The following is a 41625-nucleotide window of genomic DNA, read 5'->3' as shown; positions in this document are numbered from 1 at the left end:
CGGTAATTCCTCTTCGGGAATAAAATTCATTAGTATTTCTCCTCTATTCATTTAACTTAAATTCGTTATACTTTTCAAGCAACATATTATAATTTGCTTTGAGTGACTTGTAATATTTCCGGAGTAAAAATATCTTAATCCTTTGTCTTGTCAGTATTATCTTAATATCTTCAATCTTAAGTTCTAATCCTTTTATCTCCGTCTTTCTGTGTTCATTCTCCTTTTTGATGTCTTTAAGCATAAAAACCGATAGTGTACCGGCAATTGAAGCTACAAGAGCAAAAAGGGTTGTTACTAACCAATATAGCAAATTTTCATTCATCATACACCTCAAGCATCTCTATAACCGGAATAAAAAATAGCATTGTCCTGTGCTGAAAATGCTTTTCATCATCATAAAAGATTTCTCCTGTTTCGGATAAATAAAAACTCCCTGCGGATTGCTCAATATGCAATGACTTCATCTTTTCAGTAACTTCTTCTGTCAAATCAAAAATATCATCTTGACTTAAGATTTTTGAAGATATAAGCTCAATTCTGAACTGATATTCCATTATGACAAAATCCCCAAAAAAGAGAGGATTCATTCGCTTGCTACGGTCAATATATTTTGACGGCTTTTTCCCTAATGACTTAATAAGCAATTCTCCGCGTGGATGTGTCGGTTTGTAATCACTTATTACAATAGGAAAATCTCTTACTGCAAATTTATCCAATTCTTTCAGTTTCTCGATGATTTTTGTCTTTATGGTTTTTTCATTTAGCAATTTTTCTTTCTCTTCGGTTTATCTTAATATAAAAAGGATTATTGGATCTGTCATCACCGGAATTTAATATCCTGCCCCTGCCTTCTGAATATTCTTTTAGCAGTTTCATATTCATTTCGTAGCTTTTAAAAATATTATCATTGACTGCATTTCTTAATTCATATAACTTATATTTAGCAATCTGAAATGCTATTTCTTTAAGAGTTACCGGTACGGGGTTAAGTGGCAGAGAGTATTTTCCTCTCAAAGAATCATCAATCAGATTATTAACATAATCACATATCCGTTGAAGTCTTTCTTCGTCAGGAACATTACTCCCGCCCCCCTCATTAACAAGCTCAATAAGCCTTGTCATTTCAAAATTACTGACAATATTTTCCGGCTGGATATACATTACTGTAAAATTACCCTTACAGTTCCACCTTCAGATACTGTTTCAAGTGCAAGACCGTTAATCTTAACCGGCAATGTTCCACCCGCTACAACCAAAGTAGGTTGTGCCCCGGTTGACGTTACTGGTGTAGCTCCTTCCGGTATGGTAACTGCAACATCTGCAACTGCAACAGCTTTACCGTTAGCGTCAGATGTTACATAACCATTCTCAGTAACACCGCCAGAACCTACTTCAAGAATCGCTATACCGTGAGTTATTACCGGTGCCATCTCTCCTTGAGCTGCTTCTGTTCCTATTACACCAATTGCTTTCTGGTTTGCTCCACAATATGCAAGCTTGCCTGAAGACATCTTGACAAACCTGCGTAGTGATAACATTTCACTGCCTGCTTGTACAGAGGCAGTATTGATTATTTGAAATGTCTTTTCCATTATTTACCGTCTCCTTTATTTGTTTTTGAATTACTGCCTCTTCTCGTTTCTTCTTTTTCTCCTGTAATTGTTACTTTTACATTTTCCGGTATTGCGACTATATAATCGCTAAGATACCTCGCTTGCTTTGGTGTTAAGTCTATAATAGAATCTTTCTTATAAATCTTACCACCGTTTACTATTGGTTGCTTTGTTCTGAATTTCATTTATTAATCTCCCGATGGGTAACCATACAAAGCAGGGTCAATTGGATTCTTAATCAAAAAGCCGGATTCAGAACCAACAACTTTAATGTCATACATATCAGTTGCTCTTACGATTCTGATTTTTCCATTTGATTCTTCATACTTGTCTGCGTAAGGATATCCTTTTTTCTTCAATGTATATCCAAAGCAAGGCTCATAGATATTTCTTTCAAGACCGCTCGGTGGTGTGACATAAGCAAGAACCATAGCATTACCCCAGATGAAATCAAATGTATCACCATCTTCTGAATATCTTGCTCCACCGATAAGAATATTATCAACTTCAAGGACTTCCTTAAGTTTGGCAATTGAAGCAATTACATTTTGTTCGGTAATAGCTGTAAGGTAACCCTTTAATTTAGGGTGGAATTTTAACTGATTCCAAACCTGCTTACCGATTACAAGAGTATTGGCATCCTTGGCTATAATACTGGCAAGTTTTGCTTTATACTCATGAATAACTTCAATGAAATTAACTTCTGCTTCATTAAAATAATCATCTGATAGAATTACTTTATTATCATCTGGATATGTATCCGGATTAAGTGCTAAATCTGCCTGCTCTTTTTCGTAACCAAGAAGTATCTGGTCCATCACCATTTGAGAATTACGACTTTCTACCTGAAGCATAGCTTCTTCGATTTCACGATAGTCAAGTCTTGCCTGAATATCATGTTCGGTCATAGCATAAGGCGTCAAGTCAAGCCATGCACCATCCATTTCATTTGAATTGGCTCTGATTGCTCTGGCTGTATTCCACAATTTAAATGATTCTTTACCCCAAAGTGGAATCTTACCACCCTCTTTTTCTACATTTACTATAGGGAAAAGATTTGTCCCAATATAGTTCTCATTCGAGTAACCTCTTGCTACAGAAGTTAAAATAGGGTCTACTGTGCGTAGTATTTGTAATTTAGACATTGCTTTGATTCTCCCTTATAGTTTTGAAATTATATCAAGTGCTTTTACATAAGTAATGTTGTTCCCTGCTTTAGTCTGCTCTTCCATATAGGTAAGAACTTTGTTGTGTAACTCAAGATTACTCTCATCAACTACCGCTTTCTCCGGTGTTAAAAAGTTAACCTTAACTGGTGCATTTCCCTGATTAGATTGCTCTGAATATTCAATCTGAATTGGGAAACTTTCAATTAATTTGTCAAAAGCTTCAAGACCATTTACAGTCTGCTTTTTTGCTCCTTCCGAAAATTCAATCTTTTGATTTGCATTGAATAACAATTCATTTAATTGAATTACTAGTTCCTTCTGTGCTGGCACAAGTTTTCCGGATTGAATAAGTGAATCAGCTTTCTGATTGAACTTCATAATCCTGTTTTCTTTCTCAAGAGCATTTACTCTTTCGGCATACGCCTGCATTTTAGGGTCTGCAGGTTCTTCGGCAGGTGGTGTACTCTCTGCCGGTAGTGGATTGTTAGCCTTATAAGTATCAATCTCAGTCTGAAACTGTACTGCTAATTCTTCCGATGATGCTTCTGTAACCCAACCAATTAAATGAGCTACAAACTTTTCCAACCATTCAGTCATGGCGAATTCCTTTGTTTGTGGTAAAATATTTGATTTATGTGATAAATTCTGATTTATAAAATCTTCTAATTGCTTTTTGGTGAGATTTTCAACAGGTATGTTCACATCTGCGAAATTCCATTTCGATGGGTCAAGGTTAATACCGGTATTCATCGCCGCAGTTAATAGACGTGATGCTATGAACTGCTTTTCAGAATCACTGTATTGAGATTGTACATTATTCCGGCTGAATATTGCAAGTGATGCTTTCAATTCCGATAAAGTCTTAAAAGGAAATCTGAAATGTACAGGGTCTCCAAATTCCTTATCACTATGCTCTTTATAAAGTTCCGGTTTCTCCCTTTTAAGATTGTCTTTTAGTTCTATTGAGAACTTAAGCTCTGATTCGACTGGTTTTGTTACATCACCCTCTTCAAAAGCTATATCAATAGTCATATCGGCTTTTGCTGAAAACTTTACAGGTTCTAAATTCTTAACGGCAGGTTGTACAGCACCAAGAAAACCAATATGTCTAAGCATCAAATCATTATAAAGTGCTATGCTTACTTTCTTGTAAAGCTCATTCTTCACTTCTTCGGCAAATTCCGGTATAAGTTCAATTTCTGCTTTCAATACCTCATCTTCTACAAATAATGACTTTACCCATCCGAAAGCAGGGTCATCAGTTTCAGGGTGTCCCTTAACAACAGGAGCTTCACGCCCCGGGTCTTCATTAATCGCTTCGTTATACTTACTTGCTATAAGTAGAATTTCCTCAGAAGTCCACTCTTTAGTGTTTCCGTTTGCGTCGGTATGTGTTCCGGTCTTAAATGCTTCAATTGTAATTTTCATAAATTCTCCAAATAATTTTACTCAAAATTACAAGCTTAAATCTGAATAGGAAAAGGAATCTCATTACCTAATCTTATTCTGAGTAAAGTTCCGGAATCTCATTACCTAATCTTATTCTGAGCATCTTTCCATAACACAATTACTGAATATACTGTAATTTTGAATCATTATACTGTTTGATTACTGTATTTTGTGTTTTATATACTTTTTATCAACTTTAAGTGAATGAGGTAACTTTAATGGTAACAAACCCTTACGACAGCATTGCAGAGATATATGATTCTATGTACTATTATCCTGTACATAAGTTAGAAGATGAATATATAAAAGAAATGATACTTACACACAGTATAAATCTTGGTAAAACACTTGATTTAGGATGTGGTACTGCAAAAATTCTGGAAAAAATATGTTTTGATGATTATACAGGAATAGACATATCTGAAAATATGATTACAAAATCTAAGAATAATTCATCAAACAGTAAATTTCTAAAACAAGATATGGCTGATCTGTTTAGTTTTGAAGAGAATCAATTTGATAATGTTATTTCACTTTTTGGTAGCTTCAGTTATACGAATGAAGTTGAAAACACAATCAAAGGAATTAAACATGTACTTAAGCCAGGGGGGAAGTTTCTTATAATGGCTTATGGAAAGAATTATCCTAAAAGAAAGACTTACATACTTAACAAGCTTAATATGAATACAGATGCACACTTTTATAGTTCAGATGAATTACTACGGTTATTCATACCAAGTAATCTTGTTGATATAGAAGTTCGTGGAATGACCTACTTGTCAGAATATCTGCAAAACATAATACCCAATTCATTACTAAAGCAACTCTTCAACATTGAAAGCAGAATACTCAGTAAATTTCTAAAAAATCAATTATTCTTTTTAATTATCACAGGTAAAAAATATGCCTAAGCACTATCAAATAAGTAATGTCTTTGATGCTGGACTTGATAGACTAATAGAATTGTACAGTTCTGGTCATCGGGTAATAGTATCATTTTCTGCAGGTAAAGATTCAGGTATCTGTCTTGAGCTTGCAATACTCGCTGCACAAATGACAAATAATCTTCCGGTTGAAGTTGTTATGCGTGATGAAGAAATTATGTTTCCGGGTACATTCGAATATGCAGAACGTGTTGCACAAAGACCGGAAGTAAAATTTTATTGGTTCTATGCCAATCAACCTATTGTTAATATCTTTAACAGAAAGTCTCCTTACTTTTGGGTTTTTGACCCATTACTTCCACCGGATAAATGGGTTCGTACTCCACCCGAATTTGCAATAAAAATTCCTGAACAAAATATTCAGGGAATTGTAAGTGAAGAAAGATTTCCACCTGCAGAAGGTAAAAAGTTAATTACAATTCTTGGTCTTAGAACTGATGAATCTATGCTCAGGAAAATGGGATTAATGTCAAGTAAAAGTTTCGTCACAAAACGTAAGACTGATTGGGGAGCTTATTATGCAAGACCAATATATGATTGGACTGATAGAGATGTTTGGAAAGCTATCTATGATAACAAATGGGATTATAATTCTGCTTATGATACTATGCACCGATTAGGTGTGAGCAGATTACATCTTAGGATAGCTCCACCAACTTTAGCTGCTGCAGGTGTCAATAGTCTTGGTTTAGCTGCAAGAGCATGGCCTCAATGGTTTGATAAAGTATGCCAAAGATTACCAGGTGTAAGAACTGCTGCAAATTTCGGAAGACGCTCAATCGAACCTATCAGAAAATTAGGCGAATCTTGGAAAGAATGTTATCAACGTACATGTATTGATGAAGCTCCGGAATGGATTGCACAAAGGGCTAAAAAAATTGCAGATAAAATATTAACTCTGCATTCCAAACATTCTACAGAAGAATTCCCCGAAGTTGCTAAATGTCCTAAATGTAAAATGACTGGTTCATGGAAAGCTCTTGCTAAAATTATGTATATGGGTGAACCTTTCTGTATGAAAGTTGGTAGCGATATGATTCCTTATGTCGAACCTGAATTTTTCCGTGAAGGTGCTGGCACCTGGGGAGGAAAACCCACATGGTAAACAAAAAGTGGACTTATGGTGATTCATGGGAAAAATTTCCTATCAATGAAAATGAAGTTTGGAAAGCAGGAAATCACCTTCTTTCTGTAAGAGATTTAACCAATTTGTCAAATCTCGATTTCTTCGGTATAAAACAATTCGATATGTCTTATATTGACCCACCTTGGAATACAGGTAATATCAATTCCTTTTATACCAAAGCAGGTCTTGAAGAACGTAAGCAATTCAATGCATTTATTATAAAACTGATAAGCTTAATCAAAGTTTATTCTCCAAAGGTTAACTATATGGAAATGGGTAAACAGAATAAAGATTTCGTTATCAACGAAATTGAAAGGGCAGGTGGAAAAGTTACTAATGAATGGAAGATTACATACTATCAAAAGTATCCTTGTTACCTGCTTAGATATACATTTTCAAATAGTCCGGCAGTTAATAATGACTTCTCAGGACTTGATGATGATGATACACCTATTCTTGCAATTAAATCAGAATTAAATATTAAAAATGTGCTTGACTTGTGCACCGGGAGAGGATTGACTGGAAGAACTGCTCAATCACTCGGAATATCTTTTTATGGTACTGAATTAAACAAAAGAAGAATTGCTTGTTTAATTGACTATTTCAGTCAACTCAATTTATCTATTCATAAATTATAAGGATTTATTATGAAAAATACTTCTATTGCCCAGAAAGGGAAAAAGCTGATTGATAAAAAAATTAATCGGCTACAAAAATTAACCGTTGAGTATGTTCCGGTTAATTCTATAAAGCCTAATACTTATAACCCTAATCGCCAAGGTGATTTCGAGTTCGAACTTCTTGTACGTTCAATAATCGAGGACGGCTTTACACAACCAATTGTATGTCAGAAAAGTACACGTGAATTCGTTGATGGTGAACATAGGTGGACCGCTTTTATAGTTGTAAACCATCTCGAAGAAAATGGTTTAATCAAGAAAGACAGTGAAGGTAATACTTCATTTAATTCAGACGATGTTCGTAAAGCACGCGATAAAAGATTTGATATTATCAAAAAGGATTGGATGATCCCTGTTGTCTTTGTTGATATGTCAATTGAACAAATGAAAATTTCTACTCTAAGACATAATAAAGCAAAAGGTACTCACGATATAGAACTCGAAGCTCAGGTTCTTAAAGATTTGCAGGAACTTGGTGCTATTGATTGGGCTCAGGATTCTCTTATGCTTTCAGATGTTGAAATCAATCGTATGCTTGAAGACATTTCAGCTCCGGAAGCCCTTCAAGGAGAAGAATATTCTCAATCATGGATTCCTGAAGAATTAGATGATACTGATTCAAATTCTCCTTCAACTATAGTTCGCTCTTTTGACGGTACTACTCACGGTGGTGAAATGATTACTGCTTCATCTGCCAAAGCCGTTCAGTCAATTCATGAAAGACAAACTCTGATTGAAAAAGCTAAAACAGAGGAAGAAAGAGAATTTGCCCGTCAGCAAACCAAATTGTACAGAGTTAGCTTAATATTTGCAAATGAAGAAGCTACTGTAATTGAACAGGTTCTCGGACGAGAACCAGCTGTAAAACTACTCGAATTATGTAAAAAAGAATTAGGCGTCTAAAATGAAATTAGAACCTTGGGAACAGCAACAGGATGAATCCAATAAAGCATTTAAAGCTTTTAAGTTGTATCTTGATATGGGGTATAAACGAACTGTTAAAAAAGTTGCTTTGTCTCTCGGTGCTAAATCCTTTACTTATATCTACGAATGGAGTTCTAAATTTAAGTGGCGAGATAGAGTTAAAGCATGGGAGAAAGACCAGTCAAGACTTCAACTCGCCGCTTCTTATGAGAATTATAAATCTGTTTGCGAAGAACATCTTCAGCAAGCTAAACAGCTTAGACAACTTATGAGAGTGCCTACTCAAGCTCTTGCTCTCAAATTAAAAGACTCGGATTCTAAAAAAGATATTAAATCTGTTGCTATTGAAGAATTGGATAAAATGCACACAAAAGATTTATTAGAACTTGTTATGAAATCTGCTCGAACTCTTGAATTATTAGTCAAAGTAGAAAGACTTGCTATTGGTGCTCCAACCGAAATAACTCAAAGTGAAATGGATTTAGAATTTAATGACAATGATTTTGTAACCTACGGCGAAGCGATTGCAGCGAATGAGGAAACAGTTAAAAAAATTACAGAACTACTTGACGAATTGGGAAATGTTAAAGACAGCAAGTCCGGCAAGCATGGCTCACGTATTGACAAAAGGAAGCTACTTAACTCCTAAACATGTTAATAGAATTAATGCCAAGCTATTAGATATATTCGCAGGTCGAATTAACAGACTGATTATTACTATGCCACCAAGGCACGGTAAGAGCGAACTTGTATCTAAATATTTCCCAGTATTCTGGCTCGGTCACCGTCCGGATGATTGGTTTGTCTTAACTTCATACCAAGCTGACTATGCCGGTGAATGGGGTAATAAAGCAAAAGAACTTTATGCAGAAATTGGACCGGATTATTTTAACAAGAATATAAAAAAACGTTCCGGTTCTGCTTACCGCTGGTATGTTAATAAACATATTGGTGGTATGAAATCTACAGGCGTTGGTGGTCCCTTAACTGGTTCTGGGGCTGACCTGCTTCTGATTGATGACCCTGTTAAAAATGAATCCGAAGCCCTATCTCTTACTTATCGTAACAAAGTATGGGATTGGTTCAGAGCTACTGCATATACAAGATTATCTCCAAAAGGTGCTGTCGTTATTATGATGACAAGGTGGCATTATGACGACTTAGTTGGTAGAGTTCTTAATTCTGATGAGTTTGGCGATTGGGATGTTTTATCTCTCCCCGCTATTGCCGGAGAAAATGACCCTATTGGTAGATTACCCGGAGAAGCTCTGTGGCCTGAAAAATATAATATTGATAAACTAAACGATATTAAAAATGTTCTTGGTCCCTTTTGGTTCTCAGCACTATATCAGCAAGAACCTATTGCTTCTGAATACCAAATATTTAAAACCCAATGGTGGCAGTTCTATGAAGAATCTGATGTAAGTGGTTTTGAGTTCATTATTCAGACTTGGGATACTGCTCATAAAGAAAAACAAACCAATGACTTTTCTGTTTGTGCAACGTGGGGGGTTGCCAATAAACGTGCTTATCTGCTTAATATCTACCAAGCAAGGCTAAGTTTCCCTGACTTGGAAAAAATGGCTGTTGCTCAGTATAATATCTACAAACCAAGAATTATTCTAATTGAAGATGCTTCTTCAGGACAAGACCTTATTCCGACATTAAGAAAATATACAAGATTACCTATTAAGGAAATCAAACCTGTTAATAAAACCATACGTGCACATGCCGTAACCTCTTTATTGGAAAGTGGCAAAGTTTTTATACCTAAGTATGCAAGCTGGCTACCAGAATTCATTAACCAACATTCTCAATTCCCTAATGCTAAACATGATGATATTGTTGATACTACAACTATTTCTCTTGAATTTCTAACTAATTTACTCTTGGAACACAAAATTGATACAGTAAGACCAAGACATGAAAAACGTAATAAAAAATCTTCTAAATTCTTTAACTAAGGTGATATAATGATTAATACTTCTCTTAATAAAGTTCAGGCTTCTTTCAATAATTATTTAAAATTTGCTAATATGTTGAAAGAACCTATTCCAAATCCTGACAATGTTCTCCGCAAAATCGGTGGACGTATCGAGGCATATAGAAATCTTTTCTATGATGCTCATCTGAATTCATGCGTGCAGTCCAGAAAATCCGGTGTACTTAAACTTGAATGGGACATCAAACAAAATGATTCTCCGGATATCGAAGTAGAATTTATCAGTAAAGTTTTCAGTAAACTAAATCTGAAAAAAATAATCTCAGAAATGCTCGAAGCTCCTTTGTTTGGTTACAAAATTCTCGAAATTATCTGGAAATATGATCATGGAAAAATTATTCCGGCGAATATAATTGGAAGACCACAGGAATGGTTTGTTTTTGACCCTAATAATATACCATACTTTGTAAATTCATCCGGAGAAAAAGAAGCACTTATGCCTAAAAAATTCTTTGTTATTCAACATAATGCTGAATATAATAATCCTTACGGTACGGCTTTGCTTTCTAACTGCTATTGGTATGTTATTTACAAAAAAGATATTATCGGTTTCTGGGCTACTTTTACAGAAAAATACGGAATGCCTTTCCTGAAAGGTACGGTTGCTATCGGCTCACCTGAAGATAAAGCAAATGAAATGTCTGAGAAGCTCGATGAATTAAGACAGGATGGTGTCATCGTATATGAAAATGACGCATTGACTAATGTTGAGATTATTAACTCGGCTACTACTGCAAGTGTGGATATTTATAAATCGTTGATTGAATTTTTTAATTCAGAAATTTCTAAAGCTATTTTATCATCAACTCTTACTTCTGATGTTACAAACAAAGGTACTTATGCAGCTTCCAAAACTCACCAGGAAGTAAGACAAGATATTATTGATGCAGATAAGCAATTAGTTGAATTATGGTTCAATAAACTTATTCAATGGGTTATTGAAGTAAATTTCGGCGTAAGAGATGAATATCCGGAATTTGTTCTCTACGAAGAGCAAGACGTGGACGCAGAGCTTGCTGATGTAGTTGCTAAATTATCTCCTTATGTACAGTTTACTAAAGAATTTTATAAAAAGAATTTCTATTGGACAGATGAAGATTTTGAAATAAAGTTAAATCAGGAGCCACATTTTGCTACATCAGGAACTAACAAAGCAAGTGGCTTGGAAATGCTTAATGATTCGACAAGAAAAGTCATTGAGAATATTGTTAATATGATTCATTCACAAAATTCTTTCAATGAAATTGAAGAGTATATTATAAATTCTATACCTGAGATTGATACACATGAGATTGAAGATTTAATTGCTAAATCAATAATGATTGCTGAAACAGGGGGCATGCAAAAATGGAAATAAAAGTTGCTTATTTTAAAAAATATGGTAAACTTCCCGGTCTTATGTTCGATGATTTCGTACCTAAAAATCTTTATGACGGTTTTAAAATCCCAAGTTCAGAATTATTAGACTGGCTTAAAGAAAGAGGTAAAAATCTCAAACTAACTAATGAGTGGGAAGATATGGACTCCGAAGCTCATGACAAAGCATTTACAGTTGCTAAGGTAATGACAGCAGACATACTGCAAACTATTTTTGATAGTGTTTTGAAAGCAAAAGCTGAAGGATGGACTTTAAAACAGTTTCAGGATAATCTCCTTCCCGAACTTGAAGAAAAGGGTTGGGCAGGAGCCACTCCGCATAGATTGAAAGTAATCTATGATACTAATATGAGAATGGCACAGGCAAAAGGAAAATATAGGAAACAAAAGTCAGTTTCAGCAATTTATCCTTTCTGGGTTTACAAACAAATTGAAAGGAAGAATAAACGGCATGACCATTCAAAATGGAATAACAGAAAATTTCGACACGATGACCCGATATGGGATATAATCTATCCACCTTCTGATTTCGGTTGTGGCTGTACAGTTACTCCGGTTAAAGATGGTGCAGGGGTTGAAAACGGCGAAGATATTCTTGACGAGCTGGCAAATAGTGATGAATATAAACTCTCTCCTTTGAAAGCATGGAAGCCGGATACTTCTAAATATGTAAGTGAGTTGAAATCCAAATTGGAACAAATTCTAAATTCTGCCAATCAGGTGAGAAAAAAAGATGATGTTATTATTGGTTATAACAATTCACTTCCTGATTGCGACTGGATATCATTTTCAAAAAACAAATTCTCTCTAAGAGGTTCATGTGTACCCAAGAAAAATGATTTAAAAACTTGGGAAGATTATGGACTTATTTCTGCTGCAGATTTACCTGATAACGATAGATTAGATTTGCCGGAATTATTACCAAAGGGAAAAGATATTGCTGATGCAGTTAATATTTTAAAGAATGCTTTGGGCTTTGGTGATAATTCTAAAATTACCGTTAATACAAAGATTGGTGATATATTAATTAGCCAAAGAAATTTAAAACATATTGTCAATAAAAGAAATGAAGCACGGGAAATATTTGGGAACTTTATTCTGCCCACTTTAACAACTCCGTTTGAAATCTACGATGTCGAGTATCAAGACAATAGTTTTCGTAAACACTTCATCGCATTATTTAAAGGTAAATTTGATATTTTGTGTATTGTTAGAATAAATGAAGACCAGACATTGTATCTGCGGACATTCATTGTAAAAGACATAAATAATATTAACGAGAAAAGAATAGGTGAACTTCTTTATTCAAAAAATAAGGCTGCAGATTAATGCAGCCTGTCTATGCTAAGGGCACCCCGCTTTATAGAGTAAGCTATAATTTGGTTGATACTCGGATGTTAATGTCCTTACTGACAACATCCTTTTCCGTCCCTGAAGCATTTAATTAATTTCTCATTTTTATGTCGTTAAATTTAATATTATATTTTTTTCTTAATTAATTTTTATACTATTATGAAAGACGAGTTAGTAAATAAAATCAATAATGTTCTAAAAAAGATTGCAGAAAGAACCGACGATTTGACGCCGGTTCTTTATTTAATTTCTGCAAAAATCGAAATTGCTATTGATAGAAACTTTGATGAAGGTGGCAGGTGGGACGGCTCCGGTACAAGTATTTTATCCGGTGGCAGTCAGAAATGGAAACCATTATCTTTCGCTACTAAAATTGGATATAAAAAGTTTGGTTATGCTTTAAGTCCAACCCTTCACCGTTCTACAGCCGGATTAAGAACAACTATATCTGCACAACCGAGGGGGAGTTCAAGTATTGGTATCACTGCAAATTCACCCTATGCTGCTATACATCAATTCGGTGGTACTATCAATAAGCAGGTTAATGTCAAAGAACATGCAAGGAAAATTACTCAAGCATTTGGGAAATCAATTAATCCGAAAAATATTAGGGTTGCTTCTTTCAGCCGGAAGATGAACACAGTTATTCCGGCACGTCCATATATTACGTTGACTGAAGAAGACTTACAGGATATTTTGGATTTAATCTCGGGAAGCATTTTGCTTTAATTTTTTTATAGTTTCCTGAATTCTTTCTCTATCCTTCTTGGTCATGTGTTTGACATGTGGTTTCTTTTGTTCTACGATTTTCATTTTTCAACTCCTTTTCTAAATTAAATTTTTTATTAAATGCTTCAACCAACATTTCACCTTGTTTCCATTTGTGTCTATCAAACCATCGTGGCTTTTCTGCAACAATATTGTTATTTTCATCAACAATACAGTCTTTAAATTCATTCAAACTTACTTTTCTCATATTGCAATCTCGAATTCTTTACATTCGCTTACTAATTGATTCAGCCTTGTTTCAAGTACATCTGTTAATCTTGAATCTTTACGAATCCTGCCTGTTTTCGTTCTTGAAATGTTATTAAATAGAGAGTGCATAGTTTGAATAGTCAGCATATCTTGCAAACATTCTAAATCCAGAAATGCACCTTCATCAGTTGTTGTGTTATCTTTACAACTTCGATACAAAATTACCTCTTCTTTAAGTTTATTACTTATCATTTCAATCTCCAATTAGCTCCCACCGGAGCGGTTAATAAAAGCTGCGTATAACCACACTGAATTAAAAGTTATACGAATTGCGTTTAGCAGACGTTGGAGGTAATGTTAAGAAGAAACCAACCAACTATTTTCATTTGCATATTTACGAGCTTTAGAACCTGTGCCAAACCACCCCTGAACTATATCTTCACCATCTGGACATTCTACCCAATGAAGATACCAGTTAATCCCTTCCATATATTTCAATTTTAGAACTGTGCCTTTAGCTGGGTTATCCAGTCCAAGACGCTGACGATAAGAAACACTACCGCCAACACTGCATGCCCGCAAGCGGGGGCTCTGTGCTTCGTTGGATAGTTCAGAAAATAAATTGAGTTGTGTCATTCTATTAAAATTTAGTTGTTAATATCCCCGCCTGACGGTTATGCTTCAACGTTAGCGGTCATGCCTTGCCAACTCCCGCTCATACATCTTCAAACATTTACTACATATTGACTTCGTGCTTATTTCCCACTTCTGTTTATCCAATCTTTCAAAATCAATTATCCCATCACCATGCGAACCTTTCTTGTCATCACAATGTTTTTCGTAAGTTGGCAATCCTGAAAGTGCTATTGAGTTATAACTTCCGTTCTTTACTGAATACCCGCCGCTTTTACTACTTGCTTCACAAAGCACTTCGCCATTTACAGCAATGTGCCGTTTCTTTGTAGCCCAAGCCAAACAGACGGATGGCACGGCAGATAACAATGGCTTTGCGTCAGGCGGGGCGACTTGCTCCGAATGAACATTTGTGCTTAATTTATCTTTCATTTTTCAACTCCTAAAATTTTTAGCTCAACCTTTCGGGAGCTGGTTAATAAATTGCGTATAACGGCACTTAATTAAAAGTTATACGCAGGCTTACGTTTAGCGGACGTTATAGGCAACAAAAATTACTCGCCTCTGTTTTCAACTATCCACCTTGCCAAACAGAATTTTTGTTTTTTAGACAGTTTTTTATATTTAATGTAATATTCCCTAATACCTTTGATCAAATTGTCTTCTGCATCATCCGTGTTGGAAAACAAAAATTCTTCGTCTTTTTTAAGAACATCTGCAACTTCCTCGTCAAATTCCCATTGTTGTTGCATTGCTAAATCTGCGTAATAATCAGCCATTTCTCCCATACTTATATCTCTCTAATATAATAATTTAAACAAGTGGCACGGGCAGGACTCGAACCTGCGACCGTTCTGGATTTTAACCCATCTCCGTTCTAACCAACTGAACTACCGTGCCGTTTAAAAGCCCCCGCCGTTGCTCTGTCGAGGGTTTATGTAATGTGTTTGATATAATGGTTGGCTAAAGTATTAGAAATTTTTTCTGTCAATCGTGATATTTCATCTTCATACTCAACAATACTTGAAAAATTAATTCCTAAAATGACCTTATCATTAATTGCAATTGACAAATATATTTCATATTTGAAATTCTTATATACTTCAAAATTAATATCTCCTATGTTTAAGGAAATATCCGAACCAACCTTTAAATTGTTAACTAATTTTAGCAAAACATTCGTAACAGATTTTATACTTTCTTTCAATTCTGATGATGTCAATTTATCTCTCCTTCATAATTTTATCAAAACTCTTTTCATGAATATTGAACTCCCTGCATAGTTTTATCTTTGTCAGATTGTCAATGCGTCGGTTCTTTTTCTCTATTATTCTGCGTAATGCAAGATATTTGAAGGTTGTAGGCTGTGGAATTGATTGGCTTGTTCCACCGGCAATCTTCATCAGCTTCTTGACATTCTCCAAACCGATAAAAGCAGAAAAATACTTCATCTCTGATGGAAGATCATCTTCTGTTACATGCTCAAGTATTTTATCATCTAAATCCATTGTTGAACCCTTTTTTTGTTTAGAATTACCTTCTTATCCGATTTCGCTTGAATAATAACTATATCCTTTTTAATTCTTCTAAAAGCTCTTCCAAATTACTGATTTTAAATACAGTCATACCATATTCCTCAGCAATTTTTCTGAACTTCAACTGTGATTTCCTTTCTGCTTGTCCAGGTCGCTTTGCCTCTACAAACCAAATTTTCCCATTTCTCATGAATGCTACATCACTTATTCCGGATGATTGCTCACTTACTGGTTGAATATTCTTAATGAAATATGACCTGTAATAACGCTTTTTACCGCTCTTGTCTTCAAGTAAGAATGAACCTGAATTAAACCTGATAACAAGAAACCTTTTTGCGATTAATATATCACAGATTGTATCCTGCAAATCATGTTCTTTCAGCTTTACATATTTTTGCCTGAATTCCTGTGCTGTTATTATTTCCATCAGAATGGTACTCCTTCATCTTTATTTGCATGCTCTTCATATTGATAATTTATACCTTGACTAATCCATTCAAGATAGTTGTCTTCATCTTCAGAACCCTTTTCAGCAAACCTTTGAGACTTATGTACAAAGTCAAATTTTACAACTCCGGTATGCCCCATGAATTTGTGCTTTACTTTTTCGATATGTACATTCGTACTTTTCGTATAGGTAAAGTCTTCTGAGAAGTCACGGTAAACTGATATTCCGATTTCAGCTTTATTATACCAGTTAGCAGATCCGGAAATATCATAAAGAGTTGGTATCTCATACTTTTTAGATTCTTTCAATCGTCTCATTTTTGCCGGATGTGCTACAAGAAATAAACATAATCCATAATTACGTTCAAAATATGTCAGTTTATTGAGTATCTTCTTGGTATATTCTGTTTCTGTATCTTTGCCATAATCATGCTCTATAGCGTTCCATGGGTCAATCACAAGTCCTTTTATACCCTGCTTTAGTACCAAATAACTCGCTGCATCAAGTATCTTATCCAAAGTATAATCTTCATCTTTGGGTTGAATGAAGAATATGTTGTTATTTATCCAGTCCAGGGCTTTTTCCATATCTTCAATAGACATCTGATTGTTATATGTAGGTAGCATTGGACCGCCAACTATGATTTCTACTAATCGCTGTAAATGTATCTCGATTTTTCCATTTTCAGGTGAAAAGAAACCAAATTTCCAGTTATTCCTTATCGCTAAACGAATAACCAAATGGTCAAGAAAATTGCTCTTGCCGTGACTTGGTATTCCGGTAACAACACACAATAGACTATCAAAAAATCTTAAATGGTCATCAAAATTATACCAGCCGGACTTAACACCGTTCGGATAACCATTTTCGTAAATATCCTTTAGCTCGTCAAGTCTTGTATTTGCATAATGGACACCTTCAACTGGATAAGGTTCTGCTGTTAAAACACAATTCATTAAGTCAGTCGAACCGAATTTCATCAGAACTTCATTAGCATCTTTACAACCTGACGGAAATCTTACTATCCAGCACCTTGATTTACCAAGTCTGCGTGCAAGTTCTTCTCTAAGTCTTATACCCGGTCCGTCATTATCCGTTGCAAGATAGATTTTTTTCATATCCTTGAAATACTCAGTACAGTTATCCAAATATTCGAGCTTTGTATTGATATTCTTAGTCTCCGGATTGATACCACCGTCAGGTACTGACACAGCATTTTTATAACCGGCTACTTCGAAACTCAAAGCGTCAATCTCTCCCTCAGTTATAATACACTCTTTCTCGTTTTTAATATCATTCAGCTTGAAAAATACCTTAGTTGCACCACCAATTTGGAAGAATTTTTTATCATGAGTTCGATACTTACAGTTTACAATCTCATCATCTACTAAGTAATTGAATGCTATACAATTCTCGTTTTTATTCTTTTCAGGCACATAAGCATTTTCAAGGGTGATATGATTTCTGTCAATAACTGCTTTACCGATTTTTCTTTTATCGAAGAACTCATACAACTTTTGGAATTTATCCGGCTTTGCTAAAACACTTTTTTTGACAACCGGCTTGAAAACCACTTTCTGCTCATTTTCTCTTTTCAGTCCGCCTGACCAACCACAACGGTGACAAAACCAAGTACCTTTGTCCACATTTACAGCTAAATCTTTATCTCTGGCACTTCCCGGGCTTTTATATGGCTTCTTAATTGGACATTGAGGGCAGTGTACTTTTTGCTCACCTGTGCCATGATTAATTTCAATTCTGTAATCTCTGAAAGTTTCCATTTATCACACCACCATAGAAATATCGCCAACCGACAAATGATAATAATTCAGGATTTCAGACGGCATCCAGTTGTTTCTTTTGTGCTTCCTGCCTATGCATGTCAGAAATTCCTTGAAATCTCTTTCAGACATCTGATATTTTGATATTAGGCTATAAGCATATTCAAGCCTCGGCAAGTATTTACTGTCTTCATCAAGCAAATTCTGCTCAGGAAATAACACTGCCATAAATGCTCTAAACTCAATTTCCTGTTTCTGCAATTTCTTTGACAAATTTTCGCATTTCATCGCGGTTGAATCCGCTTGTTCCATTTTGTTTTCCATTTTTACTCCGGTTAATAATTGAAATAATTTGATTATACTGTGTGGCTATATGAGTTGGCGACATGCTCTCATAATGCCATTTATCCGGTATTTTCAGACAATCCTTGAAGAAATTAGTTATTTCTCCTTTGGCAATATCTGTTGGCATTTCAGGAAATTTCTGCTTGAAGATATTTGCTATTTTACCGATGTATCGCTTCTCCTTACCGGAATCTATTAACTCAAATGGGAAACCTCTGGATTTTTCATACTCCGCACAAAAGACTTCAAGAAGATTATCAATATAATTTTTGGGTGGAGAAGCACCGGCGATAGCCGGAATTTCTTTTTCTTTTTTCTTGATTTTTTCTTTTTCTTTCTCTTCTTCTCTTCCTTCTTCTATCTTCTTACTTCTATCTTCATACTTCATACTTCTTAATTGTGTCGTTTGAATGCCATTTGAATCAGTTTGAATATCATTTGAATTGCATTTATCATCATTTGAATATGATTCAATTCCATTTGAATTGATTTGAATAGTATTCAAATCGGTTTGAATGTCATTCGGCAAGATATGATTTGCTTTGTTGTTGATTATAAATGATTTACATTCATTTGAAAGGATTTCATTTACAATCAAATCTTCAATTATCAATTCAAAAAATTCCGTACTACGAATTTTTTCCGGCAATGCACTAAGAAGATTTTTCACTGCTATTAACATCTTACCAAATAAACTTTGATTTTTAAGAAAATTTCTTAGCAGTATATATCCATTTTCAAATACCAATTTTCCGTCTTCTTCAAATCTTTCTAAATGAATTCTTACTTCATCTTTTGAAAAACCGGTGTCATATGACATTCTTGTAATTGATATTTCATACATCCCTATCAAATTACATTTCGGATTAGTTATCAGATACAAATAAAAATATCTTTGCAAAGGACTTAAATCGGAGATATAATCATCTTCCCAAAAATCTGTATTTACTGACCTTAATTTCATATTATCATTCTCCTGTCTATATAGTGGTTTTCAATCGCCTTTTGAGCCCGCTGAAATTTATGCTTAAATTTAGTATTATATTTTCTGTAATCTTTGGCTTTCTTTATGCTGTTGACAACAGTAGTATGATGCCTTTTAATCATATTACCGATTTCCACCAGAGTTAATCCTGTGTAATTACGAAGAAGATATACTGTAATATGCCTGGCATCAACCAAATCATATTTTCTGCTTCGTGATTTAATCTGGTCTGTTTTAAATCCAAGAACTTCAGAAATAAGACTAAATATCTCATACTCATTCATTTCAGTTTCTCCGATAATTTAAAATTGTTCTGAATTGTTCAGCTATTTTAGTAGCGGATTCGTGACTTGATGCTACTGCAATAGGTTGATAATCCATTGAAATATGGTCTATAGCAAGCTTGAAATTTTCTTTCAATCTGTCAAATAGTGGTTGCACATGAATAGCATTCTGCTTAACTGAATATTCGACTACAAAAATTTCAGTTTCTATCAATTGGGTGTCCATTATGCCCCCTTATTGAAAAGATTTGGTTCTTCCTGCCGGAGACCTTCATAAAAACTCTTAGCTTCAAATATCAATTTCTCTATAACATTATCACAACCTTCCGGTAAAGCTGGTCCATCTGTTTCAGATTGCATTGGTAATAGCGGAGTATTAAAATTGAAAGCACGCCCAATGTCGTCAAGTTTCTTTGTGCAGGTAATGATTACACTTTCTCCGGATTCTTTATGGCTAATAGATACCGATGTGATGGAAGAATCCGCCATATATCCTTCCGGCAAACTAAGGATTTCTTCTACATAAGGTTTCAAATCATCAAAACATTGCTTAAAGCTCGGAAGAGGCAAATCTTTTGATGTGAACTCACGAATTTCTTTATCATCTTGAATCTGAGTATTTGATTTTATATGAAGCTCTACCTGAGTTCCGTCATATTTAATTTTTGTAAATTGCATTTTAATTCTCCAATAGTTCAGGATTTTCATAAATATTGCCGATAATTTCCCATTCTGAAAATTCGTGATACAATGGGAATGCTAAACTTTCATTTCTGTTATGTACACAATAGCCATCTTTCATATATTCAACTGCTCCGATAAAATCTTGCGGGATAAGAGTGTAAATCTCGTCATAACTTATTATCACTATATCACCTTCATAAATATCATCTCCGTTCTTATCTTTAAGACCGGTATATTGCATAAGAGCCACATCTTTTTTGCCAAGCCACTCATAAGTTGAGATTGGACCGGATAAGTCAACAGGATTAAGCATAGTTTTAGAATCTTCATTCCAAGCTCTGAATTTAATAACTCTATTCATAATTTTTCTCCAATAAAAACCGGCACGGACAGGATTCGAACCTGCAAAGAGTCATCACTGGATTGAACCCAATTATCTGCCTTACCATTTCGAGCCACCGTGCCGTTATCATAATTAATTAGTTAGTTGAAATAGTTAGTTCATCGTTCGTTACTTTTGTACCGATTATTTGCAGTCCGGAATTAATTGCCGTTTCAACAAATAACTGATATGTAATGTCATCAAATTTCTCGAAACCGTCTATACAGATAATTCCAAGTTCTCCGGCTCTTAGTTTTGCCACTTCAAAAGCAATCTCAATTTGCTTAGCAGTATTAACCCTGTCAAAAGCTACTCCGTCAAAATAGATTTCTCCTTCCCTGATTTCCAAACCCTTGATTGGCAAATTATTCAAAAGTTCTTCTTTCAATGATTCGATTGATTTCAGTACATGATTCAAATATTCAGTTGCCTTTTCTGCTGCAGATATTTCAGAAGAATATTGATTTATCAATTCTTTAGTTTTCATAGCAGAACCGGCACTTTTCATTTGCTCCTGTAAACGACTGATTTTATCATTCAAAGGTTGATATTTTTCTGAAAAATCATTGTTAAGTTTTTCAGTTAAATTTTCTTTTTCAGAATAAATTTCCTTCTGTCTTTGCTCATATTCCTGTCGTAATTTTTCAAGTTTTTCATTAGCATCGTTGTTAATCTTTTGCAAATACCCTAATTTTTTCTGCTCCATATTTTGTTTTTGTTCCTGAGCTGACTGTAGTTCACTTTCAATTGCCCGCGGGTCACAGTCAATATCCGAAATTGAATCTTGCAATTGCTTTACCGCAGATTGCTTTTCTTTGATAATTCTGTTATTAACAGTTCTGCTGTCATAAATTACTTTATGCTGTGCAGCCAGAACATCAAAAGCATTATTTGAAGTATCACTAACTAAATATTCTGTTTTGTCCATGAGAATATCGAGCAATTTTTCAGTTCCTATTTTTACCGGAAGTACTTCGAGCAGTGCAGAAGTTCTTTTCTTCTTATCGGAAAGTATAAACTCTACCGGATTTACACTTAGAATATCATATAGATTATCAATAAAACTTTGAGGTTTGTCCAGCTTTACGCCATTATTTTTGACTGTTAAATCTGACTTGCCGTTTTTGATGCGTTTTATAAGCTCTATGCCATTATCAAAGCATAGCACTATTTCACCCTCTTTAGCTCCATTATGGAGAAGCGTGGCATCATTTCCACCTTTGAGTGCTGCTTTAACTGCCTCGATGACAGAAGTTTTACCCTGACCATTTTTACCGCTAATTTCGGTAAATTGTCCGGCATTAAATTCAAGTTGCTTTATGCCTAAAACATTAAGCAGTTTAATTTGATTGATTCGCATGATTTAATCCTTTTGGTTTAAAATATTGTTGAAGTTTTCTTAATTTTATATAAGCTACAAAATTCTCAAGAAGGTTCATTATGTCTATGTGCATTCCGGTATAAGGGCTGAAATAAAAGTCGTGAACTCCTTTCAGAATAATTCCAATTTTACTACTGTCATATAATTGAAATACCATGTACCGGAAAATATCCGATTCAAACATATCAAGATAATATCTCCATTGGTACGATTTTGAGTAATATTCATACTGAAATGTTCCCCAAGTCGTTTTGATGTCAATTGTCATATTACCAACTAATTGGTCAGCCATACCAACTACTTCGACTTCTTCTCCGTGTGGTAGCTTATAAATCTTAGTAGTCTTCACTTCAAATGGATATTCATGATTAAAAAGTGGTAACACCCTTTCTTTTATCATAGAATAGTCATATTCGTAGCCACGAGAGATATATAAGTTTCTTTCCGGATTATAACATTTCTCAGGATTTTCAATTATGTTATGGAAAGCCGTCCCCTTCTCCATAGAAGGAGTAGGGACAAACTCACCTGTTAACCTTTGAATAAATTTACTTTCCTGATATTGCTCAATTGACATTAATTCTACTTCAGGTGATTCAAGATATTCAGTTACTAATGTATCTGAAATACCTTCTGATATGAATTTCCTGAATGCATCAATTGTTGTTACTGATATTCTTAACATTTTTACACCTTACTCGAAATTGAAGTCATCGTCTGAAGAACTAACCGGTTCAAGTAATTCTACTGCCGCAACCGGAGCCGGTTTAAAGAATTTCTTCTTTTCAGGGTCGAATTCAAGATTAAGCTCACCGGCTCTTACTTTCATTCTTTCCCACAACTGCTTTTTGACACCATTTTTGATTTGGGACATTTCATTCATTAGTTCATGTAAACTGTCAGCATTATTGGATTTAAGTATCCTGTCTGCAAATATCTTAATATCTTGTACAGCCTGTGCCTGATTATCAGCACTTAGTTGCATTGCTTTTCTCATCTGCTCAAATATACCTGCAAAGAAATTACTGCCATGCTCCGATTCTTCCCTGAAATCCGGTAATTTAATTATACCGAATTTTCCGGTTACTTTACCTTCGTTTAAGTCCGTAGGATTAAAATTTACAGTTCTTTGGTTATTAATCATTCTCATATAACCGATATAATCAGATGTGCTGGCTACTATATCACGTGAACCTCCTGTTATCTTTGGTATGGTTCGTTGAACTCCATTCTGCTCTTCGGTTGTAGAATGAGCTATGAGAACCACATTCTTATTCATATTCTTGATTCTGTTTAAGAATAATTCGAACTCATCTTTCATTCTGCCGTACATCTGAAGCTTATTAGTCTTCATTTTGTAATCACTGTCTTCAATATAAATACGGATATATTTAAGACAGTTGTCAACCGTGTCAATGACTATAGTATCATAATCGGCAAGCATTTCGTCAAATTTAGCAAAAGAGCTTGTTATTTCAGTCCATTTACTAATTCTTACGATGTCTTTACCTGTTCTGAACTCACATCTTTGAACTCCGCCGTCGAAGTCAAACAGAATTGGCTTTGATGATGATAAAGCCGTAGATGTTTTTCCTGCTCCCGGTTCTCCGTATAATAGGGCTACTATACCGGAAATTTTAATTTTTTCGCCCTTTTCAATTTTAAAACCCATTTTAAAAACTCCTGTTGATAATTATATTTGTGCAATTAATTAATATTTCTTACTTTTGAACTTTCGATTTCGCATGATTTATTCAATCCCCTGTGTTTTATTTAGCAGGGGATTTTTTTATACACACATTTTTTCATAATCGTAATTCAAACTCCTTAATTCTTCATCAGTTGCGACTTGTTCTAATTCACAACTGAGACAGTTTTCGTAATATTCATAGTGATAATCATGATTTGTTTCGTAATCAGGATAAAGTTCCTGTACAGTAGAAATCAATTCTTTGACAGCGATGTTAATTGATTTTAAGATGTGCTTCTTTTCATAAACAATATCACTGATGATATTCTGATTACTATATGATATATCAATACTGCTCGCTGCTTCGGAAATTAAATTTACATCGTAAAAATAGTTCTTCAGCAAGCTTTCCATATTATCCGGTTTCTCTTGAACATTTTTGATTATGTCTGCTAAGAATTCGGTTAATGAAGCATTTAACATTTTATCATGAAGTTTTTGAATATCCTGATAAATTTGTGAAAGCACTTTTACTATATCTTTGCTGACCTTAACTCCATTATCTGAGAGAATATTACATACATTCTCGGGACCATCTTTGTAAAGATTATTGAGATTGTAGTTATTGAGATATTCAAGTTCCGGAATTGGTTGATTATACCAGAATCTTTCTTTGTATTTGAAAGAATTCTCATTATCAACTTTCAGTCTGTTAGTATTGACATAATTAATAACTTCATCCGGAGAACCTACCATCTTATCATTTGTCAAATCTCCCCAGTTAAATCCCATGAAAGCTATTTTGATATTCTTTTTCATGATTTACCTCTGTCTTAAAATAAATGTTCTTAAAACTTTAACTATCTGCTCACATCTTGGTGATACAGACTTGTAAGCATTGAGCAAGTTAAGCAAATCGTTTTTTAAATCTTCTAGGTCTTTGTCTTTTTCACGTTCTGTAAAATCCGTTTGCAAAGTTTCTTCAGCATGTCCGCCGTTCCAATTTTGATTTGAGCTTGTTTCTGCTTTGCTGTAATCGTTTTTTGAAACATAGTCATTGAAATCTTCATCTTCGCCTTCTTCTTTCGGCTCTGCTCGTTTCTTGCCGATATTCGTTACATTCATTTGAGCTGGTTTACCGGTCTTATGATGTATGAATGTTCTGGGTTCGGATTCCATACTCAAAACGTTTTGAGTATCAATTGTTAATTCCCTTCTGACTGCACTTACATAAGCCTGAGATAAATGACAAATCTCTGCTATTTTACCATCTGAATATTCTTTCCACTCATCATCATTAAGCAAAGTCAAAACCGCTTTCCTTTTGTCTGCATTAGTGCGTTTTAGTCCATGAACTGAGTTAGCTGAACATGCAAGAAGAATAGCGTCCCGCTCTGTGCCTTCGATTATCTCACATTCGACTTCAGAAATTAACGCTTTGATATGAGCAAAATAACGATGATAACCGTCTGTTATATAATAATTTGTAGAATCAAAAACAACAGTCAGAGGTGGGAATTTTACTCCCTGACGCATTAATTCAGCATATTCTTCAACCGTTTCGTAATCCAGCTTCTCACGGTTCTGAAATCTTCTGTCTTTAACCAAATCGTTAATGTTGATTTTCTTAATCATAACATCTGGATTCCTTCTGATAAAGAGTATTTAATGGTTTTTACATTCCTGTCAATTCTGTAATAATAAAAATACTTAAAGCATATACCGATTAATTCTCGCGTGCTAATGGTATTGGCTTTTTTGTTACGGCTGTTATTTTTATAAACCAAGTATTCCCTTAATTTTGTCATCATATCATTTCTGTAATACTGCCCATCTCTATAAAGCTCTCCGGTATTGAGATACTCAACAAATTCAGCAGCTTTTTTTCCATATTTACTTGTCAGGATATAGTAAATAAATGAATAAGTAGTATCATAACCAAGATTTCTGTTTACCGCTCCGATAAAATTATGTAAATTCGGATGGTCATAATATGCCTGCTCAATATCCTTATTGGTAATTATATTTCTATCAGTTGCCGGATTATTATTTTCCGGATTTGAAAACAGAATTCCTCTTTGATATGCAATAACAGTGCGAAGTATAATCGCCATTTTAGTAGAATTTTTCACTTTCAATATTGAAAGAACATCAGCGGCACTTCTTGTTTTACCTGTATCAATCACATCAAAAGTATCTCTGTTAATACCAAAAGCAATTTCCATTTCTGTTGGTATGCCGGATAATATTATTGCCTGCAATCTGTGCTGACCGTCAAGTAAAGTAAAATCGTCGGCAAATTTGATTGTATCGCCGGTTAGTTGCCACTTCCTTTCTTTAATTTGCTTAGCGTAATAACTAACTCTTCTTTGATTCAATGACCTGTTGGTATCATTATTAAAAAGCAAACCGCCTGCTAATTCCGGAGTGATATTAACAATTGCATTAATGCGGATATTTAACAGATTTTGTTTTAAGTCGTTATACTTAATATCTGTTTCAAATTTTGTCAATTTCTCTTTTAGTATATTAAGCAATTCTTCTTTCTGCATGATTTTATCTCCAATTCTTGATTAATAAAATGATGAATGCTAATGTAGCCATACCAATTATTCCAAGTTCAATAAATCGTTTTTCATTCCTGAAAATATACCAATATAAATGGGGTCTTATCGGCAAAGCTACCGGTTTAAAAGCGGGGGTTCGACTTAATTTCAAATGTTTAACTTTTTCCAGGAGTGTGCCGAACCCTTGCTCCGCTAAATCTATCTTTAATTTTAATCTGTCTAACATAGTTCTTCTTCCTCTGTTAGTTGATCTTCCATAACCTCGAAATATGGCTTTGTATCAACTCTCAAACCTAACTTCTCAATTATTGGCATTAGTTCATTATCTTCTACTTCTTTACCACCATTAAAGCTCCCAAAGTGGTCATACCAATACCTCATATCCGAGAAATTAAATCTCCATGTTGCAAATTTTGGGATACAATTTTTTACAAGGAAAACTAAGCTGTTTAAATCCCCTTGCTTAAACTCTCCAATAATTTCTACTTCAGCTCCAATTTCGTCTTTAACAAAATTTATGAAGTCTGAATATTCTTCCTGCTTAATTATAAGTCCTGCCCATATACATATCAGATGACCTTCGTGATTATTCCAGTCACTTTCTTCTGAAAACCATAAGCTTTTACCTTCCGGATTGATTGTTTTAAGCATTTCTTACCCCATTGATAGTGTTCCAACTTTTAATTAGATTTCCGAAATCTTTCTCTTCCATGGATATTAGTTTCTCCAACTTGTTTTTCCATGTCCTCAAGTACTCAACCTGTACTTCTTCAATGAATTCCGCATATCCGGCGGACTTCAGACTTTCATCAGACACATTTATTCCTGTGTCATGAGAATTTAACAGCACTACTATTGATGCTGCTTTTTGTTCAAACAGAGAATACAATTCTCTTTTTTCTTTGGTATTCATAGGATAAATCCTTATTTTTGTGAAAAATTATTTGTAATTCTCTTGCCGTGATTTTTCGTACTCTTTGCGGCAAGAGTTTTTTTTTGGTCTTCCAGAGCAATTATGGTATCAAGATTATCAAACCATTCATCCGGAATTGTTCTTACTTTGCGGTTACCGGTGAAACTGCTGTAATCATTTTTTGAAGTATTTTTAATATGACCTGCCATTTCAATAGCTTCTTGTCTTGTAGCTTCTGTCAGAGCAATCTTTTCAGCTTTCAGAAATCCATCTATAGAGTATTTCTTTCTGCTTCCAACGATTTGCACATGCTCAAGCCAGCCATTACGAATCCATTCGTGAAGAGTGGTTCTTCCGGTCTTGGTTTCTCTTGAAAGTTCGGCAATATTAAATCTACGGTAATCCATTATAGCATTTCTGATAATCTTTGGCAATTGTCTAAATAAGTTATTTCACTGTCAAAGTCTGATTCCAAACTTCTACGGCAATCTTCAATCATCTCTATTTGCCTTTCATTAAGTAAATCTTTACTTATCCACTCAATAAAGATGTCGAATTTTTCTAATGCAATTTGTTTATTGTTTTTCATGTCATTCTCAGTTTAAAAGTCCAACATGACTTAAACCTGCTTTAACAAGCTGCAATAAAGCATTAGGTATAGTGCGGTCTTCCTGCTCAGCATAAGTCTTCACCAGCTTTTCAATCTGGGGATTTCTTGGCACTGACAAGTATTTAACTGTACTACCTTTTTTCTTTTTTTTGGTTTGCAATTCCATTACTAATTAACCTCATTTATTGTTACAAAAACTCTGTTATTTCTCATATAGTTATCACAATGCTTTGCAAGTTCTCCGATGATGATACTTCCTACCGGAAAGGGATTTTCTGCTTCGGCACGTCTGCTTAATTCAACTGCGATTGAGTGAATACACTCGTCCCAGTTCTCCGGAACTTCTGCCCGGTAGATATGTCCAACCAACTGCTCGGCTAATACTTTTCCGGCTTTGGTTGTATATGTTGTTTCGATTTCGTTTTGCATGATTATGCTCCTATTGATACTGATAATTTTGATTTGTGACTTTTTCTGTGCTTATTTGCATTCGGACAAGTCGCAAAATGTGATTTGTGAATATCCTTATCAAATGAAACATCATTGTCTCCAACGCTTTCTGAATCTACCGGCATCAAATGCCCTTTATGTGTTTTCAGAAACTTAATAGCCTGACCGCAACTGCGACACCTTGAATTATTCATGATTTTCTCCAGAACTTAGTTCAAAAATTGTATCATCCATAGTTACCATCGAGCCACCTAAATATTCGTGCTCATTGAGTATTGCTGTTTGGATATGAACATACCAATAACTCTTGGCACGTTCTTTAGTCATACCTTTAGGCAGAATGTCTTTGGCTTCTTCGAGCAATTCGAGAATTTGCTCTTTAATTTCAGTCAGTCTTTCGACTATTTGGGAATTATTCATATTCTTCTCCTGAATTATTTGGGAAATATTCTTCATATGCAGCATCAATTAAAGCAGATATTAGTCTGGTTTGGGAAGCAGTATTTGTTCTTTTCATCAAAAGATTTAATCTTTTTCGATGAACTTTTGCAAGTTCTAAAACCATTCTTGGCTTTTGTAGATTTTTTTCAATATTTTTTTTGGATATTAACATAACTATACATATATTTGTGTAGTAAAATAATTTCAATTTCAATTAATTATTTGGAGATAGTCCTGAAATTCGATGTTATCAGCATCCGGTGTTTTAAAATTAATGTTACAGACTTTCTGAATTTTTTTCAGATTATCAATAATAATGTTTAACTGACTGCTTACAGCGACAGCCGTTTTAGCGTCAAGTTTCACCGGGAATTTGCCGGATACTTCGATTGTAAAGAATTTTTCCATAACAGTAACAATTTGTTTCTAAATATCCGGTCTGTCATCTTCTCAATTATGCTGACCGGTTTTAAAAGAACATTATAAAAGATTTTAAATATTTTTAATATGTTTAAAATCTTAATACAAAAATAAGGAAAGTTTTCGAGATGTGCAAATAAAATTTTCGAGATTTTGATATTTTTTATATTTTTTTAATATTTATTTTTAGGGATATGCAACCATCTGAAAGATTGGAAATATTTTTATCTAAAATGGGCTGGTCTTATGACCATTTTGCCAAGAAAATAGGTATTGCTTTGAGTGGTTCTGATAAATATTTAGGACCAGGAAAGAAAAGCACTTATTCCTCGAAAATATTACCGCTTTTATCGAAAGCTAATCTTAATTACAATTGGTATCTCACCGGAGAAGGTGAGATGCTTCGTGAAAATAATAAAGAGCAGGTTCAAAGCAATGCAGACTTTACAGAAGTTTCCGGAACAGTTCGATTACCTATAATAAATGAGCTTTCAAAAGAAGAGAAAATAAAAGCAAGAGAGATATTAAAAGAATATCTAAATAAGCTAAATGATTCATTAGTTGATGAATTGATATAAATAAGGATTTATATGGCAAGAGGAGCTATTAGCACAAACATTAAAAGTATTTACAAAGTCGGAACAATAGATATTCAAAAGTTTGTTTCATCCTTTACCGGTGGTAACGGCTACAACATAAATGATGGAATTGAGTATATTGAGTTGCCCGCTATACCGGGAATAGATGAAAAAGTTCATAATATAATCACTGTAAAAGGTGATTCAATGTCTCCATTGATTGAAGATGGTGATATGTTGATTGTTAATACAAGCAAAATTAAGCCAAAGAAAGGTGATATAGTTGCCGTTGTGCTTAATGATAACTTAATGGTCAAGTTATTTGACCCGGGGGCTGTTTGCTTACATCTGACATCAATTAATCAGGACTACGAACCAATAAGGGTATATGAAGAAGATACCTGTATTATTGTTGGTATTGTTTGGAAAGTAATAAAAGATGTCTGATGAAATATTTGCTGTCCACACTCGCTATATTTTTTATCGCTATAAACTTGAGTTCTCAGGTTTACATTGGCGGGAATATTGGACTTCTTAACAACTTCCAAGAAAGTTCTGCAGACATTTCCGGTCAAGCTTTATCTGCAAATATTGAAACAGTTTTAATAGATAGTATATTAAATATTTCCATAGATTATTTCCATAATTCACTGCTACTCCGTAGTATTCCGGTTGGTAAATCTGACAATCTGAATATGAATGTAGAGTGTTTGCTTATATCAGTTAAGAATTATCTTTTTGAGCAATCCGGAATATATATCGCTCTTGGATTAGGTAAAGTTATTTCTTATGACTCTGATGATTTATCCGGTAGATTGTCACTCGGAATAGATTATCCAAAATCTGATTTAGTTGGTATAACTATATCCAGCTCAATTTATACTTATGATTTCAAAAGTACTATTTTTGATTTAATGTTTGGTTTTAATATTAAGATTTTTTAAATTAATTTACAGGTGATTTATGGATATCGTAATAGGAATTCTACTTTTATTTGGAATGCCAGCACTAATAATATACGGCATAATTAAACTTATAAAAAAGAGTAACAAGAAAGTGAATCCGGTTAATATAAAAGCAAATGAAAATATTTCCAATATTTCTAATGATGATACTGTTAAAGAGGATGTATTAACAAGTCAGATTAAAGAGGCTCTAAAAGAATCAATAGAAATAACAATCAGAACTACAACTAATAGTAATTTTGAAATAATTAACGATAATACATTTGGAGAATTAACTGGGGATTCAATAAACGGTTGGGTTGTAAATAGTGGTGCTTCATTTTCAATTACTGTTTTACACCCTGAAAAAAACATTGCTTTATCAGTAAAAGAAATTCTTGAAAATAAGTCAATTTATTTCGGAGAAAAAAGAAGAAAATTAATACATCTTTTTGCTGCCAAAAATATAAAAATTAAGGAAATAGAAGATTATAAAAGAAAATATAAAGCATTATATCTAGAGAATATAGAAAAGGAAGTTATGCTTTCCAGAGAATGGGAATTATTAGGGGAAAGAGACAGAGATGACCTTTTTAAAGAATTCAAGATGAGAGCAGTTCAACAACTACACATCAGACCAGATTGTAATCTTGACATTCTCTTTAATTATGAACCAAATGATATCACATTAGATGATGATTTAATTGAAGATTATGGATTTGAAACAATTGATTTCTATCTTTGGAATTGTGATAAAATGGACAAGATTTTTGTTGCTGAATCAGGTACAGATTATAGAACCAGTTTCGAGAATTTAGTTAGTAATGGATTAGCGATAAAAGGTGAAGATATTCCATTGGAAGAAATTCTAATCAATCTAACACTGAAACAACTAAATAGCATCGCACAGAACACCGACAAGGAGTATAAAAGGAAAGCTCAAGCTGTTGACTTTATTCTCAATAATAACAAAGCTATGGAAAGAATAAATAGGTTTGTTTCCTTTAGAGAGTTGTTTAAAATCAAACCTCTACCGGAAAAATATTCTGATATTGATTTATCTGTTATTTCTATGACTTGGCAATATCATAAAGAAGAAGCTGAATTAGTAATAAATACATTCAATACTTGTGTTAATCATTTTAATTCTATTCAAGATTTGAATAATGTTAAATCATTTAACTTGTTCAATTCCTCAAATAATAACAATTGTCCGTGTTGCGAATCAGAGGGGGAAAGAGAATATCCTGTTAAACATATTCCAATTTTACCTCATCATATTGGTTGTAATTGTTGGATAAGAGCTAATTACGATTATGAAAAAATGAGGAATGATATTTTCAATTAACATATGTCTCGGTCCTGCCCAAAGGTGTGTACTTCGTAAGAACTGAGAACGGATTAATTAAGTTTGTTAAATAAAGAAGGAATAATTAAATGAAAAGAGACTTATTGTTTACTTTGTAATCTAATTTTCACTATAATCATTAAATCTTAATCGAACTATATTAGAATTGAGAACTTAAATACATCTATCCGCTTAGGAAAAAAGGGGCGTCTTAGCCCCTTATATTTCTACCAATTTTTGAGTAATTAAAGCATTTATCCGCCAATAAGGTGGTTTTATCGGCAAATACAAATCACCGTTATCGTCAGGGGCAGGACGTAATATTGCTTTATCCGTCATTTCATAAGAGATATTGTCAATTAATCCATACCCACGATTACGTTTTTTACCTAAACTATAAATGTGTTTACTCAATAATTCTATTACTTCATTAATATTTTCAGTATCAATAACGAAATATACTGATTCGTAATTCTTAGTTTCATAAGGTAAATTATAGCTCTTATACTGCCCTTTGCTTGTTAGAATTTTCAACTTTTTATTCTCAACTAAATCAATATTTCTTTTATGAAAATGCTTAGTAAAGTTGCTTAAATCAAGTAAAGGTTCGTCGTCAGACTGCATAATTGACGATAAATAAACCCCGCTTTCGTGCTTATTTAAAAGAGTTTCAGGTAACTCAACATCACTTCCGTCATCAATTTCCAGTAACTGCGGTACGTAACCTAATTTATCTTTAATATAAGCATACAACAATAAACTGTCAAACATTATCGGTTCATAAACGATAATCGGCGACTTCATTTTAAAGGTTATTTGGTATCTCATGTTATTCCTCTTAAGTATGGGTACATAGTTATTAATTTTTTATATTGTTGCGGGTAATAATGACGCAACCATATTATACGCCCTCTATCTTCTCCATCAGTGCTTAGCCATCCAGTATTTCTTATTTGGTCTTTATTGATAAATTTAGTCTTTGTATAAATTAGATTCATTGGTATATTAAATTTATCATAAAAATACCACAATTCCTCGTTTGTTACCCATCCGATTGGGGAGCTACGATATAATCCATTTGAACTTTTGAACAATAAACCATTCGTTTTTATTAAATGTTTACGACCAATAGATTCACAAGCCCTGATACCCCAGAAATTCCCGTCATATCCATTTTCTTTAGCAAATTTATCAAAAGGAATTTTTTTTAATATATCAACATATTTTTTTTGTTCTTGTTTAGTCCTTTGGTCTGGTGGTTTAAAGTCCTTTATAGCGAAATAATCTGATTTTATCTCGCTATAATTCATATCCCACTCTTGTAGCAATCTATCCCTTACTTCGTAAGTGTCTGGTAGGGCATATCCTGAATTTAAATAAACACATTTCACTTTAGGGTTTACTTGCCTTACAAAATAGAGCAATAATATCGAATCTTTACCCCAGCTTATTGATAAATAGGGTTTATTTATTGTTTCAAAAGATTTATTAATTGTATCAAATATTTGTTTTATACGATTATCAAACACCTAAAAACTCCCTGATTTCATTTTTATTAGTTTCAAGGTGTGCATAATATCGTACTACTGCGTCGTAGTCTATTTGTTCATTTAAGTCTGTTAAATCAATATTGCCAAGTCCGCGTGCCGATTTTCCACCAATTCTATGGTATTCTGTAAATAATTTTAATGTTGCGTGGAAACAATCATAAATATACTGATTTTGACTTCTCAACACAAAATCGTGCTCAAATTCAGAACCCTCAATCAACGTTTCCATAATATATTTCATCTGATGTGTTTCTTCTGAAGTGTCTAATACCTCAAAATTCCGCTCTGTTTTTTCAGAATCTTTCCGGGTATAAAATATATCCTGAATAAGACTGTATAGAGTTGAATCACCATTTCCATTCTCCGCACACTTCAATCGTGCATTACTGACAATCATTTCTGATTCAATCATACCACCCTTTGTTGCAGAACCGAATAGCCGTAAAGGTGGGCAGTAATAAGCAAGTTTCTCGATTTTTTCAGGCACAATTTCTTCGTTGCTACCTTCTATTTCTGATTTCTTTTGTAAAGTTAACCTAAGTTTTTCCTGAATATTTTCCTGAAATTCTGCTAATTTGATTACAAATTCTTCTGATACCTTTTCAGTTAAAGTACCACCCGTAAAAAGTGTATGATAAGTAAAATCGAACAGACTATCAACTTCTAATTTGTTCAAATAATCAGCCATCGTCAGTCTCCGCATTATGCCTGCAATTGAATTGCCAGAAAAAACGGGGACATTCTCAAAATCTTTTTTAAAAGTTAAACTACTCTCGGATTGTTTATAATTTTCTATGTCAAAAACAAACCCTGATTTGCTTAATTCGAGTTGCTTTTGTTCTGCCCAAAGTTCGTTTAATTGTTGTTTTGCTTCTGTATCGTCAAAAAACATATTGTTACTTTCTTTGTCTAAGAGCTCGACTAAAGATTTGCATTGCTTATCAATCTCTTTAATCCGTTTATAATTACTATTTTTATCTTCCCGTGTAATCCTCATTTGCATAATCAAATAATCTGCATTTTCAGGTAAATATTGCAAAAATTCGGCGTCGGAAAACAAATCGAGATATTTTGATAATATTATATCATAATGCCCTATACCGAATCGTTCAGCGTATCTCGTCAAGAAACTTGATATAGACTTTGACCCGCAACTGCTAATAAGAGCTGACTTAAATTCTTTCCAAATATCCTGTTGCCTTTTCAGTCTGTAATCAGGACTGATTTGAGTGTAAAGAATACTTAGTATATCAGTCATTGCAAGTTGCCGGTCTTTTTCACTTGCAAATTTTGAGTTGATAACTTCGCTATTCTGAATTTTCACTTTCTGTTTACGAAGTTCTGATTTGATACCTAAAACAGAGCCGGCACCGGTATAAAGCGGGCTCAGAGCTTTGAAAGTATAATTAATTTTCTGCATTAGAATTATCTCCTATTATATTGATTAAACCGAACCCAAGAGCGTTACGACTCCCAAGCCCGCAATTATTTGCTACATATAAGTAATTAGAATCAGCGTTAATTTTATAACGCCCAGACATCGCTTTAATGACTGAATTTTTATAATTATAAAGATGAAATTTACTGATCACTTCCGATTTGTCGAACTCAGGAATTATCTCAAATTTACCGTTAAGTTCTAAATTGTAAAATGCTTTTGCTTTATTTTTTAAATTATCTTGCAAAATTCTGCTAAAATCTATATCAAAAGCATCTAAAAATTTTTGATAGATTTTACCTGATGTAAGTGTAATCGGCGTTGAACAAACAATAGGTGAAAGCGTGGAAAATGTATGTGATTTTACATTCTCTGTATCAATAATTTCATAATTAATAGATACTATTGTTTTATTGCAAAATCTGAAATATGACCTTTCTTTCAATAATTTCTCGATTGAAAATATTATAGCCGGCATAGGGGATGAAATGTACAAACTGAAATTGCCAAAATATCTCCAATTGTGCTTTAGAGCTTTACGATTTCCAATAAAATGTGAATAACAGAGCGGTTTATAAACCCTTTTTTCCCTTGTGCCTTCGTTATGTAGCCAATTTATATTATCATATTTCGATAATAACGACATAACAAGCCCCTGCAGGTTCTCGAATTGCCTGTAAGGGACATCCATCACCCCTGATGTTTCAAAATCTATTTTAATACGCATTTGTTCACCAGTCTTGTTAACAAAAACAATTGCGGAGTATTCCTGAATTTCGCTAATATTTTATCTTCTTGACTAAATTTTTCAATACCGTAGGTTGTAATTTTTTTGAAATTATCACTTCCCGTCAAAATTTCATCTTTAGTAAAAAATGTTGCAATAGCAGGCATATCAGCCGTCCCGGAGTACCAATTTTGTACTATTCCAATAACATCTTTTAACAGAATTTTATCTATTTCAACATTTCCGTAAGTGTCAGTTATAATTTGTATTTTATTCTTGTCAGTAGTGATTTTGCTCTTAAAAGTTGTATGTTTTTTAGAGCTGAATGTGTAAGCTAAAATGAAAGGTGCATTAGGGGTATTAATAATTATATCCCATATTTCGTCTTTTTTTAAGATTTTCAACTCTGTTTCTGATACAAAATATGAAAAATTACGTAATGAATTAAGTTTTTTTTCTGTTTGTATCATTTCGCCAAGACATTTAAAAGCATCTACGGAGATGTAATCACTTTCAAACTTCAGATATTCAAAATCTGTAAAGTTACCCGAAAGAGCAACTTTTTTCTTAATACCTTTAGTGATTTTTTCACCTGTGAAAGCACAGACGGCATCACAATCTACAATTTTATCGCTATCATAATTGATGTGTTTAGCTATAAATTTAATGTTATTCATAAAATGATAATTTAATTGGTGTAATAATAATATTACAAATGTAATAATAATATTACAAAAGTAATATTATTATTTATATTCTCAAAAAATTATATTATTTTTGTTATATGATTACTATAGAAATATTAAAAAGAATAAGTGAAATTGTAAATATAGAAGCCCTGACTAAAAAATCAGGGCTGAACTCTAATACTATTCGTCAAAAAATAAATAGAGGCACAGAGCTAAATATTAAAGAGTCAATCGGTTTAACTAAAACACTAAAAGAATATTGCAATTTAATTAATCAACCCGACTAACTTTAATTTTTCAGAATTGGCTATATCACCCTACTCCCCTTCCACAATATTAATTTCTTCTTCTGTCAGTTCGTAAAGCTGATAGACGAGCTGGTCAATTTTCCGGTCTGTCATGTCAATTATGGATTTTAGTTCATCTGTTTGTGATTTGTAGCGGTTGAAACGCTCAAACCAGTCTTCTTTTTTCTCGCCGGATAAAGTTATTTTGGCTTTCTTGAGTTCTTGCTCAAAATCTGACCAGGTATGTTTCGACCAGTTTTCAATCTTGGTGCTAAGTTTTTGAATATTAAATTCGGCTTTGAGCAATTCAAGGAATTTATTTTCTTTTTCTTTCAGTTCCTTATTTTTCTCAAGCATAATATCGGCAAGCTCTATGAATGGGAGTTGTGCTTCAGGAGAGATGTTTGGGATAGGTAATTTTCTGAAATCATCAGGATAGAAATAATTTTCCAAACGGTGCTTTCTAATATTATTCAAATATTTTAAAGCGAATTTAGAATTTATTATTGCTAATAGATATTTCAAATCATATTGTTTTGAAATTTCTTCAAGTTCATTTCGCTTTCTATTTCCATTTTTTGTTATTGAATTATTTATACTTAAATTATTTATACCCTCTAAATCGAGATATTTTTTAAATACTACAATTGAATCATTACAAATAATACCTGTGTTATCAAATAAACCTTCTGTTACTCTACCTCTTAATATTTTATCACCCTGATACAATTCTGGAAATGTAGGGCGTCTAAGTTTATTAGGTACTCTATCTGTATTCCATTCAAGAAATTTATATTCATCAATTTTGTATCTTTTAATATTTTTTCCTTCAACATACATTCTTGAATGAATTTCATCTTGAAACTCAGATATTAAATCATCTTTACTAAATTCACCTTTTGACTTTATTTCATCAGCATTAATTACCATACCAACACTAATATAACAAATATTACCAAGCAATTCATTTTTTACATTTATTAATGATTTAGAAAATTCCTTTTTAAAGATTTGAGAACGCAATTCTTCAATATTATGACTTTCAAGTTTTGATAAGTCAATTTTCTTAATTTGATAATTTTCAAATTCAGATTTCCGATAAAACTTTTCTATGATTCCATTTTTGTTAGAATAATCTTTATCAACAATAATTGTAATTGGAACAACTCCGACATTTTGGAAAACTACAAAATCATCATAATAATCAATACTTCTGATTTTGAAATTATTAATAATCCAATCCTGTAATCTAAAAGCAAATTTAGATGTAGTAATTGAATTTGAAGCAATGAAACCAAAACTTCCATTATCTTTCAATAATTTCAAACTCTTTTCAAAAAATGCAGTCATCAAATCCCATTTTTCATAAAGAGTTTCATAATTATTAGTCAACCATTCCCTTTGCTTAATAAATTCTGCATCATCTGTATCAGCCCGAACATACGGTGGATTGCCAATAACTACATCGAAACCTCCGGCACTCATCTGCACAGGAAATTCCTTTTCCCAGTTGAATGCTTTATCTCCGGCAACTGCGGGGTCATCAATTAATGAATTACCACACTTTATATTTTTGCTTAATGAGTTCAGCTTTCTTCCTACCTGTGCGGTACGAAGCCATAATGATAGCTTGGCGATTTCGACGGATTCTTCATTTATATCAACGCCATAAATATTATTTTCAAGAATGTCGTTGGTTATATCTGCAAAAACTAATCCCTCTTCAAATAATGCAGCTCGAAGATTATCTATTTTCTGATGTTCGTAAATTAAAAAATCAAGTGCCTGATTCAGAAATGCACCGGAGCCACACGCAGGGTCGAGTATGGTTATATTCAAAAGCCAGTTCCGGTAATCAGTGACCTTCTTATCGAGTTCGAGAATTGTTTCTCTTTTACGGTTTTTTCTACCCTTTGCATATTCCTCATCTATGATACCAATTTCTTCTCTTTTCTCCAAACAAAGTTTACCAACAGTATTCTCAACTATATATTTTGTAATGTATTTGGGCGTGTAAAAAATCCCATCTTTTTTGCGTTTTGATTTCTGAGTTTCAACTTTTTCACCTCTGATTTCTGCCTGCACATTTTCAATTTCACTTAAAGAATGCTCAAAAATATGCCCAAGAATATTAACATCAACTTCGGTGTCAAAATCGTATTGAGTGAGCTTTAAAGTATGCTCATAAAGAATATTGTCATCAATTGTTATATTGTCGAGAATTTCATCAGGTTCAAAAAGCCCGCCGTTATATGCAAATACTTCATAATTCTTTCCTTTGTAGCCGGTATTCAGGTAATTGAAAAACTTCTTGAATCTGTCATAAAGAGGCATATATTCATCAAGAACATCACGCAGAGTTTCCCACTGATTGATAATTTCACGGATTGAATTTGGTGGGATTAATAATCTGTCTTCTGCAAAAAATATGAACAGGAAGCGGTCAAGAAGCTTTTGTGTCTTTTTGAATAGCAAAAGTTTGTCAATTTCCGGATTCTTGATTACAAGATTTGAAAAAATTGCATTCCGGAATTTTGAATAATCGGCATATAGTTTCTTAGTGATATTTTCTTCCTGCATTAAAGATGATTCTTTCATCTTTAATGGAATGTCATTCAGCAAATTATCTTTTGCCAGACAAAGCCACATCACTGCAAACTGCTCTCTTGTCAATCTGAAAAGGTTAAAGCTGATATGCTCAACCGCATTGCTAATATAAAATCTTAGCTTCTCAAAATTAGAAATAATGACATAATTACACTTTGGATTATGGCTTTTGTAACCAAATGCCTGAGCTTCCACTTTGTCAAGGTCGCTGGTGTCAGTTCCTTTCAGTTCAATCACAGCAACGGCATCATCACCTTTCAGAATAGCACCATCAACCTTTTTGCTGTTGGCAATATTTTTCAGTTCAGTAGTTAAGTTATAGTTCGGATGGGGATTTAATGTATAATCAAAAATATTTACAAATAATTCCCGCAGAAAACCTTCCTGAAACTGCTCTTCTTTAGCTTTTCTGATATTTTCCTGAATTTCCGGATTGTTAAAATAGCTTTGAAACTGTCTGAATTTATCATCTAACAGTTCCTTATTCAATTCATTTACATATTTCTTTTTAACTGACTCTTGGAAAAAACTCATTTACGATTCCTGATATTTATTTGCTTATTCACAAATATTTTGTGGATTTAAGAAGGCTTACTTTTTAAATAAAAGGTTATTCCCTTTATCTGTTAGAACTAGGTCAGTTGGATACTTGTTTCCTGCTTCATCAGACTTAAAATTTTGCTTTATAAATCCATTGCTTAAAAGTGCATTAGTTTGAACTTCATCTAATTCATTCTTCTTTGAGCGATTAAACAACTCAAGCCATGCTTTATAAATATCTTGATTATGCGACATGATTACTCCTATTTTTTTTTGCTTACTAATTGAAATTACGTTAAATCACTTATCTACGAATTCTCAATAAATGACATTACAAAATTACTAAAATCTTACCAATATACAAATATATGTATAGTATAATTCTGCAAAAAGTGTTATTTTTGAGAAAAATTTCTATAAGTTCTACTAAAATTATGCCCAGATACGCTAAATCAAACGAGGAAAGGTGGCTACATCCAAACTACCGCAAAGCATACTGCTTCCGGTATCGTAACGGTATGGTTTATACTTCCGTTAATTCTGTCCGGCAGGCAACAGGATTTGAATGGCATCCACGTAATAAAAAAGTTTGTATGGACATTCTGAATCAAAGATTAAGAGAAACAATTATACCAACTAAGAAAAATGATGTAAAAATGTTATCAGAACTGATTATGCAGTTCCACCGCGACAAAGTAATCAAGCTTAATAAAGCTACTCAATCTCACTATAAAACATTATACAAACAGTATCTTAATTTTGATTTACCACTTACAGATATTCAGGAAATCCGTAACCGGATAATAGATAAAAAGAATTTTTCAACGCAGTCAAATAATACTATCTGGAAAAAAATTCAACGTCTGAAAAAGTTGTTTGAGTATGCTGTAGAGCTTGAATGGATGGAAAAGAATCCAATTCCTAAAGCACTTATTCCGGAGTACAAACATAAGGAAGTTGTTACCTGCACAAAAGAACATATCGAAATACTATTACAGCATTTCAATAATACCGGTCTTCTTTCAATGGCTTATATGCTCGAATTTGCTTTTATTACGGCTTTAAGAATTCAGGAAATATTGAATATAGAATGGGAAGATATAGAAGAAAATATTCTGATAATAAAAGGGAAGGGGGGACGTAAACGAATATTGCCGTTACGTTCATTCCCGCGTGCAAAAGAAATCCTTTTAACACTTAAAGAAGAAGGTTTGCCAAAACCATTTAATTGGAAAAACCAACAAACGCCTGCCAAGAATCTTCGAAATGCTTTGGAGAAATGTAAGGTAAAATATCCGGAAATGACTTGGGAAATTTCTTTTCACGTAATTCGTAAAACTACAATTAATATTTGGAGAAATGCGGGTATTTCCGGAGAAGTAAGAAATCTAATCGCCGGACACTCAAAAGATGTCGAAAAAGGCTTTTATCTGTCTACTCCAGAAATTCAATATTTGGAGAAAGAACTCGAATTATTAAGCAAAATGTAAGCAAAATAAATATCAAAATATCAATAACTAAGAACTATAATCTTTTTGAAACCCCTTGTAATCACACACTATAAAGACATATTCGTTTCCCGCCGAGATCACTGAAACTCCAACATAAACCCTTGACAAGCCCTTGAGAAATCAAGGGCTTGTGTTTTTTTTATAATTTCTCATAACTCATTACAATTCCTTTTTAGCCAGACTGATGATTATTATTCAATTCTGGACTTTTAATATCTAAAGCAATTAAATGATATAATGCT

The 41625-nt window shown here is 33.5% G+C and carries 61 protein-coding genes and 1 tRNA gene; 15 read left to right on the top strand and 47 right to left on the bottom strand.

The annotated features are described in order from the left end of the window. Nucleotides 1-43: 43 nt before the first annotated feature. The 7 genes from KF896_15595 to KF896_15565 are packed head-to-tail and all read right to left on the bottom strand — an operon-like array spanning nucleotide 44 to nucleotide 4210. A complete protein-coding gene (locus KF896_15595; GenBank protein ID MBX3045135.1) occupies nucleotides 44-325 on the bottom strand; it encodes a hypothetical protein in 282 nt (93 codons plus the stop codon). Beyond that, on the bottom strand, nucleotides 315-767 hold the full coding sequence (locus tag KF896_15590; protein MBX3045134.1) for a hypothetical protein: 453 nt from the start codon (nucleotides 765-767) through the stop codon (nucleotides 315-317). Before KF896_15590 ends, KF896_15595 begins: the two co-directional genes overlap by 11 nt. Beyond that, nucleotides 757-1122: a DUF1320 family protein gene (locus tag KF896_15585; protein ID MBX3045133.1), complete on the bottom strand. Its 366-nt coding sequence runs from the start codon at nucleotides 1120-1122 to the stop codon at nucleotides 757-759. Before KF896_15585 ends, KF896_15590 begins: the two co-directional genes overlap by 11 nt. 38 nt (nucleotides 1123-1160) lie before the next feature. Next, nucleotides 1161-1592 carry a hypothetical protein gene (locus tag KF896_15580; protein MBX3045132.1) on the bottom strand — a complete coding sequence of 144 codons (432 nt, stop codon included), beginning with the start codon at nucleotides 1590-1592 and terminating at the stop codon, nucleotides 1161-1163. Further along, nucleotides 1592-1798, bottom strand: coding sequence for a hypothetical protein (locus KF896_15575; GenBank protein ID MBX3045131.1), 207 nt, complete (start codon nucleotides 1796-1798; stop codon nucleotides 1592-1594). The genes KF896_15580 and KF896_15575 overlap by 1 nt, the downstream gene beginning before the upstream one ends. A gap of 3 nt (nucleotides 1799-1801) precedes the next feature. Beyond that, nucleotides 1802-2758, bottom strand: coding sequence for a hypothetical protein (locus KF896_15570; protein MBX3045130.1), 957 nt, complete (start codon nucleotides 2756-2758; stop codon nucleotides 1802-1804). Nucleotides 2759-2773: 15 nt separating this feature from the next. Next, nucleotides 2774-4210, bottom strand: coding sequence for a hypothetical protein (locus tag KF896_15565; GenBank protein MBX3045129.1), 1437 nt, complete (start codon nucleotides 4208-4210; stop codon nucleotides 2774-2776). A gap of 239 nt (nucleotides 4211-4449) precedes the next feature. Here KF896_15565 and KF896_15560 point away from each other — a divergent pair, with 239 nt between their 5' ends. The 9 genes from KF896_15560 to KF896_15520 all read left to right on the top strand — a co-directional run bounded on the left by KF896_15560 (nucleotide 4450) and on the right by KF896_15520 (nucleotide 13366). Then, complete coding sequence (locus tag KF896_15560; protein MBX3045128.1) at nucleotides 4450-5142, top strand: methyltransferase domain-containing protein; 693 nt, start codon at nucleotides 4450-4452, stop codon at nucleotides 5140-5142. Further along, nucleotides 5135-6280: a hypothetical protein gene (locus KF896_15555; protein ID MBX3045127.1), complete on the top strand. Its 1146-nt coding sequence runs from the start codon at nucleotides 5135-5137 to the stop codon at nucleotides 6278-6280. The genes KF896_15560 and KF896_15555 overlap by 8 nt, the downstream gene beginning before the upstream one ends. Then, nucleotides 6274-6939, top strand: a complete 666-nt coding sequence (locus tag KF896_15550; protein ID MBX3045126.1) for a hypothetical protein — start codon at nucleotides 6274-6276, stop codon at nucleotides 6937-6939. Before KF896_15555 ends, KF896_15550 begins: the two co-directional genes overlap by 7 nt. A gap of 9 nt (nucleotides 6940-6948) precedes the next feature. Next, the gene (locus tag KF896_15545) at nucleotides 6949-7884 is read left to right on the top strand and encodes a ParB N-terminal domain-containing protein (protein MBX3045125.1); all 936 of its coding nucleotides are present in this window, start codon (nucleotides 6949-6951) and stop codon (nucleotides 7882-7884) included. 1 nt (nucleotide 7885) lies between these two features. Next, complete coding sequence (locus KF896_15540) at nucleotides 7886-8554, top strand: hypothetical protein (GenBank protein ID MBX3045124.1); 669 nt, start codon at nucleotides 7886-7888, stop codon at nucleotides 8552-8554. Beyond that, the gene (gene terL / locus KF896_15535) at nucleotides 8487-9869 is read left to right on the top strand and encodes a phage terminase large subunit (protein MBX3045123.1); all 1383 of its coding nucleotides are present in this window, start codon (nucleotides 8487-8489) and stop codon (nucleotides 9867-9869) included. The genes KF896_15540 and terL overlap by 68 nt, the downstream gene beginning before the upstream one ends. Nucleotides 9870-9878: 9 nt before the next feature. Then, on the top strand, nucleotides 9879-11264 hold the full coding sequence (locus KF896_15530; protein ID MBX3045122.1) for a DUF935 family protein: 1386 nt from the start codon (nucleotides 9879-9881) through the stop codon (nucleotides 11262-11264). Beyond that, nucleotides 11255-12613 (top strand): hypothetical protein, encoded by a 1359-nt coding sequence (locus tag KF896_15525; GenBank protein MBX3045121.1) that lies wholly within the window; start codon nucleotides 11255-11257, stop codon nucleotides 12611-12613. Before KF896_15530 ends, KF896_15525 begins: the two co-directional genes overlap by 10 nt. Before the next feature lie 183 nt (nucleotides 12614-12796). Then, on the top strand, nucleotides 12797-13366 hold the full coding sequence (locus KF896_15520) for a phage virion morphogenesis protein (protein ID MBX3045120.1): 570 nt from the start codon (nucleotides 12797-12799) through the stop codon (nucleotides 13364-13366). A 28-nt stretch (nucleotides 13367-13394) separates the two neighbouring features. Here KF896_15520 and KF896_15515 read toward each other — a convergent pair whose 3' ends face one another. From KF896_15515 to KF896_15355, 33 genes are all read right to left on the bottom strand, one after another. After that, nucleotides 13395-13613 carry a hypothetical protein gene (locus KF896_15515; GenBank protein MBX3045119.1) on the bottom strand — a complete coding sequence of 73 codons (219 nt, stop codon included), beginning with the start codon at nucleotides 13611-13613 and terminating at the stop codon, nucleotides 13395-13397. Further along, complete coding sequence (locus KF896_15510) at nucleotides 13610-13867, bottom strand: hypothetical protein (protein ID MBX3045118.1); 258 nt, start codon at nucleotides 13865-13867, stop codon at nucleotides 13610-13612. The genes KF896_15515 and KF896_15510 overlap by 4 nt, the downstream gene beginning before the upstream one ends. 105 nt (nucleotides 13868-13972) lie before the next feature. After that, complete coding sequence (locus KF896_15505) at nucleotides 13973-14197, bottom strand: hypothetical protein (GenBank protein ID MBX3045117.1); 225 nt, start codon at nucleotides 14195-14197, stop codon at nucleotides 13973-13975. Between the two features lie 105 nt (nucleotides 14198-14302). Next, entirely contained in the window at nucleotides 14303-14680 is a 378-nt protein-coding gene (locus KF896_15500; protein MBX3045116.1) for a hypothetical protein, read from the bottom strand. Between the two features lie 122 nt (nucleotides 14681-14802). Next, nucleotides 14803-15036, bottom strand: a complete 234-nt coding sequence (locus tag KF896_15495; protein MBX3045115.1) for a hypothetical protein — start codon at nucleotides 15034-15036, stop codon at nucleotides 14803-14805. Between the two features lie 34 nt (nucleotides 15037-15070). Further along, a tRNA-Phe gene (locus KF896_15490) sits at nucleotides 15071-15148 on the bottom strand. Between the two features lie 34 nt (nucleotides 15149-15182). Then, the gene (locus KF896_15485; protein ID MBX3045114.1) at nucleotides 15183-15470 is read right to left on the bottom strand and encodes a hypothetical protein; all 288 of its coding nucleotides are present in this window, start codon (nucleotides 15468-15470) and stop codon (nucleotides 15183-15185) included. Between the two features lies 1 nt (nucleotide 15471). Beyond that, on the bottom strand, nucleotides 15472-15756 hold the full coding sequence (locus tag KF896_15480) for a hypothetical protein (GenBank protein ID MBX3045113.1): 285 nt from the start codon (nucleotides 15754-15756) through the stop codon (nucleotides 15472-15474). Nucleotides 15757-15814: 58 nt separating this feature from the next. Next, nucleotides 15815-16210, bottom strand: coding sequence for a hypothetical protein (locus KF896_15475; protein MBX3045112.1), 396 nt, complete (start codon nucleotides 16208-16210; stop codon nucleotides 15815-15817). Continuing rightward, nucleotides 16210-18012: a toprim domain-containing protein gene (locus tag KF896_15470; GenBank protein ID MBX3045111.1), complete on the bottom strand. Its 1803-nt coding sequence runs from the start codon at nucleotides 18010-18012 to the stop codon at nucleotides 16210-16212. Before KF896_15470 ends, KF896_15475 begins: the two co-directional genes overlap by 1 nt. Before the next feature lie 3 nt (nucleotides 18013-18015). Beyond that, a complete protein-coding gene (locus KF896_15465; protein ID MBX3045110.1) occupies nucleotides 18016-18240 on the bottom strand; it encodes a hypothetical protein in 225 nt (74 codons plus the stop codon). Between the two features lie 13 nt (nucleotides 18241-18253). Further along, a complete protein-coding gene (locus KF896_15460; protein ID MBX3045109.1) occupies nucleotides 18254-19321 on the bottom strand; it encodes a hypothetical protein in 1068 nt (355 codons plus the stop codon). Further along, complete coding sequence (locus KF896_15455) at nucleotides 19318-19626, bottom strand: hypothetical protein (GenBank protein ID MBX3045108.1); 309 nt, start codon at nucleotides 19624-19626, stop codon at nucleotides 19318-19320. The genes KF896_15460 and KF896_15455 overlap by 4 nt, the downstream gene beginning before the upstream one ends. A gap of 1 nt (nucleotide 19627) precedes the next feature. Continuing rightward, nucleotides 19628-19852 carry a hypothetical protein gene (locus KF896_15450; GenBank protein MBX3045107.1) on the bottom strand — a complete coding sequence of 75 codons (225 nt, stop codon included), beginning with the start codon at nucleotides 19850-19852 and terminating at the stop codon, nucleotides 19628-19630. Next, nucleotides 19852-20304, bottom strand: coding sequence for a hypothetical protein (locus KF896_15445; protein ID MBX3045106.1), 453 nt, complete (start codon nucleotides 20302-20304; stop codon nucleotides 19852-19854). Before KF896_15445 ends, KF896_15450 begins: the two co-directional genes overlap by 1 nt. A 1-nt stretch (nucleotide 20305) precedes the next feature. After that, nucleotides 20306-20671: a hypothetical protein gene (locus KF896_15440; GenBank protein MBX3045105.1), complete on the bottom strand. Its 366-nt coding sequence runs from the start codon at nucleotides 20669-20671 to the stop codon at nucleotides 20306-20308. 118 nt (nucleotides 20672-20789) lie between these two features. After that, the gene (locus tag KF896_15435) at nucleotides 20790-22052 is read right to left on the bottom strand and encodes an AAA family ATPase (GenBank protein MBX3045104.1); all 1263 of its coding nucleotides are present in this window, start codon (nucleotides 22050-22052) and stop codon (nucleotides 20790-20792) included. Then, on the bottom strand, nucleotides 22033-22758 hold the full coding sequence (locus tag KF896_15430; protein ID MBX3045103.1) for a hypothetical protein: 726 nt from the start codon (nucleotides 22756-22758) through the stop codon (nucleotides 22033-22035). Before KF896_15430 ends, KF896_15435 begins: the two co-directional genes overlap by 20 nt. Before the next feature lie 9 nt (nucleotides 22759-22767). Then, the gene (locus tag KF896_15425) at nucleotides 22768-23745 is read right to left on the bottom strand and encodes an ATP-binding protein (GenBank protein ID MBX3045102.1); all 978 of its coding nucleotides are present in this window, start codon (nucleotides 23743-23745) and stop codon (nucleotides 22768-22770) included. Between the two features lie 117 nt (nucleotides 23746-23862). Further along, nucleotides 23863-24582, bottom strand: a complete 720-nt coding sequence (locus tag KF896_15420; GenBank protein ID MBX3045101.1) for a hypothetical protein — start codon at nucleotides 24580-24582, stop codon at nucleotides 23863-23865. 3 nt (nucleotides 24583-24585) lie between these two features. Next, entirely contained in the window at nucleotides 24586-25398 is an 813-nt protein-coding gene (locus tag KF896_15415; GenBank protein MBX3045100.1) for a ParB-like nuclease domain-containing protein, read from the bottom strand. Further along, complete coding sequence (locus tag KF896_15410; protein MBX3045099.1) at nucleotides 25395-26315, bottom strand: hypothetical protein; 921 nt, start codon at nucleotides 26313-26315, stop codon at nucleotides 25395-25397. Before KF896_15410 ends, KF896_15415 begins: the two co-directional genes overlap by 4 nt. A gap of 4 nt (nucleotides 26316-26319) precedes the next feature. Next, the gene (locus tag KF896_15405) at nucleotides 26320-26556 is read right to left on the bottom strand and encodes a hypothetical protein (protein MBX3045098.1); all 237 of its coding nucleotides are present in this window, start codon (nucleotides 26554-26556) and stop codon (nucleotides 26320-26322) included. Further along, nucleotides 26550-26981, bottom strand: coding sequence for a hypothetical protein (locus KF896_15400; GenBank protein ID MBX3045097.1), 432 nt, complete (start codon nucleotides 26979-26981; stop codon nucleotides 26550-26552). Before KF896_15400 ends, KF896_15405 begins: the two co-directional genes overlap by 7 nt. Continuing rightward, nucleotides 26974-27243, bottom strand: a complete 270-nt coding sequence (locus tag KF896_15395; GenBank protein MBX3045096.1) for a hypothetical protein — start codon at nucleotides 27241-27243, stop codon at nucleotides 26974-26976. The genes KF896_15400 and KF896_15395 overlap by 8 nt, the downstream gene beginning before the upstream one ends. Nucleotides 27244-27254: 11 nt before the next feature. Continuing rightward, complete coding sequence (locus KF896_15390; GenBank protein MBX3045095.1) at nucleotides 27255-27650, bottom strand: hypothetical protein; 396 nt, start codon at nucleotides 27648-27650, stop codon at nucleotides 27255-27257. After that, a complete protein-coding gene (locus KF896_15385) occupies nucleotides 27650-27832 on the bottom strand; it encodes a hypothetical protein (GenBank protein ID MBX3045094.1) in 183 nt (60 codons plus the stop codon). The genes KF896_15390 and KF896_15385 overlap by 1 nt, the downstream gene beginning before the upstream one ends. Nucleotides 27833-27839: 7 nt before the next feature. Further along, nucleotides 27840-28019, bottom strand: coding sequence for a hypothetical protein (locus KF896_15380; GenBank protein ID MBX3045093.1), 180 nt, complete (start codon nucleotides 28017-28019; stop codon nucleotides 27840-27842). A gap of 2 nt (nucleotides 28020-28021) precedes the next feature. Continuing rightward, nucleotides 28022-28282 carry a hypothetical protein gene (locus KF896_15375; protein ID MBX3045092.1) on the bottom strand — a complete coding sequence of 87 codons (261 nt, stop codon included), beginning with the start codon at nucleotides 28280-28282 and terminating at the stop codon, nucleotides 28022-28024. Between the two features lie 2 nt (nucleotides 28283-28284). Further along, the gene (locus KF896_15370; GenBank protein MBX3045091.1) at nucleotides 28285-28497 is read right to left on the bottom strand and encodes a hypothetical protein; all 213 of its coding nucleotides are present in this window, start codon (nucleotides 28495-28497) and stop codon (nucleotides 28285-28287) included. Next, complete coding sequence (locus tag KF896_15365; GenBank protein MBX3045090.1) at nucleotides 28490-28723, bottom strand: hypothetical protein; 234 nt, start codon at nucleotides 28721-28723, stop codon at nucleotides 28490-28492. Before KF896_15365 ends, KF896_15370 begins: the two co-directional genes overlap by 8 nt. Next, entirely contained in the window at nucleotides 28716-28916 is a 201-nt protein-coding gene (locus KF896_15360; protein ID MBX3045089.1) for a hypothetical protein, read from the bottom strand. Before KF896_15360 ends, KF896_15365 begins: the two co-directional genes overlap by 8 nt. A 38-nt stretch (nucleotides 28917-28954) precedes the next feature. Continuing rightward, nucleotides 28955-29152: a hypothetical protein gene (locus KF896_15355; GenBank protein ID MBX3045088.1), complete on the bottom strand. Its 198-nt coding sequence runs from the start codon at nucleotides 29150-29152 to the stop codon at nucleotides 28955-28957. 206 nt (nucleotides 29153-29358) lie between these two features. Here KF896_15355 and KF896_15350 point away from each other — a divergent pair, with 206 nt between their 5' ends. Genes KF896_15350 through KF896_15335 form a run of 4 tightly spaced genes read left to right on the top strand, consistent with a single transcriptional unit; the run spans nucleotide 29359 to nucleotide 32034 of the window. Continuing rightward, nucleotides 29359-29742: a hypothetical protein gene (locus KF896_15350; GenBank protein MBX3045087.1), complete on the top strand. Its 384-nt coding sequence runs from the start codon at nucleotides 29359-29361 to the stop codon at nucleotides 29740-29742. Between the two features lie 12 nt (nucleotides 29743-29754). Beyond that, entirely contained in the window at nucleotides 29755-30189 is a 435-nt protein-coding gene (locus tag KF896_15345; GenBank protein MBX3045086.1) for a helix-turn-helix transcriptional regulator, read from the top strand. Next, complete coding sequence (locus KF896_15340) at nucleotides 30189-30686, top strand: hypothetical protein (protein ID MBX3045085.1); 498 nt, start codon at nucleotides 30189-30191, stop codon at nucleotides 30684-30686. Before KF896_15345 ends, KF896_15340 begins: the two co-directional genes overlap by 1 nt. A gap of 19 nt (nucleotides 30687-30705) precedes the next feature. Then, on the top strand, nucleotides 30706-32034 hold the full coding sequence (locus KF896_15335; GenBank protein MBX3045084.1) for a hypothetical protein: 1329 nt from the start codon (nucleotides 30706-30708) through the stop codon (nucleotides 32032-32034). A gap of 219 nt (nucleotides 32035-32253) precedes the next feature. On the opposite strand, the gene KF896_15330 is transcribed toward KF896_15335, so the two are convergent. The 5 genes from KF896_15330 to KF896_15310 are packed head-to-tail and all read right to left on the bottom strand — an operon-like array spanning nucleotide 32254 to nucleotide 36426. Continuing rightward, the gene (locus KF896_15330; protein ID MBX3045083.1) at nucleotides 32254-32862 is read right to left on the bottom strand and encodes a hypothetical protein; all 609 of its coding nucleotides are present in this window, start codon (nucleotides 32860-32862) and stop codon (nucleotides 32254-32256) included. Then, a complete protein-coding gene (locus tag KF896_15325) occupies nucleotides 32859-33563 on the bottom strand; it encodes a phosphoadenosine phosphosulfate reductase family protein (GenBank protein MBX3045082.1) in 705 nt (234 codons plus the stop codon). The genes KF896_15330 and KF896_15325 overlap by 4 nt, the downstream gene beginning before the upstream one ends. Then, nucleotides 33556-35004, bottom strand: a complete 1449-nt coding sequence (locus KF896_15320; protein ID MBX3045081.1) for a hypothetical protein — start codon at nucleotides 35002-35004, stop codon at nucleotides 33556-33558. Before KF896_15320 ends, KF896_15325 begins: the two co-directional genes overlap by 8 nt. Then, entirely contained in the window at nucleotides 34991-35749 is a 759-nt protein-coding gene (gene cas6 / locus KF896_15315; protein MBX3045080.1) for a CRISPR-associated endoribonuclease Cas6, read from the bottom strand. The genes KF896_15320 and cas6 overlap by 14 nt, the downstream gene beginning before the upstream one ends. Then, a complete protein-coding gene (locus tag KF896_15310) occupies nucleotides 35734-36426 on the bottom strand; it encodes a hypothetical protein (protein ID MBX3045079.1) in 693 nt (230 codons plus the stop codon). Before KF896_15310 ends, cas6 begins: the two co-directional genes overlap by 16 nt. A gap of 107 nt (nucleotides 36427-36533) precedes the next feature. Here KF896_15310 and KF896_15305 point away from each other — a divergent pair, with 107 nt between their 5' ends. After that, a complete protein-coding gene (locus KF896_15305) occupies nucleotides 36534-36725 on the top strand; it encodes a hypothetical protein (GenBank protein MBX3045078.1) in 192 nt (63 codons plus the stop codon). Nucleotides 36726-36755: 30 nt separating this feature from the next. Here KF896_15305 and KF896_15300 read toward each other — a convergent pair whose 3' ends face one another. Both KF896_15300 and KF896_15295 read right to left on the bottom strand, forming a co-directional pair. Continuing rightward, entirely contained in the window at nucleotides 36756-39866 is a 3111-nt protein-coding gene (locus tag KF896_15300; protein MBX3045077.1) for an N-6 DNA methylase, read from the bottom strand. Nucleotides 39867-39923: 57 nt separating this feature from the next. Then, nucleotides 39924-40127: a hypothetical protein gene (locus tag KF896_15295; GenBank protein MBX3045076.1), complete on the bottom strand. Its 204-nt coding sequence runs from the start codon at nucleotides 40125-40127 to the stop codon at nucleotides 39924-39926. A 146-nt stretch (nucleotides 40128-40273) separates the two neighbouring features. Between KF896_15295 and KF896_15290 the strand changes: the two genes are divergently transcribed. Next, nucleotides 40274-41362, top strand: coding sequence for a tyrosine-type recombinase/integrase (locus tag KF896_15290; protein MBX3045075.1), 1089 nt, complete (start codon nucleotides 40274-40276; stop codon nucleotides 41360-41362). The last annotated feature ends 263 nt before the right edge of the window (nucleotides 41363-41625 follow it).

This window comes from Ignavibacteriota bacterium, from assembly GCA_019637995.1.
Classification (GTDB): Bacteria; Bacteroidota; Ignavibacteria; order Kapaibacteriales; family UBA2268; genus JANJTB01.
The sequence above is the reverse complement of the archived record's forward strand: the minus strand, read 5'-3'. Positions and strand labels throughout refer to the sequence as shown.

What these genes read in the sequence shown, in the direction of transcription:
- KF896_15595 (MBX3045135.1), bottom strand. Translation starts at nt 325, where the DNA reads ATGATGAATGAAAATTTGCTATATTGGTTAGTAACAACCCTTTTTGCT.
- KF896_15585 (MBX3045133.1), bottom strand. Translation starts at nt 1,122, where the DNA reads ATGACAAGGCTTATTGAGCTTGTTAATGAGGGGGGCGGGAGTAATGTT.
- KF896_15580 (MBX3045132.1), bottom strand. Translation starts at nt 1,592, where the DNA reads ATGGAAAAGACATTTCAAATAATCAATACTGCCTCTGTACAAGCAGGC.
- KF896_15575 (MBX3045131.1), bottom strand. Translation starts at nt 1,798, where the DNA reads ATGAAATTCAGAACAAAGCAACCAATAGTAAACGGTGGTAAGATTTAT.
- KF896_15570 (MBX3045130.1), bottom strand. Translation starts at nt 2,758, where the DNA reads ATGTCTAAATTACAAATACTACGCACAGTAGACCCTATTTTAACTTCT.
- KF896_15565 (MBX3045129.1), bottom strand. Translation starts at nt 4,210, where the DNA reads ATGAAAATTACAATTGAAGCATTTAAGACCGGAACACATACCGACGCA.
- KF896_15560 (MBX3045128.1), top strand. Translation starts at nt 4,450, where the DNA reads ATGGTAACAAACCCTTACGACAGCATTGCAGAGATATATGATTCTATG.
- KF896_15555 (MBX3045127.1), top strand. Translation starts at nt 5,135, where the DNA reads ATGCCTAAGCACTATCAAATAAGTAATGTCTTTGATGCTGGACTTGAT.
- KF896_15550 (MBX3045126.1), top strand. Translation starts at nt 6,274, where the DNA reads ATGGTAAACAAAAAGTGGACTTATGGTGATTCATGGGAAAAATTTCCT.
- KF896_15545 (MBX3045125.1), top strand. Translation starts at nt 6,949, where the DNA reads ATGAAAAATACTTCTATTGCCCAGAAAGGGAAAAAGCTGATTGATAAA.
- KF896_15540 (MBX3045124.1), top strand. Translation starts at nt 7,886, where the DNA reads ATGAAATTAGAACCTTGGGAACAGCAACAGGATGAATCCAATAAAGCA.
- terL (MBX3045123.1), top strand. Translation starts at nt 8,487, where the DNA reads ATGTTAAAGACAGCAAGTCCGGCAAGCATGGCTCACGTATTGACAAAA.
- KF896_15530 (MBX3045122.1), top strand. Translation starts at nt 9,879, where the DNA reads ATGATTAATACTTCTCTTAATAAAGTTCAGGCTTCTTTCAATAATTAT.
- KF896_15525 (MBX3045121.1), top strand. Translation starts at nt 11,255, where the DNA reads ATGGAAATAAAAGTTGCTTATTTTAAAAAATATGGTAAACTTCCCGGT.
- KF896_15520 (MBX3045120.1), top strand. Translation starts at nt 12,797, where the DNA reads ATGAAAGACGAGTTAGTAAATAAAATCAATAATGTTCTAAAAAAGATT.
- KF896_15515 (MBX3045119.1), bottom strand. Translation starts at nt 13,613, where the DNA reads ATGAGAAAAGTAAGTTTGAATGAATTTAAAGACTGTATTGTTGATGAA.
- KF896_15510 (MBX3045118.1), bottom strand. Translation starts at nt 13,867, where the DNA reads ATGATAAGTAATAAACTTAAAGAAGAGGTAATTTTGTATCGAAGTTGT.
- KF896_15500 (MBX3045116.1), bottom strand. Translation starts at nt 14,680, where the DNA reads ATGAAAGATAAATTAAGCACAAATGTTCATTCGGAGCAAGTCGCCCCG.
- KF896_15495 (MBX3045115.1), bottom strand. Translation starts at nt 15,036, where the DNA reads ATGGGAGAAATGGCTGATTATTACGCAGATTTAGCAATGCAACAACAA.
- KF896_15480 (MBX3045113.1), bottom strand. Translation starts at nt 15,756, where the DNA reads ATGGATTTAGATGATAAAATACTTGAGCATGTAACAGAAGATGATCTT.
- KF896_15475 (MBX3045112.1), bottom strand. Translation starts at nt 16,210, where the DNA reads ATGGAAATAATAACAGCACAGGAATTCAGGCAAAAATATGTAAAGCTG.
- KF896_15470 (MBX3045111.1), bottom strand. Translation starts at nt 18,012, where the DNA reads ATGGAAACTTTCAGAGATTACAGAATTGAAATTAATCATGGCACAGGT.
- KF896_15465 (MBX3045110.1), bottom strand. Translation starts at nt 18,240, where the DNA reads ATGGCAGTGTTATTTCCTGAGCAGAATTTGCTTGATGAAGACAGTAAA.
- KF896_15460 (MBX3045109.1), bottom strand. Translation starts at nt 19,321, where the DNA reads ATGAAATTAAGGTCAGTAAATACAGATTTTTGGGAAGATGATTATATC.
- KF896_15455 (MBX3045108.1), bottom strand. Translation starts at nt 19,626, where the DNA reads ATGAATGAGTATGAGATATTTAGTCTTATTTCTGAAGTTCTTGGATTT.
- KF896_15450 (MBX3045107.1), bottom strand. Translation starts at nt 19,852, where the DNA reads ATGGACACCCAATTGATAGAAACTGAAATTTTTGTAGTCGAATATTCA.
- KF896_15445 (MBX3045106.1), bottom strand. Translation starts at nt 20,304, where the DNA reads ATGCAATTTACAAAAATTAAATATGACGGAACTCAGGTAGAGCTTCAT.
- KF896_15440 (MBX3045105.1), bottom strand. Translation starts at nt 20,671, where the DNA reads ATGAATAGAGTTATTAAATTCAGAGCTTGGAATGAAGATTCTAAAACT.
- KF896_15435 (MBX3045104.1), bottom strand. Translation starts at nt 22,052, where the DNA reads ATGCGAATCAATCAAATTAAACTGCTTAATGTTTTAGGCATAAAGCAA.
- KF896_15430 (MBX3045103.1), bottom strand. Translation starts at nt 22,758, where the DNA reads ATGTTAAGAATATCAGTAACAACAATTGATGCATTCAGGAAATTCATA.
- KF896_15425 (MBX3045102.1), bottom strand. Translation starts at nt 23,745, where the DNA reads ATGGGTTTTAAAATTGAAAAGGGCGAAAAAATTAAAATTTCCGGTATA.
- KF896_15420 (MBX3045101.1), bottom strand. Translation starts at nt 24,582, where the DNA reads ATGAAAAAGAATATCAAAATAGCTTTCATGGGATTTAACTGGGGAGAT.
- KF896_15415 (MBX3045100.1), bottom strand. Translation starts at nt 25,398, where the DNA reads ATGATTAAGAAAATCAACATTAACGATTTGGTTAAAGACAGAAGATTT.
- KF896_15410 (MBX3045099.1), bottom strand. Translation starts at nt 26,315, where the DNA reads ATGCAGAAAGAAGAATTGCTTAATATACTAAAAGAGAAATTGACAAAA.
- KF896_15405 (MBX3045098.1), bottom strand. Translation starts at nt 26,556, where the DNA reads ATGTTAGACAGATTAAAATTAAAGATAGATTTAGCGGAGCAAGGGTTC.
- KF896_15400 (MBX3045097.1), bottom strand. Translation starts at nt 26,981, where the DNA reads ATGCTTAAAACAATCAATCCGGAAGGTAAAAGCTTATGGTTTTCAGAA.
- KF896_15395 (MBX3045096.1), bottom strand. Translation starts at nt 27,243, where the DNA reads ATGAATACCAAAGAAAAAAGAGAATTGTATTCTCTGTTTGAACAAAAA.
- KF896_15390 (MBX3045095.1), bottom strand. Translation starts at nt 27,650, where the DNA reads ATGGATTACCGTAGATTTAATATTGCCGAACTTTCAAGAGAAACCAAG.
- KF896_15385 (MBX3045094.1), bottom strand. Translation starts at nt 27,832, where the DNA reads ATGAAAAACAATAAACAAATTGCATTAGAAAAATTCGACATCTTTATT.
- KF896_15380 (MBX3045093.1), bottom strand. Translation starts at nt 28,019, where the DNA reads ATGGAATTGCAAACCAAAAAAAAGAAAAAAGGTAGTACAGTTAAATAC.
- KF896_15375 (MBX3045092.1), bottom strand. Translation starts at nt 28,282, where the DNA reads ATGCAAAACGAAATCGAAACAACATATACAACCAAAGCCGGAAAAGTA.
- KF896_15370 (MBX3045091.1), bottom strand. Translation starts at nt 28,497, where the DNA reads ATGAATAATTCAAGGTGTCGCAGTTGCGGTCAGGCTATTAAGTTTCTG.
- KF896_15365 (MBX3045090.1), bottom strand. Translation starts at nt 28,723, where the DNA reads ATGAATAATTCCCAAATAGTCGAAAGACTGACTGAAATTAAAGAGCAA.
- KF896_15360 (MBX3045089.1), bottom strand. Translation starts at nt 28,916, where the DNA reads ATGTTAATATCCAAAAAAAATATTGAAAAAAATCTACAAAAGCCAAGA.
- KF896_15355 (MBX3045088.1), bottom strand. Translation starts at nt 29,152, where the DNA reads ATGGAAAAATTCTTTACAATCGAAGTATCCGGCAAATTCCCGGTGAAA.
- KF896_15350 (MBX3045087.1), top strand. Translation starts at nt 29,359, where the DNA reads ATGCAACCATCTGAAAGATTGGAAATATTTTTATCTAAAATGGGCTGG.
- KF896_15345 (MBX3045086.1), top strand. Translation starts at nt 29,755, where the DNA reads ATGGCAAGAGGAGCTATTAGCACAAACATTAAAAGTATTTACAAAGTC.
- KF896_15340 (MBX3045085.1), top strand. Translation starts at nt 30,189, where the DNA reads ATGAAATATTTGCTGTCCACACTCGCTATATTTTTTATCGCTATAAAC.
- KF896_15335 (MBX3045084.1), top strand. Translation starts at nt 30,706, where the DNA reads ATGGATATCGTAATAGGAATTCTACTTTTATTTGGAATGCCAGCACTA.
- KF896_15330 (MBX3045083.1), bottom strand. Translation starts at nt 32,862, where the DNA reads ATGAGATACCAAATAACCTTTAAAATGAAGTCGCCGATTATCGTTTAT.
- KF896_15320 (MBX3045081.1), bottom strand. Translation starts at nt 35,004, where the DNA reads ATGCAGAAAATTAATTATACTTTCAAAGCTCTGAGCCCGCTTTATACC.
- cas6 (MBX3045080.1), bottom strand. Translation starts at nt 35,749, where the DNA reads ATGCGTATTAAAATAGATTTTGAAACATCAGGGGTGATGGATGTCCCT.
- KF896_15310 (MBX3045079.1), bottom strand. Translation starts at nt 36,426, where the DNA reads ATGAATAACATTAAATTTATAGCTAAACACATCAATTATGATAGCGAT.
- KF896_15305 (MBX3045078.1), top strand. Translation starts at nt 36,534, where the DNA reads ATGATTACTATAGAAATATTAAAAAGAATAAGTGAAATTGTAAATATA.
- KF896_15300 (MBX3045077.1), bottom strand. Translation starts at nt 39,866, where the DNA reads ATGAGTTTTTTCCAAGAGTCAGTTAAAAAGAAATATGTAAATGAATTG.
- KF896_15295 (MBX3045076.1), bottom strand. Translation starts at nt 40,127, where the DNA reads ATGTCGCATAATCAAGATATTTATAAAGCATGGCTTGAGTTGTTTAAT.